Origin of the sequence: Clostridium sp., assembly GCF_036646415.1 — a bacterium.
In the GTDB taxonomy this organism is placed as follows: Bacteria; Bacillota; Clostridia; order Clostridiales; family Clostridiaceae; genus Clostridium_J.
Genome location: NZ_JAVXMF010000015.1, coordinates 1 through 57,671 on the forward strand (window position 1 = coordinate 1; position 57,671 = coordinate 57,671).

Annotated in this window: 60 protein-coding genes and 1 riboswitch; of the genes, 58 read left to right on the top strand and 2 right to left on the bottom strand. The window is 30.9% G+C overall.

The window, feature by feature from the left end:
- The coding region (locus RSD37_RS10855) for an AAA family ATPase (RefSeq protein ID WP_346946760.1) at positions 1-2,285 on the top strand (2,285 nt) is incomplete at its 5' end.
- 276 nt (positions 2,286-2,561) lie between these two features.
- Here RSD37_RS10855 and ychF read toward each other — a convergent pair.
- Positions 2,562-3,659: a redox-regulated ATPase YchF gene (ychF, locus tag RSD37_RS10860; protein ID WP_346946761.1), complete on the bottom strand. Its 1,098-nt coding sequence runs from the start codon at positions 3,657-3,659 to the stop codon at positions 2,562-2,564.
- Between the two features lie 624 nt (positions 3,660-4,283).
- Between ychF and rsmH the strand changes: the two genes are divergently transcribed.
- The 21 genes from rsmH to RSD37_RS10965 all read left to right on the top strand — a co-directional run bounded on the left by rsmH (position 4,284) and on the right by RSD37_RS10965 (position 23,603).
- Complete coding sequence (gene rsmH, locus RSD37_RS10865; protein WP_346946762.1) at positions 4,284-5,216, top strand: 16S rRNA (cytosine(1402)-N(4))-methyltransferase RsmH; 933 nt, start codon at positions 4,284-4,286, stop codon at positions 5,214-5,216.
- 27 nt (positions 5,217-5,243) lie between these two features.
- On the top strand, positions 5,244-5,741 hold the full coding sequence (locus RSD37_RS10870) for a septum formation initiator family protein (RefSeq protein ID WP_346946763.1): 498 nt from the start codon (positions 5,244-5,246) through the stop codon (positions 5,739-5,741).
- Between the two features lie 17 nt (positions 5,742-5,758).
- The gene (locus RSD37_RS10875; RefSeq protein ID WP_346946764.1) at positions 5,759-7,954 is read left to right on the top strand and encodes a stage V sporulation protein D; all 2,196 of its coding nucleotides are present in this window, start codon (positions 5,759-5,761) and stop codon (positions 7,952-7,954) included.
- A gap of 100 nt (positions 7,955-8,054) precedes the next feature.
- Positions 8,055-9,503 carry a UDP-N-acetylmuramoyl-L-alanyl-D-glutamate--2,6-diaminopimelate ligase gene (locus tag RSD37_RS10880; protein ID WP_346946765.1) on the top strand — a complete coding sequence of 483 codons (1,449 nt, stop codon included), beginning with the start codon at positions 8,055-8,057 and terminating at the stop codon, positions 9,501-9,503.
- On the top strand, positions 9,504-10,874 hold the full coding sequence (murF, locus tag RSD37_RS10885) for a UDP-N-acetylmuramoyl-tripeptide--D-alanyl-D-alanine ligase (RefSeq protein WP_346946766.1): 1,371 nt from the start codon (positions 9,504-9,506) through the stop codon (positions 10,872-10,874).
- A 13-nt stretch (positions 10,875-10,887) separates the two neighbouring features.
- Positions 10,888-11,844 carry a phospho-N-acetylmuramoyl-pentapeptide-transferase gene (gene mraY, locus RSD37_RS10890; RefSeq protein ID WP_346946767.1) on the top strand — a complete coding sequence of 319 codons (957 nt, stop codon included), beginning with the start codon at positions 10,888-10,890 and terminating at the stop codon, positions 11,842-11,844.
- 21 nt (positions 11,845-11,865) lie between these two features.
- Complete coding sequence (spoVE, locus tag RSD37_RS10895) at positions 11,866-12,975, top strand: stage V sporulation protein E (RefSeq protein ID WP_346946768.1); 1,110 nt, start codon at positions 11,866-11,868, stop codon at positions 12,973-12,975.
- A 274-nt stretch (positions 12,976-13,249) separates the two neighbouring features.
- The gene (locus RSD37_RS10900) at positions 13,250-14,050 is read left to right on the top strand and encodes an FtsQ-type POTRA domain-containing protein (RefSeq protein ID WP_346946769.1); all 801 of its coding nucleotides are present in this window, start codon (positions 13,250-13,252) and stop codon (positions 14,048-14,050) included.
- 78 nt (positions 14,051-14,128) lie between these two features.
- Positions 14,129-14,848 (top strand): DUF881 domain-containing protein, encoded by a 720-nt coding sequence (locus tag RSD37_RS10905; RefSeq protein WP_346946770.1) that lies wholly within the window; start codon positions 14,129-14,131, stop codon positions 14,846-14,848.
- 21 nt (positions 14,849-14,869) lie between these two features.
- Positions 14,870-15,211, top strand: a complete 342-nt coding sequence (locus RSD37_RS10910; protein ID WP_346946771.1) for a DUF1290 domain-containing protein — start codon at positions 14,870-14,872, stop codon at positions 15,209-15,211.
- Positions 15,212-15,224: 13 nt separating this feature from the next.
- On the top strand, positions 15,225-15,938 hold the full coding sequence (locus tag RSD37_RS10915; RefSeq protein WP_346946772.1) for a DUF881 domain-containing protein: 714 nt from the start codon (positions 15,225-15,227) through the stop codon (positions 15,936-15,938).
- Between the two features lie 112 nt (positions 15,939-16,050).
- The gene (locus RSD37_RS10920; RefSeq protein ID WP_346946773.1) at positions 16,051-16,716 is read left to right on the top strand and encodes a YggS family pyridoxal phosphate-dependent enzyme; all 666 of its coding nucleotides are present in this window, start codon (positions 16,051-16,053) and stop codon (positions 16,714-16,716) included.
- Between the two features lie 18 nt (positions 16,717-16,734).
- Positions 16,735-17,187, top strand: coding sequence for a cell division protein SepF (gene sepF / locus RSD37_RS10925; RefSeq protein WP_346946774.1), 453 nt, complete (start codon positions 16,735-16,737; stop codon positions 17,185-17,187).
- A gap of 132 nt (positions 17,188-17,319) precedes the next feature.
- Positions 17,320-18,096 carry a YlmH/Sll1252 family protein gene (locus RSD37_RS10930; RefSeq protein WP_346946775.1) on the top strand — a complete coding sequence of 259 codons (777 nt, stop codon included), beginning with the start codon at positions 17,320-17,322 and terminating at the stop codon, positions 18,094-18,096.
- 15 nt (positions 18,097-18,111) lie between these two features.
- Positions 18,112-18,705, top strand: coding sequence for a DivIVA domain-containing protein (locus RSD37_RS10935; RefSeq protein WP_346946776.1), 594 nt, complete (start codon positions 18,112-18,114; stop codon positions 18,703-18,705).
- 317 nt (positions 18,706-19,022) lie between these two features.
- A complete protein-coding gene (locus RSD37_RS10940; RefSeq protein WP_346946777.1) occupies positions 19,023-19,715 on the top strand; it encodes a 5'-methylthioadenosine/adenosylhomocysteine nucleosidase in 693 nt (230 codons plus the stop codon).
- 10 nt (positions 19,716-19,725) lie between these two features.
- Positions 19,726-20,526: a 3-deoxy-7-phosphoheptulonate synthase gene (gene aroF / locus RSD37_RS10945; protein ID WP_346946778.1), complete on the top strand. Its 801-nt coding sequence runs from the start codon at positions 19,726-19,728 to the stop codon at positions 20,524-20,526.
- Between the two features lie 22 nt (positions 20,527-20,548).
- Positions 20,549-21,001, top strand: coding sequence for a signal peptidase II (gene lspA / locus RSD37_RS10950; RefSeq protein ID WP_346946779.1), 453 nt, complete (start codon positions 20,549-20,551; stop codon positions 20,999-21,001).
- A complete protein-coding gene (locus RSD37_RS10955) occupies positions 21,001-21,915 on the top strand; it encodes an RluA family pseudouridine synthase (protein WP_346946780.1) in 915 nt (304 codons plus the stop codon). The genes lspA and RSD37_RS10955 overlap by 1 nt, the downstream gene beginning before the upstream one ends.
- A 12-nt stretch (positions 21,916-21,927) precedes the next feature.
- Positions 21,928-22,473 (top strand): bifunctional pyr operon transcriptional regulator/uracil phosphoribosyltransferase PyrR, encoded by a 546-nt coding sequence (pyrR, locus tag RSD37_RS10960; RefSeq protein WP_346946781.1) that lies wholly within the window; start codon positions 21,928-21,930, stop codon positions 22,471-22,473.
- A gap of 14 nt (positions 22,474-22,487) precedes the next feature.
- A complete protein-coding gene (locus RSD37_RS10965) occupies positions 22,488-23,603 on the top strand; it encodes a class I SAM-dependent RNA methyltransferase (RefSeq protein ID WP_346946782.1) in 1,116 nt (371 codons plus the stop codon).
- A 124-nt stretch (positions 23,604-23,727) separates the two neighbouring features.
- Here the strand turns inward: RSD37_RS10965 and RSD37_RS10970 are convergent, their stop codons facing one another.
- The gene (locus tag RSD37_RS10970; protein ID WP_346946783.1) at positions 23,728-25,473 is read right to left on the bottom strand and encodes an NFACT RNA binding domain-containing protein; all 1,746 of its coding nucleotides are present in this window, start codon (positions 25,471-25,473) and stop codon (positions 23,728-23,730) included.
- A gap of 242 nt (positions 25,474-25,715) precedes the next feature.
- Here RSD37_RS10970 and RSD37_RS10975 point away from each other — a divergent pair, with 242 nt between their 5' ends.
- The 36 genes from RSD37_RS10975 to recN all read left to right on the top strand — a co-directional run bounded on the left by RSD37_RS10975 (position 25,716) and on the right by recN (position 57,636).
- Complete coding sequence (locus RSD37_RS10975; protein WP_346946784.1) at positions 25,716-26,990, top strand: amidohydrolase; 1,275 nt, start codon at positions 25,716-25,718, stop codon at positions 26,988-26,990.
- Between the two features lie 136 nt (positions 26,991-27,126).
- On the top strand, positions 27,127-29,661 hold the full coding sequence (recQ, locus tag RSD37_RS10980; RefSeq protein WP_346946832.1) for a DNA helicase RecQ: 2,535 nt from the start codon (positions 27,127-27,129) through the stop codon (positions 29,659-29,661).
- 112 nt (positions 29,662-29,773) lie between these two features.
- On the top strand, positions 29,774-30,604 hold the full coding sequence (dapF, locus tag RSD37_RS10985; protein ID WP_346946785.1) for a diaminopimelate epimerase: 831 nt from the start codon (positions 29,774-29,776) through the stop codon (positions 30,602-30,604).
- 283 nt (positions 30,605-30,887) lie between these two features.
- Complete coding sequence (locus tag RSD37_RS10990; RefSeq protein WP_346946786.1) at positions 30,888-32,402, top strand: GspE/PulE family protein; 1,515 nt, start codon at positions 30,888-30,890, stop codon at positions 32,400-32,402.
- Complete coding sequence (locus RSD37_RS10995; protein WP_346946787.1) at positions 32,392-33,585, top strand: type II secretion system F family protein; 1,194 nt, start codon at positions 32,392-32,394, stop codon at positions 33,583-33,585. The genes RSD37_RS10990 and RSD37_RS10995 overlap by 11 nt, the downstream gene beginning before the upstream one ends.
- A gap of 54 nt (positions 33,586-33,639) precedes the next feature.
- Positions 33,640-34,077, top strand: a complete 438-nt coding sequence (locus tag RSD37_RS11000; RefSeq protein WP_346946788.1) for a prepilin-type N-terminal cleavage/methylation domain-containing protein — start codon at positions 33,640-33,642, stop codon at positions 34,075-34,077.
- Entirely contained in the window at positions 34,058-34,504 is a 447-nt protein-coding gene (locus RSD37_RS11005; RefSeq protein WP_346946789.1) for a prepilin-type N-terminal cleavage/methylation domain-containing protein, read from the top strand. The genes RSD37_RS11000 and RSD37_RS11005 overlap by 20 nt, the downstream gene beginning before the upstream one ends.
- Positions 34,491-34,952: a prepilin-type N-terminal cleavage/methylation domain-containing protein gene (locus RSD37_RS11010; RefSeq protein WP_346946790.1), complete on the top strand. Its 462-nt coding sequence runs from the start codon at positions 34,491-34,493 to the stop codon at positions 34,950-34,952. Before RSD37_RS11005 ends, RSD37_RS11010 begins: the two co-directional genes overlap by 14 nt.
- Complete coding sequence (locus tag RSD37_RS11015) at positions 34,939-35,436, top strand: hypothetical protein (protein WP_346946791.1); 498 nt, start codon at positions 34,939-34,941, stop codon at positions 35,434-35,436. Before RSD37_RS11010 ends, RSD37_RS11015 begins: the two co-directional genes overlap by 14 nt.
- A 55-nt stretch (positions 35,437-35,491) precedes the next feature.
- Entirely contained in the window at positions 35,492-36,265 is a 774-nt protein-coding gene (locus RSD37_RS11020; RefSeq protein ID WP_346946792.1) for a hypothetical protein, read from the top strand.
- A 32-nt stretch (positions 36,266-36,297) separates the two neighbouring features.
- Positions 36,298-36,741 carry a hypothetical protein gene (locus RSD37_RS11025; protein ID WP_346946793.1) on the top strand — a complete coding sequence of 148 codons (444 nt, stop codon included), beginning with the start codon at positions 36,298-36,300 and terminating at the stop codon, positions 36,739-36,741.
- A complete protein-coding gene (locus RSD37_RS11030) occupies positions 36,731-37,111 on the top strand; it encodes a hypothetical protein (RefSeq protein WP_346946794.1) in 381 nt (126 codons plus the stop codon). Before RSD37_RS11025 ends, RSD37_RS11030 begins: the two co-directional genes overlap by 11 nt.
- 199 nt (positions 37,112-37,310) lie before the next feature.
- Positions 37,311-37,440: riboswitch (SAM riboswitch) on the top strand.
- A gap of 126 nt (positions 37,441-37,566) precedes the next feature.
- Positions 37,567-38,526, top strand: a complete 960-nt coding sequence (locus tag RSD37_RS11035) for a methionine ABC transporter ATP-binding protein (RefSeq protein WP_346946795.1) — start codon at positions 37,567-37,569, stop codon at positions 38,524-38,526.
- Between the two features lie 6 nt (positions 38,527-38,532).
- Complete coding sequence (locus RSD37_RS11040; RefSeq protein WP_346946833.1) at positions 38,533-39,168, top strand: methionine ABC transporter permease; 636 nt, start codon at positions 38,533-38,535, stop codon at positions 39,166-39,168.
- 31 nt (positions 39,169-39,199) lie between these two features.
- A complete protein-coding gene (locus RSD37_RS11045; protein ID WP_346946796.1) occupies positions 39,200-40,030 on the top strand; it encodes a MetQ/NlpA family ABC transporter substrate-binding protein in 831 nt (276 codons plus the stop codon).
- A gap of 302 nt (positions 40,031-40,332) precedes the next feature.
- Positions 40,333-40,890 (top strand): elongation factor P, encoded by a 558-nt coding sequence (gene efp / locus RSD37_RS11050; RefSeq protein ID WP_346946797.1) that lies wholly within the window; start codon positions 40,333-40,335, stop codon positions 40,888-40,890.
- Positions 40,891-41,057: 167 nt separating this feature from the next.
- Positions 41,058-41,975 carry a stage III sporulation protein AA gene (gene spoIIIAA / locus RSD37_RS11055; protein ID WP_346946798.1) on the top strand — a complete coding sequence of 306 codons (918 nt, stop codon included), beginning with the start codon at positions 41,058-41,060 and terminating at the stop codon, positions 41,973-41,975.
- Positions 41,976-41,978: 3 nt separating this feature from the next.
- Complete coding sequence (gene spoIIIAB, locus RSD37_RS11060; RefSeq protein ID WP_346946799.1) at positions 41,979-42,497, top strand: stage III sporulation protein SpoIIIAB; 519 nt, start codon at positions 41,979-41,981, stop codon at positions 42,495-42,497.
- A gap of 15 nt (positions 42,498-42,512) precedes the next feature.
- Positions 42,513-42,710, top strand: a complete 198-nt coding sequence (spoIIIAC, locus tag RSD37_RS11065; protein ID WP_346946834.1) for a stage III sporulation protein AC — start codon at positions 42,513-42,515, stop codon at positions 42,708-42,710.
- Between the two features lie 9 nt (positions 42,711-42,719).
- A complete protein-coding gene (spoIIIAD, locus tag RSD37_RS11070; protein ID WP_346946800.1) occupies positions 42,720-43,103 on the top strand; it encodes a stage III sporulation protein AD in 384 nt (127 codons plus the stop codon).
- A gap of 8 nt (positions 43,104-43,111) precedes the next feature.
- Positions 43,112-44,263 (top strand): stage III sporulation protein AE, encoded by a 1,152-nt coding sequence (gene spoIIIAE, locus RSD37_RS11075; protein WP_346946801.1) that lies wholly within the window; start codon positions 43,112-43,114, stop codon positions 44,261-44,263.
- A gap of 46 nt (positions 44,264-44,309) precedes the next feature.
- Positions 44,310-44,900 (top strand): stage III sporulation protein AF, encoded by a 591-nt coding sequence (spoIIIAF, locus tag RSD37_RS11080; protein ID WP_346946802.1) that lies wholly within the window; start codon positions 44,310-44,312, stop codon positions 44,898-44,900.
- Positions 44,901-44,948: 48 nt separating this feature from the next.
- Positions 44,949-45,653 (top strand): stage III sporulation protein AG, encoded by a 705-nt coding sequence (spoIIIAG, locus tag RSD37_RS11085; protein WP_346946803.1) that lies wholly within the window; start codon positions 44,949-44,951, stop codon positions 45,651-45,653.
- A gap of 41 nt (positions 45,654-45,694) precedes the next feature.
- A complete protein-coding gene (locus tag RSD37_RS11090; protein WP_346946804.1) occupies positions 45,695-46,183 on the top strand; it encodes a SpoIIIAH-like family protein in 489 nt (162 codons plus the stop codon).
- Positions 46,184-46,365: 182 nt separating this feature from the next.
- On the top strand, positions 46,366-46,764 hold the full coding sequence (locus RSD37_RS11095) for an Asp23/Gls24 family envelope stress response protein (RefSeq protein WP_346946805.1): 399 nt from the start codon (positions 46,366-46,368) through the stop codon (positions 46,762-46,764).
- A gap of 289 nt (positions 46,765-47,053) precedes the next feature.
- A complete protein-coding gene (nusB, locus tag RSD37_RS11100) occupies positions 47,054-47,455 on the top strand; it encodes a transcription antitermination factor NusB (protein WP_346946806.1) in 402 nt (133 codons plus the stop codon).
- 9 nt (positions 47,456-47,464) lie between these two features.
- Positions 47,465-48,310 (top strand): tetrahydrofolate dehydrogenase/cyclohydrolase catalytic domain-containing protein, encoded by an 846-nt coding sequence (locus RSD37_RS11105; RefSeq protein ID WP_346946807.1) that lies wholly within the window; start codon positions 47,465-47,467, stop codon positions 48,308-48,310.
- Positions 48,303-49,505 (top strand): exodeoxyribonuclease VII large subunit, encoded by a 1,203-nt coding sequence (gene xseA / locus RSD37_RS11110; RefSeq protein WP_346946808.1) that lies wholly within the window; start codon positions 48,303-48,305, stop codon positions 49,503-49,505. Before RSD37_RS11105 ends, xseA begins: the two co-directional genes overlap by 8 nt.
- 1 nt (position 49,506) lies before the next feature.
- Complete coding sequence (locus tag RSD37_RS11115; protein ID WP_346946809.1) at positions 49,507-49,719, top strand: exodeoxyribonuclease VII small subunit; 213 nt, start codon at positions 49,507-49,509, stop codon at positions 49,717-49,719.
- A 27-nt stretch (positions 49,720-49,746) separates the two neighbouring features.
- Positions 49,747-50,613 (top strand): polyprenyl synthetase family protein, encoded by an 867-nt coding sequence (locus RSD37_RS11120; RefSeq protein ID WP_346946810.1) that lies wholly within the window; start codon positions 49,747-49,749, stop codon positions 50,611-50,613.
- 717 nt (positions 50,614-51,330) lie between these two features.
- Entirely contained in the window at positions 51,331-51,909 is a 579-nt protein-coding gene (locus tag RSD37_RS11125) for a CNNM domain-containing protein (RefSeq protein WP_346946811.1), read from the top strand.
- Between the two features lie 11 nt (positions 51,910-51,920).
- Complete coding sequence (gene dxs / locus RSD37_RS11130; RefSeq protein WP_346946812.1) at positions 51,921-53,792, top strand: 1-deoxy-D-xylulose-5-phosphate synthase; 1,872 nt, start codon at positions 51,921-51,923, stop codon at positions 53,790-53,792.
- Between the two features lie 9 nt (positions 53,793-53,801).
- Positions 53,802-54,626 (top strand): TlyA family RNA methyltransferase, encoded by an 825-nt coding sequence (locus RSD37_RS11135; protein ID WP_346946813.1) that lies wholly within the window; start codon positions 53,802-53,804, stop codon positions 54,624-54,626.
- Complete coding sequence (locus RSD37_RS11140) at positions 54,623-55,492, top strand: NAD(+)/NADH kinase (RefSeq protein ID WP_346946814.1); 870 nt, start codon at positions 54,623-54,625, stop codon at positions 55,490-55,492. Before RSD37_RS11135 ends, RSD37_RS11140 begins: the two co-directional genes overlap by 4 nt.
- The gene (locus RSD37_RS11145) at positions 55,473-55,922 is read left to right on the top strand and encodes an arginine repressor (RefSeq protein WP_346946815.1); all 450 of its coding nucleotides are present in this window, start codon (positions 55,473-55,475) and stop codon (positions 55,920-55,922) included. Before RSD37_RS11140 ends, RSD37_RS11145 begins: the two co-directional genes overlap by 20 nt.
- 16 nt (positions 55,923-55,938) lie before the next feature.
- A complete protein-coding gene (recN, locus tag RSD37_RS11150; protein ID WP_346946816.1) occupies positions 55,939-57,636 on the top strand; it encodes a DNA repair protein RecN in 1,698 nt (565 codons plus the stop codon).
- Positions 57,637-57,671 lie beyond the last annotated feature (35 nt).

The window sequence follows — 57,671 nt, forward strand, 5'->3', positions numbered from 1 at the left end:
AAGTTTTAAAACCAAGAGAAGTTTTATATGATTTTAATATTAATGATAATGAAAAAATAGAAGGCGAATTTATCTTACCACAATATACAGAGGCATACAAAAAAATTAAAACTTCCTTACTTTTAGATAGCGATGGATATAATCTTTACCTTGTTGACGAATTTTCAAAAAGTAGAGTAAAACATATTATTAGCTATGTAAAAGACATATTGAAAGATAAAGATCCTCCAAGGGATATTTGTTATGTTATAAAAGAGAATCCTAAGGAACCAATTCCTATATTTGTTAATAATGGTTATGGAAATAAATTAAAGTATATATTAGATAAAGTTCAAGATTTTTATGCGGAGAGTATATTTAAGTTTTACAACGGTTTGGATAATAAGGAAAAAGAAGAATTAATTAATACTATTAAGGACAGACGTAGTAAAATAATTGAAGATTTAATGAATCTAGCTAAAACCTTTGGGTTTGATATAAAAACTAGCGGAGATGGTTTTACCTTTGTACCATTGAATTCTGGAAAGGAAATGACCGAGGATGAATATGATAAGCTAACAGAGGATGAAAAAGACAAAATTATTGATAAAGTAAATGAGCTTAAGATAAGTGCAAATGATATATTAGAAAAGCTTAGAAATATGAAAGATGATGAATTAAATAGAATTAGAGAAATTATGAGCAGTTTTTTTGAAGATGAGATAAAGGTGTTAAAAAAGGAAATAAGAAAAACATTTCAAAAGGACAAGGAGGCTACCACATATATTAATTATGTAATTAAGTCAATTGGGACTAGTTTGCAAGAAAACTATTCTATTAATTATGAAGATGATGAAGAGGGTATAAAAGAAATTATATATAAGTATGACATAAATGTAATTGTAGATAATTCACATAATAATTGTCCACCTGTAATTTTTGATGATGATTCTAGTGTTACTAGCTTACTTGGCTCTATTGAATATGAGAATCATAATAATGTATATGTTTCTACAGTGAAATCTATAAAAGCTGGAAGCTATGTAAGAGCAAATGGTGGATGTCTTATAATAAGAGCAAGTAGTATCTTAAATAATCCGCAGTTCTATTATTATTTGAAGAAATCCTTAATTACAGAAAAAGTAGATTTGGATTATAATAGAGGCTATTTAGAGTTATTTACCTTAGGAAACTTAAAGCCAGTTCCTGTAGAGATTAATACTAAGGTAATAATAATAGGAGACTATGATATTTATGACGCTCTATATAACTATGATAAAGAATTTAAAACTATATTTAAGATGAGGGCAGAATATAAAGGGGTATTACAATCAAAAGACCAGGTAAAGGCTATACTACTAAGGGAAATAGATGATTTTGTCAAAGCTAATAATATTAAAAACATTACATCCAGTGGAGTAAAAGAAATTGCAAAGTTTTTATCAAGAAAGGCTGAAAATAAGAATAAAATTTATTTTGATTGCCATGAAATTTCTAATTTAATACTTCTATCCAATTATAGGGCATTAGAAGAAGGCCGAGAATTTATTGATGGTAAGGACATAGAAAATGTTGCTTATAAAAAAGAAATAATAGAGGAAGAATATTTAAGCCTTTATGAAGATAGAAAGATATTAATAGATGTTAAGGGTAGCAAGGTGGGTCAAATTAACGGACTGTCAGTTATAGATACAGGATACGTTAGTTTCGGAAAACCGGTGAGGATAACTTGTGCTTGTTTTAACGGAGATGGAAAGATAATTGATGCACAGAGAGAATCTAATCTTAGTGGTAAGATTCATACCAAGGGTATTAGTATTTTGAAGGGATATATAAATAATCTCAATGGTGGTTATGAAAGGTTGCCTGTGGACTTTAATTTAAGTTTTGAACAGCTCTATGGAGTAATTGATGGTGATAGTGCATCGGTGGCAGAAGCTATATGTATTGTGTCAGCATTTTGTAAAATTCCTATAAATCAAAACATAGCATTAACAGGTTCGATAAATCAGTTTGGACAGGTTCAACCCATAGGTGGAGTTAATGAAAAAATAGAAGGATTCTTTTCTGTATGTAAGTCATTAGATACAATTAAAGGTAAGGGTGTAGTAATTCCAATATCCAACAAGGAAGATTTAGTACTTTCATCAGAAGTTGAAAAAGCTATAGTAGATGGTGATTTCACATTATACACTATGGAAAATGTAGAGGATGCTATGGAGATAATGTTTGATATAGATGGAATTAAATTTCAAGATGTATTGGATATGATAAATAAACAATGTGAAAATTATAAAAAAGAGTAGAAGAATAAAATTCAATAGCTCTACAAATGGTATCATGTTCGGATAATATTGATGCCAATTTTAACAGTCCACTAAGAATATATCTAATAAACATTATGGTAATATAATAAGAGCTATCTGAAAACAAAAGTTAAACCTTTATTTTCAGATAGCTTATTAATTTAAATGGGGAAGCCCATTTTCACTTTGTTCTAAGGAGTAAGTTCCATTAGTCAAATCAAAGATTTGGAATGTCACTTAAGTTCTAAGAATTAAATCATAGATTTAGTTTCTTTCTTACACATTAAATCTAAAGTTAACTACATCTCCATCTTGCATTATATATTCTTTTCCCTCTAATCTGTAGAAGCCTTTTTCTTTAGCAGCAGCTTCAGAACCACATTCTTCTAACTTATTAAAGGAGATAATTTCTGCACGTATAAATCCACGTTCAATATCACTGTGTATTTTACCAGCAGCAGCAGGAGCTTTTGTACCAACTTTAATTGTCCAAGCTCTAATTTCTTGAGGTCCAGCTGTTAAATAACTCATTAATCCAAGTAATTTATAGCTAGCATGAATTAATTTATCAAGACCAGATTCAGTAAGGCCATACTCTCCAAGTAAATCTTTTTTCTCATCATCTTCCAAAGTTGAAAGTTCTTCTTCAAGTTTTGCACATACGATTATAATTTGAGAGTTTTCAGATGCAGCATATTCTTCAACTAGTTTTACCATGTCATTTTCTCCGCCACATTCCATTAAATCATCTTCGCTTACATTACAAGCATATAATACTGGTTTAGAAGTGATTAAGAATAAGCTTTTTACAAATTCAGCTTCATCTTCAGTAATATCTAGAGTTCTAGCTGGCTTGTTATCTTCAAGCTGCTCCTTAACTCTTTCCATAATTGCATACTCAGCCTTAGCAACTTTATCTCCAGAACGTACTAGTTTAAGAGATTTTTCCATTCTTCTCTCTAATACTTCAAGATCAGAGAAAATTAATTCTAGGTTAATTGTCTCAATGTCTCTAATAGGGGATATTGAACCTTCTACGTGAACAATATTTTCATCATTAAAACATCTAACTGTATGAACTATTGATTCAACCTCTCTGATGTGAGATAAAAACTTGTTTCCAAGCCCTTCTCCTTTACTTGCTCCTTTAACTAATCCTGCTATATCATAAAATTCTATGGCAGTATGAATTTGTTTCTTTGAATTGTATATCTTTTGCAATACATCAAGACGGCTGTCTGGAACACTGACAACTCCAATATTTGGCTCTATGGTGCAAAATGGATAGTTAGCAGATTCAGCTCCTGCCTTTGTAATAGCGTTAAATAAAGTACTCTTTCCTACGTTGGGTAAACCTACGATTCCTAATTTCATAAAGTATTCGTCCTTTCTATGTTAAACCCTTGGGCTTATTACTTAAAAAATCTAATTCTTTTAAATTATACTCTAGAGAAGAAGGAATTTCAATAATTCTATAGAGAACAGTGAAAATAATCAAGAGCTTATAGTAATATCAAACATCAAAGAGATTATATGTAATTATTTTGGTGTGAAAGAGATTTCTTAAATTATATTTATAAGTTTGTTAAAAAACTAGTAAATTTAATTGATATTTAAAAGGAATTTCTATGAACATATAGAATTATTTATGGTACAATGTTAAGTGAATAAACAGAATCCCTAGCTTTAAAGTGGGTTTAATTTCTAGCAATGTCTAGAAGTTATTATTCAGGGTAGTAGCAACTATTATTTATATTTGAAATCAGTAGAGTTTATAGTTGATAGACATAGGGTAAAATAATAATACAAATGAGATTTATATTTAGATAATTCTATATATTAATTTAGGTTATAGAATTAACAGAATTAAGGTAATTCTTTTTCATGTTAATTCTAAGAAGCAAGTTTTACTAGCTAAATTGAAATTTGGAGTATCACTTAAAGCAATAATTCTAAATAGAAATAGAAATCTAAATATAAAAATGAAGGAGATTAATAATGGAATTTAAACATTTTTCAGTAATGCTTACAGAATGTATAGACATGTTAGATATTAAAGAGGATGGTATATATGTGGATTGCACCTTAGGGGGAGCAGGTCATTCAAGTGAAATATTAAAAAAACTTTCTTCGAATGGAAGATTAATTGGAATAGACCAAGATTTAGATGCACTTAAGGCAGCAAAGGAGAAACTGAAAGAGTTTTCCAATGTAACATATGTACACAATAACTTTTATAATATAAAGGATATATTAAAGGAGTTAGGAATAGAAAAAGTTGATGGCATACTTATGGACCTTGGAGTATCTTCTTATCAGTTGGATGAGGGTGAAAGAGGATTTAGTTATATGAAGGAAGCTGCTCTTGATATGAGAATGAACAGAGAAGAAATTTTTTCTGCATATAATGTTGTAAATGAGTACAGTGAAGACGAATTGTACCGAATATTAAAGGAGTACGGTGAAGAAAAGTTCTCTAGGAGAATTGCTGGCAAAATTGTAGAGGTAAGAAAAGTAAAACCTATAGAAACTACTTTAGAACTTGTGAAAATTACAGATGGATGTATACCAGGCAAGTTTAAAAGAGAGGGAGGACATCCAGCTAAAAGAACTTTCCAAGCTATTAGAATAGAAGTTAATAGAGAGCTTAGTATTCTAAATCAAGCTATTGAAGATGGTATAGAAGCTTTAAATTCAGATGGTGTTATGGCTATAATTACCTTCCATTCTTTAGAGGATAGAATTGTAAAAATGAAATTTAGGGATTTAACAGATCCGTGCAAATGTCCAAAAGAATTACCAATGTGTGTATGTGGTAAAAAGCCTATAATTAAGTTGATTAATAGAAAACCGATAGAAGCAAGTAAAGAAGAACTTGAAAACAATTCAAGAAGTAGAAGTGCAAAACTCAGAGGATGTAAAAAGATTTAGTTCTAAAAACTATATGGGGGTAGTAGAATGTTAGTAGAAAACATAAAAGATACTGTTTATGGAAATAATGCTTTGGCATCACAAGCTAATCCATTACCAAAGGAAAGGGTGAAAAATCCTACTAAACAAGGACCGAGTAGAGAAGAATTAAAACAAGCTAAAAAATTTAAAATGCTAAATGTCTTAAAATTTAATGGTACTATTTTAGCTACAGGTATAGTGGGGGCTATGCTAGTATCCGGGTACAGTTCCATATATAAAAATCAGAAAGAAATAATAGCATTAAAAGATAATATACAAGTTTTGGCTGAAGAAAGTGAAGATTTAAGTATTAAGTTACTTAGATTTAATAACATTTCTTACATAGAAGAGATTGCCACTAAAGAATTAAATATGGTAAAACCAAAGACTACTGATGGGGTTTATTGTGATCTTGAATCTGTTCAATCAATAACTCCTAATGATATAGAAGCTGTAAAAGGGGATAATTTATTGAGTAAAATTAAGAATTTATTATTTAATTAGTTAGAGAGGTATTTATAGTGGCGAAAAATTATTTTGTTGATAAGGTATTGATGAAGAAGAGAATGATAATTTCCATGGGTTTTGCCTTCTTGGTTTTCATAGGATTAACCATAAGGCTAGGGTATGTTATGTTTGTTAAAGAATCAACATATAAGTCACTAGCAACGCAGCAATGGACCAGTGATGTTAAGATAAATGCAAAACGAGGTAGAATACTAGATAGAAATGGTAGCGAACTTGCAGTAAGTGCTAATGTATATAGAGCAGACCTAGATTTAAATACATTAAGAAAAGATTTACAATCTAATGGAATGACTATGGAACAAGTAGCTAAAGCATTGAGTGAAATAATAGAAAAAGATGAAGGGGAAGTGCTAAAAATTTTAACTAATCCACTTCCAAATGGTAAACTTAGAGGATCTGCTATTTTAAAGAGAAGAATTGAAAAAGATGCAACAGATTTAATCAGAGCATTTTGTAAGGATAATGATATCAATGGTATTGTAATATCTCCCGACACAAAAAGGTATTATCCTAATGGTAGCTTTGCAGCTCACATACTTGGACATACCAACTCTGATGGAGAGGGTCTTACAGGATTAGAACTTTATTATGATAAATATTTAGCAGGTGTGCCAGGAATAAAGGTTGCTGAAATAGATCAAAAGAGTGAAGGGTTACCTTATACAATTTCAGAGTTTACAGAACCTATAGATGGAAGAGATGTAGTGACAACTATTGATGAAAATATACAATACTTTGCAGAAAAACTAGCCCAGGAAGCTTTAGAGGATAATCAAGCAAAGGCTGTGTCAATTATGGTAATGGATCCCAATACTGGAGAAATACTTGCCATGGCTAATAAACCAGATTATGATCCCAATAATCCATGGCCAGAAGATGTAGCTGATAATGATATACAGCAAATGTGGAGGAACAGGTTAGTAAGTGATGCCTATGAGCCAGGATCAATATTTAAGGTTATTACAGCAACAGCAGCTATAGAAAAGGGCGTAGTAACAGCAAGTGATACATTTAATTGTGGTGGGTCACTTACAATAGGCGGAAGAACTATTCACTGCTGGAAGACTACAGGACACGGAACACTAGATTTTGAAGGTATTATTAAAAATTCATGTAATGTAGGGTTCATGACACTTGGAGAGAGACTTGGAGCAGAAAATTTAAATGAATACATTTATAAATTTGGATTTGGTGAAAAAACAGGAATTGACTTGCCTGGAGAATCAAAGGGGATAGTTAAGGCTACAAAGGACATTTCTGTTACAGATCTGGCTACTATATCTTTTGGACAAAGTAACACTACTACAGGCGTTCAGTATATGAAAGCTTACAATGCTGTTGCAAATGGTGGATATTTAATTACTCCACATCTTATGAAGGAAATAGTTCATTATGATAGTGATAATAACTTAATGGTAGATGAAACCTATGAAATAGATAAAAAACAAACATTTACAACAGAAGCTATGGCAGAAATGAGAGCTCATCTAGAAGCAACTATAAGTAATGGTGGAGGTTCTAAGGCTAAAATAGATGGATATAGAATTGGTGGTAAAACTGGAACAGCACAGAAAGTTGATACGGTTAATGGCGGATATGCAAATGGAAAATATCTAGCATCTTTTGCCGGTATGGCACCAGCAGATAATCCTAAATTTACAGTTTTTGTGTCTATAGATGAACCAAATCCATCACTATACTATGCAGGACAAATAGCTGCACCAGTTGGTCAGAAACTATTTAATGATTTATTTAATTATAGTGAAATGAAACCACAAGGCAGTTACATGGAAGTTGATGAAAGTTTAAAAGCTGATATAATTGTGTCAGAGGTTAGAGGATTATCAGTTTCTGAGGCAAAGAAAGTAATAACTGATTCTGGATTGAAAGTTAGGATTGAAGGTAGTGGAGAGACTATTACCGATATAAATCCAAAACCAGGATATACACTTAAAGAAGGAAAAGAAATAATTCTTTATGCAGGAGCGAGTACTGGTAGTACCAATATAGTTGTAATACCTGATTTAAAGGGCTTTACAAGAGAGTCTATAGATAAATTGTTTAAGGACTTAGGACTTAAGGCAGAATTTATAGGAGATGGCTTGGTTGTAGAACAAAGTATTGAAGCCGGTCAGGAAATTAAAAAGGGTACGACAATAACATTCCAGTTAGGTGTACTAGCAGACTAGATATAAGTTATCCGGTAGTTACAGTTTGACTTGTGCTACCGGATTTTATATGCTTAAAGAAATATGTATTGATGAAGATTTTATAAGGATGTGATTGAGAGTGAAAATAAAAGATTTATTAAATGGTTTAGAGTATAAGATATTGAAGGGAAACGAAGACACTGAAGTGAATAAACTTCAATACGATAGTAGAAAAATAGAGGATAAGGATATGTTCTTTGCTATAAGTGGATTTAATGTGGATGGGCATGAATTTATTCTTAAGGCAATAAAAAATGGAGCAAAGGTTATAGTTGTTGAGAAGGAAATTACTCTAGTAGAGGGAGTAACCTACATAAAAGTAGAAAGCGGAAGAAAGGCTTTAGCTATAGCATCAGCCAATTTCTACAATAATCCAAGTAAGAAAATGAAGATTATAGGAATAACGGGTACTAATGGAAAAACTACTTCTGCATTTATGTTAAAATCTATTCTTGAAGCTAAGGGATATAAAGTAGGGCTTATAGGAACTATTGCAAACTTTATAGGAAATGAAAAAATCCATACGGAGAAAACTACTCCAGAATCTTTAGAACTTCATGAACTTTTCAGTGAAATGGTTAATAGGAATATAGATTATTGTGTTATGGAGGTCTCATCTCACTCACTAGATTTAGATAGAGTGTATGGAATAGAATTTTCACAGGGAATGTTTACAAATTTAACCCAAGATCATCTAGACTTTCATAAAACCTTTGAAAATTATTTTAATGCTAAATGTAAGCTGTTTAAGATGAGTAAAAACTCTATAGTGAATATAGATGACTCTTATGGACGAGAATTATTACAAAGGATAGATTCTAAGATTACTACTTATTCTATAGAAGGAGAAAGTGATTTAAGAGGAGTCAATGTAGAACTTGAGTCTACAGGTATAGTATTTGATTTTAAAATAGGTAATAAAACTCATAATCTAAGTCTTTCAATTCCAGGAAAATATAATGTCTATAATGCATTAGGGTGTATTGGAGTAGCTTTAGGTGAGGGAGTAGATATAGATATTATAAAGGTTGGTCTTGCAAGTGTAACTGTACCAGGTAGATGTGAAAATGTAACATTAGGTATGAATTTAGGTTTTCAAGTGATTAGAGATTATTCTCATACTCCGGATAGTCTTAAAAATATATTGGAAAATCTTAGAGAGTTAACTAATGGTAAATTAATTTGCATTTTTGGTTGTGGCGGAGATAGAGATAAAACTAAGAGACCTATTATGGGAGACATTGGAACAGCGCTTAGCGATGTAGCTATAATAACTTCAGATAATCCAAGAAGTGAAGATCCTTATGCAATACTTGAGGATGTTAAGAAGGGTGTAAAAAAGAATAACTACCAACTTATTGAAAATAGAAGAGAAGCTATTAAAACAGCCTTACTTATAGCAGAAAAAGGTGATATTATAGTAATTGCAGGAAAGGGACATGAAACCTATCAGATACTTCAAAATGAAACTATTCATTTTGATGAAAAGGAAGTAGTGTTAGAACTAATAGAGGAGTTGACGTTATAGATGGAAACTATAAGATTAAGTAAAATCGTAGATACACTAGGAGGAAAGCTTCTAGTTAAGGGTATAAAAGATGAATTTTCAACTGTGGTAATAGATAGTAGAAAGGTTACAAGGGGAGATATATTCTTTGCCATTAAAGGTGAAAACTTCGATGGGCACAAATTTATAAATGTGGCTGTAGAAAATGGAGCAGAGCTTTGTATTGTTCATGAAGAAGTACAGTACGAAAACTTAAATAAAAATGTATCTATAATTTTAGTGAAAGATACAAAGAAAGCACTGTTAGATTTAGCAGCTTATTATATTAGTACTTTAGATATAAAGGTAGTTGGTATTACAGGGTCAACAGGAAAAACTTCAACTAAGGACCTAATTGCAGCAGCTCTTAGCAAAAAGTATAAGGTGTTTAAAACAGAAGGGAATTTTAATAATGATATTGGACTTCCGTTGATGATTTTTAAACTAGATGGTAGCTATGAAGTTGCAATTCTTGAAATGGGAATGAGTAACCTAGGAGAAATTGAGACTTTAGCAAGGGTTGCAAAACCAAGCATCGGAGTTATAACTAATGTAGGTACTTCTCATATGGAGAACTTAAAGACTAGAGAGAATATCTTAAAAGCAAAACTAGAGATTACAACTACTTTTGGAAGCGATAATGTATTAATCATCAATGGTGATAATGATATGCTTCATAATCATGGTTCAGATAAATATAAAATTGTAAAAATTGGTATAAATAATGATTATAATTTTAAAGGTTGTAGAATAATTATAAATAAGGACAGTATAGAATTTAGCGTAATGCAGGATGGGAAAGAAATAGAAAGTTCTATTCATGTGCCAGTTCCAGGAAAGCATAATGTGCTCAATTCTTTGTTAGCAATAGCTGTGGCAAGAGAACTGAAGGTTAGTTATGAAGATATACAAAGGGGAATAAAAAGCTTAGAAGCCACATCCATGAGACTGGATGTCATAAACTTTAATGACTATATAATAATAAATGATGCTTATAATGCAAGTCCAGATTCTATGGAAGCGGCTTTAGAGGTATTAAAAACTTATGAAGGTAGAAAAATTGCAGTGCTAGGTACTATGAAAGAATTAGGAGAACAGTCTCACATGGCACATAGACAAATAGGAGAATATGCAAAATCAAGTGGAGTAGATATGCTTATCACACTTGGGGAGTATAATAAGGAGTTTGAAGGAGGATATGGAAAGGATAATTTTAGTTCCTTTGACTCAATGGATGAGTTAGTAAGTTTCCTTAAAGATAATTTAAGGTCAGGTGATGTTATGCTTTTAAAAGCATCTAGATCAATGAAGTTTGAAAATATAATTAAAGAATTACAAAAGAAAAATATATAGGGAGGGATGGAATATGAGTAAATTAATATATTCTGTTTTAGTGGCATTTTTAGTAGCTTTTTTTATTGCACCTTTTATAATACCAGCACTGCGTAAGTTTAAATTTGGACAAAACATAAGAGATGATGGTCCTCAAAGTCATCTTAAGAAACAGGGAACTCCTACTATGGGAGGTATAATATTTATTATAGCTACATGTATAACCATGATAGTAATGGTGAGAAATCCTCATGATGAAGCTATGCTTGCACTTTATGCTCTTTTAGCATTTGGAGCAATTGGATTTTTAGATGATGCACTAAAAATAATTAAGAAGAAAAATGAAGGATTGAAGAGTTATCAGAAGATGATACTTTTAGTTGTAGTATCTGTAATATTTGGATATTATGCAGCAAGTAAAATTGGAACAAATATAATGTTACCTTTCTTGGGTACAAAAACTTGGAATTTAGGAATATTATTCATACCATTCATTGTGGTGTATTTTGCAGCAGTAACTAATGCTGTTAACCTTACTGATGGATTAGATGGACTTTGTAGTTCTGTAACACTTTTAGTAATGACTTTCTTTGCTCTTGTAAGCTTTGGAATGGGATATTACACATTAGCAATATTCTGTGGTATTTTAGCAGGATCTATACTTGGATTTTTAAAGTATAACTCGTATCCAGCCCAGATATTCATGGGAGATGCAGGTGCATTAGCTCTTGGAGGAGCTATTGGAGCTATAGCCATGATATTAAAACTTGAACTAATTGTAATTATAGTTGGAGGAATATATGTATTAGAAACTTTATCTGTAATTATACAAGTTGCATCCTTTAAGTTAACAGGAAAAAGAGTGTTTAAAATGGCACCACTTCATCATCATTTTGAATTAAAGGGATGGCATGAAAGTAAAATAGTAGCGGTATTTTCCATAATAACAGTTCTACTATGCCTAATAGGATTCCTAGCTATTACTTACTAAATACAGTAGGAGGAATTTGATATGAAAAAACCCAAAGTGAAATTGGGAGATATAGACTTTGTATTATTTGCTGTAATTATAATGTTGGTTACAGTTGGGGTTGTTATGGTTTATAGTGCAAGCTCCTATTTTTCAGCATTTAAGTACGATGATGCTGAATTCTTTTTATGGAAACAACTTCAATGGGCTGGACTTGGCTTTATTGGAATGATATTTACTTTAAACATTGATTATCATAAGTATAAGAAGTATACACGACTTTTAATACTTTTTACATTTATATGTCTTTGTGCAGTATTCCTATTTCCACCGGTAAAGGGGGCACAACGTTGGATTAGATTAGGAGGAGCATCTTTTCAACCTTCTGAGATAGCTAAGTATGTAGTAGTTTTGTTTGTAGCTAAAAATATATCAAACAATACTCAATATATAAAGAAATTTTGGAGAGGTGTAGTACCAAATCTTTTTTTTGCAGGATTTATAGCGGGTATGATACTATTAGAAAAAAACCTTAGTATTGCTGCAGTTACAATGATAGTTAGTTTAATAATGTTATTTGTATCAGGAACTAAGATTCTTCATATGGGAGGACTTCTTGGGGCTGTTGGAGCGCTTGGAGCTACATTTATTTTGATTGAGCCTTATAGAATGAGAAGACTTTTAAACTTTACAAATCCATGGAATGATTCTCAAGGTGATGGGTATCAGTTAGTTCAGTCATTATTAGCACTAGGATCAGGTGGACTTGCAGGAGTTGGAATAGGACAATCAAGGCAGAAGTGCTTTTATATTCCAGAACCTCACAATGACTTTATATTATCAGTTATAGGTGAAGAATTAGGATTTATAGGATGTGCTTTTATAATTATTCTATTTTTACTATTTTTGTGGAGAGGGGTTATTGCAGCTTCGAAGGCAAAGGATATGTATGGTTCATTATTAGCAACTGGAATCACCTCTGTAGTAGTTATTCAAAGTTTAATAAATATTGCCGTTGTTACAGGTTCCATGCCTGTAACTGGAGTGCCACTTCCATTTATAAGCTATGGAGGGTCATCTTTGGTAATAAATATGATATTTATGGGAATACTACTTAATATTACTCGGCAAAATAATAGTAAAACTGCATAATAATACGGCTGGATAATACGACAGTATTTTTCAGCCGTATTATTTATTATAAATATATATACATTTAAATAAATACAAAATATAGTGTATAGATATACTATATATAGTGACTTTCAACATTTGAAATTTGGCTTAAATTTATATTCTATCAATATTAGATAATTAATACTAAATAATTAATATTAATATTTTTGTAATGAATTTACTTTATAAAAATGTTATGATATATGTTGTATTGATAACAATACTATATTGCAGTTTAGGTGGTGTAATCATGACTAAAAAGAGTAAACAAAGTTATGGAAACTATATTATAGATAATAAAGAAAATATATTAAAAAGAAAGAAAAAAATCATAAGGGTTAAGAAGACTATTTTGCTACTCATAGTGCTGATTTCTATACTTATAACATTAGGATTTACTTTGCCCAATTTTAATTTATCAGAGATTTTAGTTAGTGGAGTAGTAAATTTATCAGAAGAAAGTGTTATAGCAAGTACAAATATAGAAAAGGGTATAAATATATTTAAAATTAAGACGAATAAAATAGAGAGAGGGTTATCAGAAAATCCATATATATTAAGCTCAAAGGTAAGTAGAAAATATCCAAATAAAATTGCTATAAAAGTAGAAGAGAGAAAACTGGCATACTATACGGAAATGTCTGGTGGATATTATATCATTGATGATAGAGGAGTTGTTTTAGAAAAAAAAGACAATATAGATGGGTTAAACCTTCTAAGATTAGACGGTTTAAATGAAGATTTATTAAAAATTGGAGAACCTATTAAGGATATAGAAGCAGAAAAATTAACAGCTCTTTGCGACATTTATAGTTTTTTAGAAAAAAATCAGTTTTTTGAAAAGTATAATATTGCAAAGGTTGAAATTAATGATTTTATAGATTTAAAGCTATACGTAAATAAAGTTTATATTAAATTAGGAACAGTGGAAGGTGTAAATGATAAGATTGCAAAAGCTTTCAGCATAATAACTACACCTGAATTCAATGATTTTAAAGGTTATATAGATGTAAGTTTTGATGGGAATCCCGTTATATACAAGGAAAAATAATTTAAAATGGTATTTTTATTAAAACTTATTATTATGAGTGAAATCATTGGATTAAAAAGAGTTTAGGAGGTAAAATCAGTGAAAAAACTTATTTCTAAGTTATGTGTTGGGTTTGTATTTTTAATGTTTGGATTTGTTATTATAACTCAGCTTAATACCATAGATAAGCAGAGTACAACAACATCTGATAGCGGATTAAGTCCAGAGATATTAATAGAGAATGAGCAACTTAAAAAGCAGAAAGAGGAATTGGAGAAGAAGGTAAATGAACTTATTGTAAAATCAGAGGAATATGAAAATGCAGCTGCGGGTAGAACGGAAGAGAGTTCCGTTCTGCTTGAAGATCTTCAGAAAACTAGACTTAGGGCTGGACTTACAGATGTAGAAGGCCAAGGAATAATTATTTATATTGATCCTAAAACTAATTTGTTTGGTGCTGCAATAGATAATCAGCCCATAATTGACTTTGATTTATTGGCAATTGTCAATGAACTTGATTCTGCAGGGGCAGAGGCAATTTCTATAAATGATATAAGACTTGTAGGAAATAGTGGTATAAGAACCGCAGGTGATAGTATTATTATAAATAATGAAAGAATTTCACCAAAAGAACGTGTAACAATAAAAGCTATAGGGAATAAATCAGTGCTTACTGGAGTTATAAAATTTGTTGGAGCAATACCAGAGAGACTTCTTAGAAATTGTGAAGTTTCTCATGAAGCAAAAGATTTAATAGTTATAGATAAAGCAACTAACTCAATTAAATATGAGTATATAAAGGAAGTTAAAGAAAATTAAAATAAGAGTAGGAGTGATTAAATGATTGCATTAATAGGGCTTATAGTTGGAGTTATATTAGGAATTGCTTTTAACATAGACTTTCCACTTAAATTATCTCCATATATATCAGTTGCAATCTTTGCTTGTATAGATTCCATTTTTGGGGCAATTAGAGCAAGTCTAAACAAAGATTTTAGATCTGATATATTTGTATCAGGATTCTTCGGAAATGCATTTTTAGCTGCAGGTATGGTTTATCTAGGAGATAGATTGGGAATACCTGTATATATTGCAGCAATTATTATATTTGGACAGAGAATATTTACAAATTTTGCAGTTGTAAGAAGGTTGTTGATGGAGAGAATAAAAATACATCATTGAGGAGATATTTTAGATGCGAGTTAATGAGGCCAACATATTTTTATTTATAGCAACTATTATCATTGGAATTTTGATATCCATGAATGTAAATTTAAATGGAGAAACAAAATTTTTAGATTTGCAACAATATCAAAAGGCCTATGATAAGAGAACAAAGCTACAAACTGAAATAAGTAATTTAGAAAATGAATACAGTGAGATAAATAGAAAAATATACAAATACGAAACAGGTAGCAAAACTCACAACCAAGTTATGAGTGAAATTGTGACAGAATTAAATGCAAACAGATTGATTTTAGGATTGACACCTGTGGTTGGTAACGGAGTGAAAATTACGTTAAATGATGCTCCTGAAGTTATGCTTGGTGGTGATTATCTTAGTAGCATGCTTGTTCATGATAGGGATATAGTTAAAGTTATTAATGACTTACGGAACGCTGGAGCAGAGGCAATATCTATTAATGGATATAGAGTTGTGCAGTCATCCTCTGGGCGTTGTGCTGGAGCAACAATAGATATAGATGGGATTAAGTTAATTGCTCCATTTTATATTACGGCTATTGGTAATAAAGATGTAATTGAAACTTTTATATCAAATGAAGAAAATCACATTAAGACTTTAAAAGCTAGAAAGTGCTATGTAGAGATAGAATCAGTTTATGATGAAATATTACCTGCATATAGTGGAAATCTTCAATGTGATTTCTTAAACACAAAAGAAAAATAAATAAAAATTTAATATTATTAAAGGTTTTTTTAATTTAATGGAGAATACAAATAGTGATAATAATATTTTGCATAATAAACTAGATTTTGCACATAAGACGGGAGGCGTAAATTTGTCTATTAGTGAAAATTTCTTAAAATTAAAAGCAGAAATACCGGAAGAAGTAACATTAGTTTCTGTATCCAAAACTAGATCAGTTCATAAAATTGAAGCTGTCTATGATTTAGGTGAAAGAGACTTTGGTGAAAATAAAGTTCAAGAATTAATGGATAAATATGAAGAGTTACCTAAAGATATTAGGTGGCACTTAATAGGACATCTTCAAAGAAATAAGGTTAAGTACCTAGTTGGACGAGTTTATTTAATACATTCATTAGATAGTGTAAGACTTCTAGAGGAAATTGAAAAGCAATATAGTAATAACAATCTTACTGCACAGGTATTAATACAAGTTAATATTGGCAGAGAAGAATCAAAGACAGGGATATTGTTAGAAGAATTAGATGGATTAGTAGAAGCTTGCGAAAAATGTAACAATGTAAAAGTTAAGGGTATTATGGTTACTATTCCTAAGGGTGACGATGAAAGCTCTAAATATTATTTTTCAAAAACTAAGGAAATATATGAAAACCTCAAAGCTAAAAGTTATAAAAATATTACAATGGAAGTTCTTTCAATGGGGATGAGTGGAGATTATAAAATAGCTATGCAAGGTGGTTCTAATATGATTCGTATAGGTGAAGGTGTTTTTGGGAAAAGAAATTATAATAAATTATAGTGGGAGGCAGATTTAATTATGGAATTTTTAAAAGGCATAGGCAGAATGATGGGCTTTGAAGATGATGAAGAAGAAGAGGATTTTGTTGAAGAAAAATCAGAGAGTTATGAAGATAGAGATGATGAAATAGAAATAGAACCTTTCGTAAGTAAGAAACAGAATAAAATCGTTAATATTCATACTGCATCTTCCTCAAAGGTAGTAATCAGCAAACCTACAAATTATGATGAAGGAAAAGTAATTGTAGACAACTTGAAATCAAGAAGAATTGTAATAGTAAATTTAAATGGAGTAGAACCAAAAGAGGGACAAAGAATCCTAGACTTTTTAATCGGTGCAATTTATGCATTAGAGGGTGGGCTTCAACCAGTAGAAAAAGGTGTGTTTATACTAACTCCATCTAATATTGAAGTAAGTAATGAACTTAAAAATGAGCTTACAAACAAAGGAATATTTAGCTCATTTAAATAGTATAATCCTTTTTATTCATTAGTAAAAATCGTGAATTCTTTAATAAATTTATGAATACAATGTAGGTAGTAAAACATAATAACTATAAAGGTCATTATAATTATTAATAATAAGTAATGGGGTAGGTATACTATGGACAAGAGAACCTTTTTAGAAACATTTAAAGAGCACGATAAAAATTATATATCAAGTATTTATGAAGATATATATCTATGCAAAACCATAGGGGTACCTATATATACAAAAGAATTTATTACTCCAGATATTTATGTTAACTTAAAAAAACAAGGAAGTAGACTTGGAGTGACGGTTCATGGGAATGGAGTATTTGATCATAGTGAGAGAAAAATGCTGTGCTTTTCAACCGGGGTAGATATACCAAGTGATTATGAAGTTGATATAATCAAAATAACTAATAAATCCAAGTTTAAGAATCTTTCTCATAAAGATTTTTTAGGGGCAATTATGTCCTTAGGAATAAAAAGAAGTTTATTTGGAGATTTAGTAGTAAAGGAAGATTCATGTTTTGTTCCAATAGCAAAATCAGTTTCACCATATATAGTAGGAAATTTAACTACCATAGGCAATTGCCCGTGCACTATTAAAGAAGTGGATATAAATAGTGAAATTATTCCAGATATAAATTTTGAAAAGAAAAGTATTATAGCCACATCACTTAGATTAGATAATATAATACCAAGTATTTGCAACATCTCTAGAGCTAAGGGAACAACATTAATTACTAGTGGAGCAGTTTTATTAAATTATCTTGAGTGTGATAGGAAGGATAAATTAATAGAAATAAATGATACTATTACTATAAGAGGATTTGGTAAGTATAAATTACATACAATCACTGGAGAAACTGGAAAAGGAAGAATTAAACTATTGATAGGCAAATATATTTAGTAAGAGGTGAAGGTTATGAAGATGACTTCTATGGACATGATGAACCAAGATTTCAAGAGATCCATGAGAGGATATAACATGGATGAGGTTGATGAATTCTTAGAAAGAATTTCACAGGACTATGAAGTGGTATATAAAGAAAATGCTGTTTTAAAAGAGAAAATGGATGTTTTTCAAGATAAATTAGATCACTATGCAAGGATGGAAAGCACAATTCAAAGTACTTTATTATTAGCGCAAAATGCTGCAGAACAAGCAAAATTAAGCTCACAAACTGAAGCGGAATTAATAGTTAAGAATGCTAATGAAAGTGCTAAGAGAATTTTAGATAAGGCTCACGTGGATGTTTTAAATATTAATGATGAATTTGATAGAACAAAACAGGAGTTTGCTAAATTTAGAAGTAAGTTTAGAAACTTTATAATAACCCAAATGGAAATGTTTGAAGCATTAGAAAAAGATTTTGATAAAAATTATAATATATCAACTGTAATAGCTGAGAAAACAGAAGATTTAAGTCAACAAACTACTTGTGAAAAAGAAGTAGAAGGTTTTGAGTATAACACAGCTGAACTTGAAGATATTAAAAGTTTTTTTGTGGATAAGTAGAGTTGTTAGCTTAAGTGAATGGTTTTCTCACTTAAGGTTAGAAATCACTATCCAGGGATGTAGACACTCTTAACTGAATATTAAAAAGGAAGTATTAGAGTGTGTAATCATCGGGTAAGTAGAGTTCTTAGCTTAAGTGAATAATAGAGATTATATAATTAAATCATTCTAGTAAAACTATCTCACTCCTTGAGTGGGATTTTTTTATCGGTCCAAAATCTATTGACATATGAAATAACATGTATATGATAATAAGTGTAGATATAGAATAATACTAATACATATGTTAAGAATTAAAGAAATAAAGGAGAGTTAATATGAAAATAGGAATTATAGGAGCTATGGAAGAAGAAGTAAGTTCTTTAATAGCTGATATGAACATAAAGAATAAGGTTACAAAGGCAATGATGACTTTTAATCACGGAAGTATTTATGATAAAGAAGTGGTAATAGTTACAAGTGGAATAGGAAAGGTTAATGCAGCTGTTTGCACACAAATCCTTATAGATGATTTTGGGGTGGATGCAGTTATAAACGTTGGAATAGCAGGAGGAATTGGAAAAGATATTTATCCGGGAGATGTAGTTATTGCTACAGATCTTGTACAACACGATATGGATACTACAAGCTTTGGAGATAAGCCAGGCCAAATTCCAAGAATGGATGTTTTTGATTTTAAATGTGATGAGAATCTTGTAGCATGTGCTAAAAAAGCTTGTGAAAATATAAGTGATATAAATATTTTCTCTGGAAGAATAGTATCTGGAGATCAATTTATAGCTGATGTTGAAAAAATTAGGTGGTTAAAAAGTGAGTTTAATGCACTTTCTTGTGAAATGGAAGGCGCAAGTATAGCTCACGTGGCTTATTTAAATAACAAACCATTTGTTATAATAAGATCTATTTCTGATAATGCAGACAATGGAGCACATATGGATTTTGAGAAGTTTACTAATTTATCTGTAAAAAATTCAAATAAAATATTACGCTCAATGTTACAATCTATTTAGGTGGTATCCTATGAAAGAAATACTTGCAGATAAAAGTAGTGGAAATAGAATCAAGGTACAGGTTAAGAATATTGTAATTGGTGGAGATGAATTAACTTTTATCTCAGGACCATGTGCAGTAGAAGATTATGATAAAATGATGGGTATAGGAAAGTCCTTGAAGAAACAAGGGGTTCATATGATAAGAGCTGGAGCTTACAAACCTAGGACATCTCCCTATGATTTTCAAGGTCTTGGCCTTGAAGGTCTTAAAATACTAAAAGAAGTAGGGGATAGTTTTAATTTACCAGTGGTTTCTGAGGTTATGGATCCTAGAGATATAGAAAAGTCGCTTAAGTACGTAGATATGATACAGGTTGGATCTAGGAATATGTATAACTATACTTTCTTAAAAGAACTAGGAAAACTTAAAGTCCCTATACTTCTTAAAAGAGGTATAAGTGCTACTATAGCTGAGTGGATTTATGCAGCAGAATATGTTTTAAAAGAAGGAAATATGAATGTAGTTCTTTGTGAAAGAGGTATAAGAACCTTTGAAACAAGCACTAGAAATACCTTAGATTTAAATTCTGTAGCAATGATAAAAGAAAATTATAGACTACCTATTATTGTAGATCCAAGCCACGGTACAGGTAGACGTGAACTGATTAAACCTATGAGTTTTGCAGCTGTTGCAACTGGTGCAGATGGATTAATTATAGAGAGTCACACAACACCAGATAATTCTATATCTGATGCAAGGCAAACCATAAATGTAGAAGGATTGAAAGAAATAATGAATAAATGTAATACACTTAAAGGGATATTATAGTAGTAATTAAGGGGGGACTAGTTTGAGTTTAGCAATTATAATAGTAATTTTAGGATTAATATTAGATAGAGTTACAAAGTGGTGGGCATTATCATCATTAAGAGGTATAGATGGTATAACTGTGATAAAGAACTTTTTTACCTTTGATTACTTAGAAAATCGTGGAGCTGCTTTCGGTATGCTTCAAAATAAACAGTGGTTATTCATACTTATTACAATAGTTGTAATTTCAGGTATGATATACTATTTGATAAAATATAGACCTAAATGTAAACTTGTTAGCATTTCTATTGCTATGATAATTGCTGGAGCTATAGGGAACTTTATAGATAGGGTAGTTTATGGATTTGTAGTGGACTTTATTATGGTTCATTATAAGGATATTTACTATTTTCCAACCTTTAATGTAGCTGATATGCTAGTTTGTGTGGGAACATTTTTCTTATTAATATGTATATTAAAGGATGAGATTTAATGGAAGTTGAAAATTATATAATAGATGAAAATAGTATGGATAAAAGACTAGATGTGTTTGTAAGTGAAAATCAAGAAAATATGTCTAGATCTTTTGCACAAGGGATTATTGAAAAAGAACAAGTTAAGGTTAATGGTAAAGTTAAAAAAAGCAATTATAAATTAAAATTAAATGATGAGGTAGTTGTAGAGATAAACGACCCTGTAGAGCTTCAAGTTGAAGCTGAGGATATTTATTTAAATGTGGTATATGAGGATAAGGATATTATTGTAATTAATAAGCCGCAGGATATGGTAGTACATCCAGCTCCAGGTAACTATACAGGAACCTTAGTAAATGGACTTCTATATCATTGTAAGGATCTGTCTGGTATAAATGGAGTTATAAGACCAGGTATAGTACATAGAATAGATAAAGATACTTCAGGAGTTCTTGTAGTAGCAAAAAATGATAATGCTCACAATTCTTTAGCGGCTCAATTAAAGGATCACTCTATGAAAAGAACCTACTATGCTATAGTAGAAGGTGTGGTAAAGGAAGATGAGGGAACCGTAGTTACCCAAATTGGAAGACATCCTGCTGAAAGAATAAAAATGGCAGTAGTTAAGAGCGGCAAGGAAGCTATAACTAATTTTAAGGTGTTAGAAAGATTTAAAAATAACACTTTAGTAGAATGTAGACTTGAAACTGGTAGAACTCATCAAATTAGAGTTCACATGGCACATTTGCACCATCCTCTAGTAGGAGATCAAGTTTATGGACATAAAAAACAAAGATTTAAACTTAGAGGTCAAGCACTACATGCAAAAAACTTAGGGCTTATTCACCCAACAACTGGAGAATATATGGAATTTGAATCTAAGCTTCCGCCACATTTTCAGGAGGTCTTAGATAAGTTAAGAAAAGAGAATTAAGGAGGATATATTATGGAACTTAAGTCCACACTTATGGATGAAAAAGCAATTAAGAGAACTTTAACAAGAATTTCTCATGAAATTATAGAAAAAAACAAAGGGGCAGAAAACCTAGTTTTAATGGGAATTAAAAGTAGAGGAGTACCACTAGCTAATAGAATTGCTACCCTTATAGACCTGTTTGAAGGAACTACTGTAGAAGTTGGAAGCGTCGATATAACTAAATATAGAGACGACTTAAAAAAGCCAGAGAGTTTAAAATCACACAACAGTATAGAGCTAGATTCAAATGTTGATGTAACTGGCAAAAAAATAATACTTGTAGATGATGTTTTATTTACAGGGAGAAGTGTAAGGGCGGCTATAGATGCCATAATAGATTTAGGAAGACCAGAAATGATTCAACTTGCAGTACTTATAGATAGAGGGCATAGAGAACTACCAATAAGAGCTGATTATGTGGGTAAAAATATACCAACATCTAGAAAAGAGGATATATCTGTAGAGTTAGTGGAAACTGATGAAAAAGACTTAGTAAGTTTATATGATAATAATTAGGAGAAATGAATTTTATGTATAATATAATTGTAACTACAACTTTCGGTATTGAAGCTATCACAGCTAAAGAACTGAAGAATTTAGGATATGAAGATTTAACAGTAGAAAATGGGAAAATAGTATTTGAGGGAGATGAAATGGATATTGCAATATGCAATATTCATTTAAGAACTGCGGAGAGAGTTTTTATACAAGCAGCAGAATTTGAAGCAAAATCCTTTGAAGAGCTATTTCAAGGTACAAAAAAGGTAGACTGGGGCAGTCTAATTCCTGTAGATGGAAAGATGCACATAACTGGAAAGTCAATTAAATCTACATTACATAGTGTACCAGATTGTCAATCTATAGTTAAAAAAGCTGTAGTAGAGAAGATGAAAGAAAAATATAACACTAACTGGTTTAGTGAAGACGGTCCAGTATATAAGATAGAAGTAGGTATTCTAAAGGATAAGGTAACCCTTGCTGTAGATACCTCTGGAGTGGGACTTCATAAAAGAGGATATAGAGAGTATGCAGGAGCTGCACCATTAAAGGAAACATTGGCAGCAGCTTTAGTTTTAATAGCAAAATTTAGCGGAGATGAGCTTCTACTAGATCCATTTTGTGGTTCAGGAACAATTCCTATAGAAGCTGCGCTTATCGGAAAAAATATGGCACCAGGAATCAATAGACACTTTGTAAGTGAAACTTGGTCTAATTTTGATAAAGAAATGTGGGAACAAGTTCGTGACGGTGCAAGAAGAACTGTTAATAAAAAGGAATTTGTAATTCAAGGATCAGATATTGATGGAAGAGTAGTTAGAACTGCTATGGACAATGCTAAAAAAGCAGGGGTATCAGATTACGTAAACTTCCAAACCCTTGATGTGAAGGATGTAAGAAATAGAAAAAAATGCGGTATGATTATAACAAATCCGCCTTATGGAGAACGTTTGTTGGATGAAGATGATATTAGAGCACTTTACAGAAGCTTTGGTAACATGTACTTTGAATTAGATGATTGGTCATGTTATGTTTTAAGTTCCTTTGAGCATTTCCAAAATACTTTTGGAAAGAAAGCAGATAAGAATAGAAAGCTTTATAATGGTAGAATACAGTGTTATTACTATCAATATAATCCTAAGAAATAATAAGTTTGATTTTCTTTGAAATATTGTGGCTCAAATGGTTTCGGTAATTAAAGATAGATAGCTTATCATGTTTATAGGAGTGCATCCAAAAATATATTTATGGATGCACTCCTTTTTATAATATTTAAGCTTGTTTTAAATCTAATTTTATAGGGTCTACATAGATTGTTTTATTAGTAGAGTAGGTTACCATACCAGGTTTACCCTTAGCCATCTTCTTAACATTTCTAACTTCGGTATAGTCTATAGGTACCTTAGTAGAATTTTTACCCTTACTATAGAAGGCGGCTAGAGTTGCAGCTTCAAGAAGCGTAGAATCAGGAACATCTCCCATATTTTTAATGATTACGTGAGAACCAGGAATGTTCTTTATATGAAGCCAGATATCATTGTTATGAGCAAACTTCAATGTTAAATAATCATTTTCAAGGTTATTCTTACCGATATAGATATCTATACCATCACTAGATATAAAGTGTAATGGCTTAGAAGGCTTAGTCTTCTTATTTTTCATAGACTTTTTAAAGGCAATATATCCTGTTTCAACTAATTCATTTTTAATGTCTTCTAGATCTTTATAGTTATCAGCATTTTCTATGTTAGAAAGTACAGATTGAATATAGAGTTCTTCTTCTTCAGCTAATTCAATTTGGATAAAGGCATTTTCTTCAGCTTTTTTTAATTTATTGTATCTTTTAAAGTATTTTTGAGCATTTTCTGAAGGCGTCTTATTTTTATCTAGAGGTATTTTCAAGTACTCTTCATCTTCGCTATAGTAGTTTAAAACTTTAACTTCACTGTCACCTTTTTTTATATTATATATATTAGCAGTGATAAGCTCTCCATAAAGGTTATACTTTGGTTTTTCTTCACATTCAACCAAAGTTTTATTTAGTATTTGAAGCTTCTTTTGTATTCTATCAAGATTATTATTTACAAGTTTATGCATATCATGACTTTTACTTTGAAGTCTATTTACCTTATCACGAGCATAATAAAATTCTTCTAGAAGGATACTTGGAGACTCATATTCCTTATAAGTGCCATCCTGAGCTAGCAGATAATTAAGCTTAACACAGTGGAAATCCTTTAATTCATCATCAATTGAATAACTGTATAAAGTGTAATCATTATTTTTAATAGGAGCAAAGAATTCTATTAAAAAGTCATAGATTTCCTTTAAGTTAGTCTTATCAAAATTAATATTATTTTCTTTTAATCTAAAGAGTATTTCCTTTGATACTGGATTGCTTAATCCATCTAAAATCTTAGTGAAAAATTTTTCATCTAAACTTTCATTTTGGTAAATGGAATTAACCTTTTCCCTAAAGATCTCAAAGGATGTGTTTAAAATATCAACCTTATTACTTGCTGGTGGATATACATATTCAATTCCTGGGTAAAGTACTCTATAACTGTTTATATCAGGAGTAATATGCTTTATACAGTCCATTACAATTCCATCACGTTTTCTCACAAGGGTAATATTACTATGACGTCCCATGATTTCAATTATTAAAGTATAAATACTATTAAAGCCAAGTTCATCACTACTTTCAAAGTCTAAAAGTAAAACCCTATCGTTGTTAAGCTGAGTAACCTCCTTAAGAACTGCAGTATTTAAGTATTTTCTCATTACCATACAAAACACAGGTGCTTTCATTGGGTTTTCCTTAGAGTAATCTGTAAAGTTTGCTCTAGGATAAGAAGCATTGGCACTTAAAAGTAACCTTACAGCTTTTCTATTTATCTTAAAGCTTAATATAACTTCATCTTTTTCTGGTTGAGTTATTTTATCTATTCTACAATTTAGTAGTGTATCCTTAAGTTCCTTTGCCAGGGAACGTAGATATAATCCATCTAATGCCATATAAATCATCCTTTCGTTACAAATTAAAGCTATATTTCATGCCTTAGAATTTCAAATTCCTAATTAAAGTGAAATTCTATTAATTGGTTTTTGAATCTAATTATATAGCTTATGTGTATATTTTACAGTATAGCACTATTAATTTGGAAATTAAATAAGTATTATAATCTAATAAATAATAAACTGTATTATACTGTATAGATGATATAATAAATTATGAGAAATTATCTAGGGGGATAGATATGGAAAGTAATAAAGATTTAAAAGATATGCTTATTGAGTTAAGAAGAGAGTTTCATAAACATGCTGAAATTGGATGGTTAGAGTTTGAAACTACATTTAGAATTATAGGGTATTTACAAAAACTTGGTTACAATATAGAATGTGGAAGAAACATTCATCATAATCCTATGGGAATGCCAAGTGAAAAGGAAATAAAATCGCATAGAAGTTCATGTGAAATGAATATACCCAAAGATATTAATAAAGAGGAAATTCTAGAAGGATATACTGGAGTTGTAGCATGTCTTTATACTGGTGTGCCGGGACCCACAGTGGCATTTAGATTTGATATTGATGGATTAACTGTGCCAGAAGGAGAAGTAGGGCATATTCCTTATGAAGAAGGCTTTAACTCAAATAATCCAAATGTTTCTCATGCCTGTGGTCATGATGGACACATAGCAATTGGACTCACACTGGCTAAGACTATAATGAATCTCAGGGGAAAGCTAAAGGGAACTATAAAGCTAATATTCCAGCCAGCAGAGGAAGAGGTTAGAGGAGCTAAGTCTATGGTTGATGCTGGAGTTTTAAAGGGAGTAGATTATCTATTCTCAGGACATATTGGTTTTATAAACGAGAATAATACAGTTGGAGTAAAAGTGGAAAATATGTTAGCTACCAATAAAATGGAGGTATCATTTTATGGTAAATCTGCCCATGCTGGAATTTGTCCTGAAGAGGGACGAAATGCACTTCTTGCAGCAGCTAGCTGTATTTTAAATCTTCACTGTCAGGTTCAATATGGTAGGGGAATTGCTAGATTAAATGTTGGAACATTACATGGCGGTACAGGAAGAAATATTATTGCAGATAAAGCTATACTACAGCTAGAAACTAGAGGCGATACTAATGAGGTAAATGATAAAATGGTATCTATGGTAGAGAATGTAGTAAAGGGAACAGCATTGTCATTTGGAGTAGAGTATGATATAAAAACAGTGGGGTCAGCTAGAGCATACAGCAGTAAAAGTAGTGAATTTATGGAACAGGTAATCCATAAGGTTAAAACTCTTAAGTTTAATATTGATGAGAATTTCTCTTTTGGAGCCTCAGAGGATATAACTTATATGATGGAAGAAGTTGAAGCCCATGGTGGAAGAACAGTGTACTTTATATTTTCATCAAAGATAGCAGCTCCACATCATAATCCATATTTTGACTTTAATGAGGATTCAATGGTAATGGCCCATAATACTTATGAAAAGATGTTAGAACAATTTTCATATAGATAAATATAAAATAAGGATATGTTTTAAATAGTATTAAGGTTCAATTTAGCAGTTTGATAAAATATAGTTCAAGGTAAAATAAAGGTACATAAGAATAGAAAGTTAGAAACTTAAAGGATGTGAAATATTGAAGGATAGAATGAAGGGAATTTTAGAAAAATATTATGGATATAAGAGCTTTAGACAAGGCCAAGAACAGGTAATAGAAACTATCCTAGGAGGAAATGATGCATTAACAATAATGTCAACAGGTAGTGGTAAGTCTATTTGTTATCAAGTTCCTGCTTTGATTTTGGAGGGATTAACTATAGTAATCTCACCATTAATATCTTTAATGAAGGATCAAGTTGATGCGATGAAAGAGATGGGCATAGAATGCGCATATATAAATAGTTCTTTAAGTACGGTGGAGTTTAATAGTGTCTTAGAGGGTATTAAGCGTGGGGAGTATAAAATTCTTTATATAGCACCTGAACGACTTGATAGTATGGAATTTTACAACGTGATTTCTAGAATTAATATAAGCCAAGTGGCAATAGATGAAGCTCACTGTGTTTCTCAGTGGGGGCATGATTTTAGAGCAAGTTATAAAAGAATAGCTGGGTTTATAGAAAGATTAATGGTAAGACCAGTAGTTACTGCCTTTACAGCAACAGCTTCTATGGAAGTTAGACAAGATATTGTAAAACTTTTAAGATTACAAAATCCTAAGATATTTATAAGTGGATTTGATAGAGAGAATCTTTCTATTAATATAATTAAAGCAGAGAATAAAAAGAAGTATCTACTGGGCTATATGGTAAATAATAAAGAACAGTCAGGGATAATTTATGCAGCTACAAGAAAAGAAGTAGATAACATTTATAAGGAGCTATCTTCAAAGGGCTATAGCATTGCAAGATACCATGCTGGGCTATCTGATGAGGAGAGAAAGGTAAATCAAGAGGAGTTTATTTACGATAGAATTAAGGTTATGGTGGCCACAAATGCCTTTGGTATGGGTATTGATAAATCTAATATAAGGTATGTAGTCCATTATAATATGCCTAAAAATATTGAAGGGTATTATCAAGAGATTGGAAGAGCCGGAAGAGATGGAGAAAAAAGTCAGTGTATACTACTATTTTCTCCAGGAGACATACACATTCAAAAGTATTTAATAGAGGTTGGCATAGAAAATCCAGAGAGAAAAAATAATCAATATAAAGCTCTGCAGCAGATGGCAGACTTTGTATATAGTAATGGATGTTATAGAAAATATATATTAAACTACTTTGGAGAAAAACATGAAGAGGATTGTGGAAACTGTAGTAATTGTTTAAATCAAGGTGAAATAGTTGATAAAACAGTGGATGCACAAAAGGTATTATCATGCATATATAAAATGAAGAGAAATTTCGGAACCACAATGCTTATTGATGTCCTTAGAGGTTCTAAGAATAAGAAGGTAACTCAGTTTAATTTTCAAGAGATATCTACCTATGGAATAATGAAGGATTATTCAACAGATAATCTAAAAAGCTTTATTAATACCTTGATTTCTCATGGATATGTAAGCCAAGTGGAAGGAACATATCCTGTCCTTGCTTTAAATAATAGATCAATGCTAGTTTTAAGAGGAACAGAAAAGGTTGAGTTTAAGGAATTTAAGGTAGAAGTTAAGACGTCTACTATAAACAAATTATTTGATATGTTAAAGGAATTAAGATACAACATGGCAAAAGAAGCTGGAATTCCTCCTTACATTATTTTTGGAGATGGAACTTTAAGAGAAATGAGTGTTAAGTATCCTAGAAATAAGGAAGAGTTTTTACAGATATCTGGAGTAGGCGAAGTTAAATATAGTAAGTATGGTAAAACTTTTGAAGGTGCTATATTAGATTATATTAAGGAAAACGATATAATTATAGATGAAAATCAAGGACTAAATGAAGGTTGTGTAGACAATAAAGATGAAGTTGCAGAAAAGCATAGTACACAAACTAACAATGAAGAAATAGATGGGGAAAAAAAGAAAACAAGTAGTGGGAAGGTTACTCAAACAACAAATGAAGATGAGGGCTCTACAGATTTTTATGTAAATACAAATGAGGAATTATTTAACCACTTAATAGATATAAGGAAGGTTTTTGGGCAAAAAGAGAGAGCATTACCACAAACTATTATTGCTAAAAATACCTTAAAGGAGATAAGTGGAAGATATCCTAAGAGTTTAGAGGAACTTAAGGATATTGGAGGCATGGGGCCTAAGAAGATAGAGAAATATGGTGAAGAAATAATATCACTTGTAAATGAATATGTAAGTGAGCATGGAATAAATCCAATATGGAGTGAGAAGAAAAGAAAGCGATTAATTCTTGATGGAGATGAAAGAAAGAATAATGAAGTTGCATTAGATATGCTTAGTGATGATAGGGAGCTTAGTGAAGTAGCAGAAGAGATAGAAGTATCAGTATCCACAGTCCTTGGATATGTTACAGATTATATAGCTGAGTATGGTAGACCAAAGTTTGAAATGAACCTTGATAGTCTTTACAATGAAGAGGAAGAGGCTATTATCATGAAGGTTTGTGAAAAAGTAGGATATGATAAGGTTAGTAAGGTAAAGTCTGAGCTTCCTGACACCATAAAATATGAGTCTATTAGAGCAGTAATATTAAAGAATTACTTTTAAAAATGTGATGAGTATGACATCATGTCAGATAGTATTGATGTGAATTTCAACAGTCACTTAGAATATAGCTAAAATTAAAAGAATATAAAAATAAACATTAATGGAGGATATCATGGAGAAGTTAAAGTTTACGAAAATGCAGGGTGCAGGAAATAGTTTTGTAGTTTTTCAAGACTTGGAAGAGAAATATAAAAACCTTAGTAGGTTAGCTATAAAACTTTGTGATAGAAATTTTGGAATAGGAGGAGATGGAATATTAGTAGTAAGAAAAAGTGAAATTGCTGATATTCAGATGGTTATAATTAATAGTGATGGTTCTTATGCTAGAATGTGTGGTAATGGAATTAGATGTTTTGGTAAATATGTCTATGAAAATAACTTAGTAAATAAGGAGATTTTTACTATTGAAACTGGAGATGGCATAAAAATCTGTAATTTAATTATGAAGAATGAAGTTGTAGATGGAGTTAAAATTAACATGGGAAGTGAAAACTTTGATCCAAGGCTGATTCCAGCTTTAGCTACCGCTCCTATTATTGAAAAAGAAATTGTGGCTGGTGGGAAAAATTATAGCATAAGCACCTTATTATTAGGAGTTCCTCATACAATAGTTTTAGTTAAGGAAGGGGATTTTAAGGTGGAAGAGGGGGCAGCTATAGAAAAATATAGCTTATTTCCTCAAGGAACAAATGTTAACTTTTGTAGAGTAATAGACAAAGGGGAAATAAAAGTAGATACATGGGAGAGAGGTGCTGGTCCAACTCTTGCATGTGGTACCGGTAGCTGTGCATCAGTGGTTTTGTGTAATAAATTACATTTAGTAGATAAATCTGTTAGAGTTACAGTTCCAGGAGGAATATTAAGAGTTGAAATTACAGAGGCTGGAGTAATGATGACTGGAAATGCAGTAAATGTATTTACTGGAGAAATAAATTTACTATAGTTATTAACTTCAATACTATTGAAGTAGGATTTCAACAGTACAATAAAACCTAGAAATTAGATTTAATAAAGAGTAAATATGATCCTATTTTAGATATGTTATAAACATATCTAAAATAGGGTTTTTATTTTTTATTTTCTTAATTTGAATTACATTTGGAATATATGGTAATGATTGTAATGATATGTTGAAAAGTATATAGGGTGTAAGCTTGGAGAAGTATTTATAAAATTAAGTTAAAAATGTAATTAACTATAAAAATGAATTAAGGTGATAAAATACAATGAGTAAAATAGTAGATTTGGATTTGTTAAATATAAATATTCAGGCTATGAAGGGAATTTCTAAGGAGTTATGTGAAGAATATAATGTATTTCCTTATGATATAAGGGACAATGAATTATATTTAGCTTCATTTCAGGAATTAAGTAAGGAGGATATAGCTGAACTTAGATTTCTTCTGAAAAAGAACTTAAGAACTTGTATCTGTGAAAAAACTCAGTTTACAAATTATATAAATAAGTATTATGAAGAAATTTATAGAAGGTCAATAGTGGATGAATTTAAAAGTAGCAATAGTATGGCTATAGAAGACGAGGAAGAGGAGCAGGTTAGTGGTCCAATAATTTCACTAGTGGATTCTATCTTAAAAGATGGAATTGTAAAGGAAGCTAGTGACATACATATAGAGCCACTGAAGCAGAATGTATTAGTACGGTATAGAGTAGATGGAGTACTAAAGATTTTTAGTAGTATTCCTAAAAACATTTATGAAAGAATAACTACAAGAATAAAAGTTATGAGTGAAATGGATATAGCTTGTAAATATATGCCCCAAGATGGAGAAATATCAATGAATATTGGAGAAGATGCCTATGATTTTAGAATTTCTACCCTACCAACTATTAATGGTGAAAAATTTGTAATAAGAATACTTCGCAGAAATGCAACTTTATTAAATTTAGAGAGAATTGGATTTAAGAAGGAAGATCATTTAATTTTAAAAAATATACTTAAGTTTAAACAAGGTTTAATCATAATTACAGGTCCAACGGGCAGCGGAAAAACTACTACACTTTATTCAATGATAAGAGAACTAAATAATGAAAAAAGAAATATAATTACCGTTGAAAAGCCGGTGGAGTGTGAAGTAGAAGGTATAAATCAAGTTTCTATAGGTGGGCAGGGCAATATTACCTATGGGAATATTTTGAAAAATGTATTAAGACAGGATCCTGACGTGATAATGGTGGGTGAAATAATAGATAAGGATACAGCAGAAATTGCTATTAGGGCATCCTTGACAGGACATTTAGTGTTAACGACGCTACATACCAATGATGCTACTACTTCAATTAATAGATTAATTAACATGGGAATTGATTCTGATTTAATTAAGGATTCTTTAGTGCTTGTAATAGCTCAAAGATTAACGAGGGTTGTATGTGAAAGTTGCAAGAGCACTTATGAACTATCCGACTATGAGAAAAATTTATTGGATATAGAAAGTTGTGTAACTGCATATAAAGGATTTGGTTGTGTAAAGTGTAATGATACTGGCTATAAAGGGCGTACCATTGCTTATGAAATTATGACCATAGGTAAGGAAATTAAAAATAATATACAAAAAGGGAATAGTGACATTCTAAGAGATATTTCTATAAAGAATGGTATGACTACTATAGATGATTACTTTAAAACCTTGATATTAAAAGGACACACCACTATTGAAGAGTATTACAGCAATTTGCAGGTTTATAATATTGAAAAAGCCTTAGGAGTGGATTATGGAATATAGATACAGAGGCATAAATAGTGATGGCAAGAAGGTAAAAGGCAGAGCAAATGCTGAAAATCAATGGAAGTTAATTTCACAACTTAGGAATGAAGATATATACTGCATAGACTATAAAGAAATTAATGAGAGTAGAATGTTTTTTCAAAGAAAAATTTCTGAAAAGGATTTAGGTCTATTTTGTAAGATTATGAAGAATAATTTAAAAGCAGGAATTTCCTTAACTAATTCTTTAGATTTAGTAGCTACTCAAAGTGGGAATAAGACTTTGGTGAGTTCAGCAGATAAGGTAACTAATTATATAAAAAAAGGTAGTACATTAAAAGAAGCACTAAGTAATTTCCCAAGATGTTTTCCAAAGCTATTTATAACTATGGTTTATGTAGGGGAGGAAAGTGGGAAACTACAGCAGATTTTTATGTTTATGGAGAAGTACTACACAAATGAATATAGAAGAAAAAGAAAACTTGTAAATATGCTGATTTATCCTATGTTTGTCATGGCAGTTGCAGTTATAATGGCAATGATTATTATAGGAAAGATTCTACCAAGTTTCTTTAAAACTATGAAGATGGATTATATTGAGTTGCCAGCTATAACTAGGTTTTATATAACTACATCAAATATAATGAATGGGGTAGGAATACTTATAATACCTTGGATTATGGGTATTATTATAGGTATTTATTTATCTTATAGATATTTAAAGAAGAATAATATTATAGATGACTTCATGTATAAAGTTCCCTTTATAAGAAAATTTCAGCTAAAAAAGTTTTACTGTAGATTTACATTATCACTTTCCATGATGATTAGTAGTGGAATTGATATAAAGTCTGCTTTAGTTATACTGAAGAGCTGTGAGGATGTAGAGTATCTTAATAAAAAGTTGCGTATATGCATAAAGACATTGGAGGAAGGACAGGGATTTTATGATGGTCTAAAGAAGATAGATATTTTCCCAAAATACTTTTTAACTATGATTTCCATGGGTGAAGAGAATGGAAGTCTTGAGGAGAATCTTATTACTAGTAGTGAAGAATTTGAAGATGATCTTCAGGTGAATATAGAAAAGCTGATGAAGCTTATAGAACCTTTAATAATAGTAGTAGCAGGAATATTTGTAGGATCTATTTTTCTAGCTGTAATGGTTCCACTATTTAATATGTATAATATTAGCTTTTAGACTATATTTTAAATTAGCGTTGATAAAGGATGGGATAAGGGAAAAGGAGTTGTTATGAAAAGAAAAGGGTATACCTTAATAGAGGTTATAGTAGTATTAGGGCTATTATCAGTGTGCCTATTAGTAATAGCTCCAGGGGTAGGTGCTTGTGAAGAAAAACGACTAGCTAGAGAAATGGAATATGCAGTTGATGGGATTGTTGAATTTATTAATGGGTGTAAAAGTTATGCTAGAAATCATAGTGATAAATCTTTGAAAATAAAGCAAGAAGAAAGAAAAGTTAAGCTTTATCAAAATACAAATCTTGTGAATGAATTTACATTACCAGAGTCAGTAAATATACAAATAACAGCATATAGCAAGGTATGGATAGGTATAGATAAATCAGGTCATATAAAGATTGCAACTACAATCAATTTATATAATTCAGCAGGAAGTAGAAAAGATGTAACTATACAGGTGGGAACTAGGTATGTCAGCGAGAAAAAATAAGGGGTATACCCTCTTAGAGGCTATAATAGCAATGTTTATACTTACTACTTTTTCAATAGTGATACTTACATTCCAAGGAGTAAGTATGGAAAGTAAGGTTAAAGAAAAGGAAATTATGGAAGGTCTATTTATAGTAGAATCCATGAGGAATATACTTCTATGCAATTTATCTTATGATGAGCTAAAATCAAGGTTTGTGGGTAAAACTTCCTTTGTGAATAAAGATAACATTGAAAATGGAATTATTTTTACAAATGATATATTATATTTAGTTGAGGAATATGGTGAATATGATTATCCAGTAATAGTAATTGAAGCCTATGAAGAAATAGAATCTCAAGTGATGAAGATAGAGCTTAATTATAAATATGGAGGAGGAAAGGAAATGAGTAATGTTTTTTACAAGGGGAATTATGAGAAAAACTAAGGGTATAACTTTAGTTGAAGTCATAGCAACCTTAAGTATATTCTCTATTGTAATTTCATTGATTATTACTACTTATAGTGTGTGGATGAAAAATTATAAAGCTGATATGGAATATTCTAAAGGTATTATAGATATTAATGAAGCATTGATGTACATAGATTATCATGTAAATTACAATGGGCAAGGCTGTTTTGAGAGGGATGATAAAATAATTATTCGAATTAGAAGTAAAGGCTATAAAGATTATGAAGATTACGAGGATTATATAAGTCTACAGGGGAATGAATTGATGATTTACTATGAAAATGAAGATAAAAGAGGATATACACCTAGAGCTTTACTTTATGGGGTAAAAGATTTTTCAATTATAGAAAATGATAAGGTGCTCTTTATAAAAATAACTAATGAAGATGGGATTAAAGGAGAAAAATCAATTGGTAAGCTTTAAGAAAGTTATTAAAGGTGAAAATTTTAACAGTGGTATACTGAGGTATCCTTATAAATCTTTAGGAGAAAAATTCTTTATAAGGTGTCAAAAGGGTGGGATTTTACCCTATGTATTAATGATATCCATGTTTATACTTTTAGATATTTCTTTTGCAATGAAATCATTTGAGAATAGAAATTTTTATCTAAAAAATTATAAAGAGTATGTTTTAGAGGAAAATAAAAGCCATAGCCATAAAGAATATTTAATGGGAACATTCAATAAATATATGGAAGAAAACATTGACGAAATAAGTGAAAAGACCATAGATGTATATTTCAAAGATATAAAGGTAGATCAAATTTTTAGATATGATAAGAGCTTTATAAAATATAATTCGGATAAGCTAGAATTTGAAATTGATGCAGGCCATAGGCTATACAGGTTTGTACCTGTGATTGAGGATAATAAAATTACATATAGTTTTAAAGAGATTAATATATGATTGCAGAATGTGATAATTAAAATAGTTTAAATAGATTAATAATGGAGGTGTGCTAGTGGGAAGAAGTAAGGTTATTACTATAAAAGGTGGAGAATTGAATGTAGCAATATATAAAACTGGAATTTTAAATAGAAATAGAAGAATTGATTATGGAAACACCATGGTAGATTCAAAGACTTTATTAAAGAATTCTAGGATAAAAGTCATAATTGAAGGTGAAGAGATATTTATTTATAGCATTGTAACTCCAAGGGTAGAGAGTAAAAAGTTATATTTAATTATAAGGAATGATTTAATAAATAAGTTTCATGATATAGAAAACCTTATATTTGATTATAGGATTTATAGTAAGAAGAAAAATAGCCTGCAGGTTACAGTTTATTGTATAAATATAGAAAATTTACCTTTGTTAGATGAAGAACTTTTAAAAAACTCTATTATTAAATCTATAAAGGTTATTCAAGGAGAATACGTAAATTGTTATAGTGAAAAGTTAAAAAAATATGTAAGTAAGGTAAGAAGTTGTGCTACTAAATTAAATCATAAAGAGTTTATTTTAGTAGCAAATAAAGATGAATATATCTATATTATGAAAGTTGAACAGGGGATTTTAGTAAGTAACAGGGTAACATTGTACCATGATTATAAAGTCCATGAAGAAATGAAAAATTTTCTACAGGAAGCAAATCAAGGAGAACAGAATACAGAAAGAATTTACATATTTGTGAGAGAAGGTTATGAAGATATTAAAATAGCCCGGGTGAGTGAAATAGAAAGATATTTATTAGGAAGTAGATTTTTAGCAGACGATGTTATGGAATGTAAATAGTCTAATAAAGACGGTAGGAGGAGTTAAATTATATGAGAGGAGCATACTATCCTCAGTGGTACGTTAGAAAATTAGAGAAAAGTTATGAAAAAAGTACAAAAAGATTAATCATATTGTTTTCAATATTTAGCTTATTTATTTCGATGGAAATATCAGAAATATACAGTGACATTAAATTATTTAAGGAAGAAACTGCTAATAGTATTAAGACTAGTAGAAGTTTATACTCAACAAATAGAACTAGTTATGTATATAACTATATATACAATGTATTTCAAGAAATGGACATAGGAATCCATAGCTTGAATATTAATAGTGAGGATGTAAACATGGAGATAAATGCGAATAACCATGAGGATTATAGAAGGAAAATAAAATTGTTAGAGGAGAATTTTGAAATCATTGAAATATCATCAATTATTCAAGGAGATAATGAACAGTATTTTAAAGTTAGGATGAGGATTAATGAGGATTAAGAAGTATAGATTGATAAATATATTTATGGTAACTTTCATACCCATAATTATAGGAACTTATTTTATTTTAAAGGGTGAATTAAATGAGTTAATAATTAATTCTGAGGTAAAACCTTATAAAGAGGATGGTCAAAATGAAGACTTTGAATTAGCATTATTTTTAAGTAAGCTAGAGAATTACGATAATATTAGTGTAGATAATATTACTTTCTATGATGATTGGGGAGAACTAAAGATTGGGTGTGAAGGTGATTTAAATAACATAAAACAACTACTAAATTCATTGAAGGGTATGGAAGAGATAAAAGAGGTGGCTGATCTGTCTATTAAGAATAATTGGTGTGAGTTTTTAGTTATATTTAATAAATAGTTAATTAAAACAAATTAAGATTTAGTGAGAGGGTATTGCACTAGTAATATTAAGGTATAACTTTAATACGTGAATAAAATTCAGCTTTTAAATAAAACTTGAAATTGTTTTCAGTAAAAATTTAGAAAATATTTGGAATTTCATGTTGACTATTCATTATCTCTCATATATAATAAATTCAAGATAAAAATTAAATAGCTTCTTATCACGAGCGGTGGAGGGACTGGCCCTTTGAAACCCAGCAACCTGTATATGTATATTGTATCATAAGCAATATGTATGTACTATGGTGCTAAATCCTGCAGCTTTTATAAGCTGGAAGATAAGAGAATAGATTAACCATGCATGGGTATATGCACTAGGGATTTATTCTCTAGTGCTTTTTTTATCTTAAAATATAAGAGAAATAGTCAAGACAATTTAGATATCTACAGTTAAAGGAGGGTGCTAAGAAGATGATAGAAGTAACACATATTAAGAAGAATTTTGGTGACTTGCAAGTGCTAAAAGATGTGTCATTCACTATAGAAAAAGGGCAAGTATACGGAATCATAGGGCATAGTGGAGCTGGAAAATCAACTCTACTAAGATGTATAAATGGATTAGAAGTATATTCAGAAGGTAGTTTAAAGGTGATGGGAAAAGAGGTATCCTCTATGACTGAGAAGGAACTTAGAGAGTTTAGAAAAGAAGTAGGAATGATATTTCAAAACTTTAATTTACTTAAGAGATCCAATGTATATGACAATGTAGCGCTACCATTACAGCTATGGGGATATGATAAGCTACATATAGATAAAAAGGTAAATGAATTATTGAAGCTTGTGGGTATTTATCATAAAAAGGATTCCATGCCGAAGCAATTGAGTGGAGGAGAAAAGCAAAGAGTTGCAATTGCAAGAGCATTGGCTTTAAAACCAAAAATTCTTTTATGTGATGAGGCAACTTCAGCATTAGATCCTAAGATCACAAAGGATATACTAGGATTACTTTCTAGAATTAATAAGGAAATGGGAATCACCATTGTTATGGTTACTCACCAGATGGAAGTTGTTAAGGAGATTTGTGAAAAAGTAGTACTTGTAGAAGGTGGAGAAGTAAAAGCCGAAGGTCATGTGGAAGAGTTATTCTTAAGACCAGGACAGTCTCTTAGAAAGTTTCTTGGTGAAGAAGAAGATATTGTGTTCCAAGAAGGAGTAAATGTGAAAATTTACTTTCCTGCTTCTAAAAGTGAAAATTCCTTTATTACAAATATGGCAAGAAAGCTAGATGTTAACTTCTCAATAGTTTGGGGTAAACTAGAGAGATTTAGAGAAAATACCTTAGGTTCTTTAGTAATAAGAATAGATGGTGAATCAAAAGAACATGTTCTTAAATATCTAGATGAAAATAAATTTCAATGGGAGGTGTTATAGATGGATATAAAATCAGTATTAATTAAATCACTCATAGAAACACTGATAATGGTAGCTGCTGCTACAGTATTTGCAGTGGTAATTGGAATGATTCTAGCTATAATACTTGTTTTAACTGACAATGAAGGACCAAAGCCTAATAAGGTTATTTATAAAACTCTCGATGTGATTATAAATACTTTAAGAAGCTTCCCATTTGTAATCTTAATGGTTGTTGTGGTTCCAATTACTAGGGCTATTGTAGGGAAATCTATAGGAACTGTAGCTGCTATAGTCCCACTGACTATAGCAACAGCGCCTTTTGTAGCAAGAATAATTGAAGGGTCACTAAAGGAAGTGGATAAAGGAATTATAGAAGCAGCTAAATCACTAGGAGCAACTAAAACTCAAATTATATTTAAGATAATGCTAAAGGAAGCCTTTCCATCAATTATCTCAGGATTAACTCTTACAATCATAAGTATCATTGGTTACTCAGCTATGGCGGGATCTATTGGTGGTGGCGGACTAGGGGCTGCAGCTATAACCTATGGTTATAATAGATTTAATACTGAATTTATGGTATGCACAGTAATTGTTCTTATAGCATTAGTACAATTAATTCAAACCATTGGAAATTATATATATAAGAAATTAAGCTAATCACAAAAATATTTTTTTAGGGGGAAGAATCATGAAAAAATCATTAATAAAATTATTGTCTTTAACGTTAATATTAACATTAGGTACAGCATTAGTAGGATGTGAAGCATCGGGTAAACAAACTGTAGGAAATGTGGGAGATGACAAAGTTATAAAAATAGGAGTGTCACCAGAGCCACATAAAGCGATAGTGGAAAAGGCTATGAAACCATTACTCGAGGCAGATGGGTATACAGTTGAATTAGTAGAATTTACAGACTATGTTTTACCAAACACTGCACTTGCAGAAGGAGAGTTAGATGCAAACTACTTCCAACACGTACCATTCCTAGAAACTACAATACAAGAAAAGTCCTATGAACTTACTTATACAGCTAAGGTTCATATTGAACCAATGGGATTATATTCAGATAAAATTACTGATATAGCGGATATTAGTGAAGGTGCAGAAATTGCAATCCCTAATGATCCATCTAATGGATCTAGAGCATTAAAGATTTTAGATGATAAGGGAATAATCGAAATTCCCGATGGAAATCTTGTAACTGCTAAGGATATAACTTCAAATCCTAAAAATATTAAAATAACTGAACTTGATCCAGAGCAGTTACCAAGAACGTTGAAAGATGTTGAAGTAGCGGTAATAAACACGAATTATGCATTAGAAGGCGGACTTAATCCTTTAACAGATGCTCTGCTATTAGAAAGTGGAGACAGTCCATATGCAAACATTATAGCAGTTAGAGAAGATAATAAGGATAGTGAAAAGATAAAAGCACTTACAAAGGCTGCAACTTCAGAAGAAGTTAAAAAATACATTGAAGACACTTATAAAGGTGCTATAGTTGCTGCATCATATTGATTAGTATGGATATAATATGCATTTTTAATAAAATATTAAAAAAATAATTATTGAAAGTTTCTGTAGATGAAGGTATAATGTGTTTGCAAAGAATACATAGTTTTGGTAAAATATCATTGTTAATAAAAATGAAATGTTATATAAATGACGTGAAGAATTATTAAATTAGAATATAAAGATAGAAAATCTTAACTATTACAACTTAGTATTCTTACTTATAACTACATAAGGTATTAAATTGCTTTAATCAGGTTATAATAATTTTAATTAACAAATGCTATTATATATTAGGAGGTTAAATTATGATATCAGCTGGAGATATAAGAAAAGGAACGACTTTTGAAGATGGTGGACAAGTTTTTACCGTTGTAGATTTTTTACATGTTAAACCAGGTAAAGGTGCTGCTTTCGTTAGAACAAAATTAAGAAATGCTATAACTGGGGGAGTTACAGAAACAACTTTTAACCCAAGTGCTAAATTCCAAGAAGCAGTTATAGAAAGAAAAGAGATGCAATATCTTTATTCAGATGGAGAATTATACTACTTCATGGACCAAGAGACTTTTGAACAAATTCCTCTAAACCATGATAAAGTAGAAGAAGCTATAAAGTTCTTAAAAGAAAACATGTTTGCAATCATCAAATTTTACAAAGGAGAAGCTTTCTCAGTAGAAGCTCCAAACTTTGTTGAATTAATGATTATTAACACTGAGCCTGCAGTAAAAGGAAATACAACTACTAACGTGTTAAAACCTGCTACAGTAGAAACAGGAGCAATAGTTCCAGTTCCTCTATTTGTAAATGAAGGTGACACAATAAGAGTTGATACAAGATCAGGAGAGTACATGGAAAGAGTTTAATCCATGTTTTAAGAGCCAGTTCTCAATTGTTGAGAACTGGCTCTTATTTTTTTGTCACTTCTAGATAATTTTTAAAATTCCTTTATTTTTTAGAAGAAAAATAAAAATATTATAGTAATAATTATAACCCATAGGTAATAACAATTAAATAAGAAAGGGTGAGTTACATGATTACTAAAGATATTTTAGATATTTTACCAGTTGCCATAAAAGAGCAGGTTGTAAATTATAAAGATAATAGTAGGTTGCAAGAGATACGACTAAAGATCAACAAGCCTCTCATATTTATAAACAATAATACTGAAGTTAAAACAGATTACATTACAAAATTAGAGGATATAAAGGTAATAATTCAAAAAATAAGTAGTTATTCTATATATGCCTTTGAAGAGGAAATAAAGCAGGGATATATAACTATTCAAGGGGGTCATCGAGTTGGAATCTGTGGAACCTGTGTTTTAGATGGTAATTCCCTTAAAACTATAAAAAATATTTCTTCAATTAATATTAGAGTGGCAAGAGAAGTAAAGGGGTGTGGAGATGTTATATTACCCTTTATTATAAAAGAAAACAATGTTTTAAATACAATAATTATTTCTCCACCTAAATGTGGTAAAACCACAATATTAAGGGATTTATCTCGTCAAATATCTAATGGCATATCTAAACAGGGTTTAAGTGGTAAAAATGTAGCAATCATAGATGAGAGAAGTGAAATTGGAGCTTGTTATAGAGGTGTTCCTCAAATGGATGTGGGGATTAGAACGGATATATTAGATAACTGTCCTAAAAGTGAAGGGATAATAATGGCTATTAGGAGTATGGCACCACATATTATAGTCTGTGATGAGATTGGAACATATAAGGATATGGACAGTATTGTGGCAGCCCTAAATTCAGGGGTTAATGTAATAACTACTATTCATGGCTTTAGTGAGAAGGATCTTTATAAGAGACCTGTATTTAAAGAGGTTTTAGAAAATAAGGTTTTTAATAAAGCTATAATTTTAAGTAATAGACAGGGAATTGCGACCATAGAATATATATATGATTTTACAAAAGGGGAGATAGTAAGGGGGTGGTAATTTATGATAAAAATAATAGGTATTGTTATGATAGTAATGTCGTCTACTATTATAGGATTTTCTTATGGTGAGAAGTTTAAGAAAAGGGTTAGGGAATTAAAGGAGTTTCAACGGGGTTTATATGTATTAAAAAATGAAATTAATTTTACCCATTCACTGCTTCCAGATGCACTTTACAGGGTTTACGAGAAATGTGAGGCTCCTATAGGAGATATTTTTAAAGATGTATCAGATTTATTACTTAGTAATGAAGAAAATGATGTTTATAGTTGTTTTCTTCAAAGCCTAGATAAGAATAAGAATAAATTATCTTTAACAAAAGAAGATCTATCAATCTTCTTAGATTTCACTAAGAGCTTAGGGGAAATGGACATAGAAGGTCATAATGATATGTTTACATTGACCTTAGAAAATCTAGGGAAGGCAGTAAGTGATGCTGAGTATAATATAGAAAAGAATGTAAAAATGTATAGGTATTTAGGTTTCTCTTTTGGTGCTATGGTAGGAATAATTTTATTTTAGGGAGGGGTAAATGTGTTGTTAGATGTGAGCATAATAATAAAAATAGGCATAGTTGGAATAGTGATGATAGTTCTAGATAAGGTATTAGATAGTGGAGGGAAAAAAGAGTATGCAGTTATTAGTAATTTGGCAGGCATAGTAATAATTCTTATATTAGTTGTTAGCCTAGTTTCAAAATTATTTAATGCGATACAAACCTTATTTTACTTTTAGGAGGAAACTATGGATATTATAAAAATTGTAGCATTCGCATTAGTTTCTCTTCTAATTGTAATTATAGTTAAGACTCATAGACAAGATATTGCACTTTTAATTAGTTTGGTTTGTGGAATTATAATATTCATGTTTTTAATTAGCAAGCTTACAGTAATAGTGAATTTTCTTCAAACTTTATCTAATAAAGCCAATATTGACATAGTATATTTAGATACAGTATTCAAGATTTTAGGTATTGCATACTTGACTTCATTTTGTAGTGAAATTTGTAAGGATGCAGGAGACAGCAGTATTGCATCTAAGGTAGAGTTTGCAGGGAAAATTTTAATATTAACCCTTGCAATCCCAATACTTATGGCTGTAATGCAAACAATATTGAAAATAATGTAGGTGTAAATATGAAAAAATGTATATTTATCTTAATGATTCTCGTGTTTTTAATGCCTATGAAGGCATACGGAAGTGACAATATAAATATAGATGAAGAACAAATGGGGAAGGTAAATGGTTTATATGATTATATAAGTAACATGGACAATGAGAATGACCTGTTAAAGAATATGTCCCCTAAGGAATTTGTGGAAAATTATATGAAAAATGGACAAGATTCTTTAGGACAGAAGGAGATTTTCAAGTCAGCTCTTGGGTACTTATTTAAAGAAGTGGTGGCATCTTTCAAGATAATAGGACAGCTAATTATAATTGCTATAGTCTGTGCTCTACTTAATAATCTTGAAAATGCATTTAGTAATGAAAAATTTTGTAATGTAGCTTACTTCGCTTGTTTTTCAGTAATGATTATATTAATTGCCAGAGGCTTCTATTTAGGGGTTCAGCTGACTCAACAGGTTATAAATAGTATAAGTGACTTTATGGCGGCACTGATGCCAGTTTTAATAATGTTACTGGCAAGTGTAGGAAGTATAAGTCAAGCCTTAATTATGGATCCAATAATTATGGGAGCATGTACACTTGGAACCAAGCTATACTCTTCCATAATAATACCCATAATTTCTATGAGTTTTGTTCTAGACTTTGTAAATAACATATCTGACGAATATAATATTCAGAACTTAACAAGTTTACTTAAAAAAATTGCCCTATGGATTCAAGGTATTTTTCTTACGGTTTTTGTTGGAATTATGACCATAAGAGGAATTGCTAGTAGTAGCTTTGATGTGGTAACTACCAAAACCGCTAAGTTTGCAATGGATAGTTTTATACCTGTAGTAGGAAAAACTCTATCAGATGCATTTGCAACAGTAGCTAGTTATACTTTACTTCTAAAGAGTTCAGTAAGTTTGTTAGGAGTTGTAGTTATCATTGGAATAATTCTTCTTCCAATAATAAAAATTTTTGTTATGGGATTTATGTACAAGCTGACATCTGCATTACTACAACCTGTAAGTGATAAAAGGGTTGCAGATATTATTGATTCAGCAGGAAATTCTTTAATGTTACTAGGCTCTTGCATAATATGTGTAAGTATAATGTTTTTTATAATGATAGCTATAATAGCAGGAACGGGAAAAGGGTTTATTCTTATGTAGGTAATGAAAAATATAAAAGTAATCTTTTAAATAAGTGGGTGAGAGGATGATTGAAGCTTTAGGAAATTGGATAATTACCATTTGTGTGGCTGTATTTTTTACAACAGCAGTTCAAATGATATTACCAGATGGCTCATTAAAAAAGTATTGTAACTTTGTACTGGGGTTAATTGTTTTTGCAGTAATATTAAGTCCTATCGTAAAGATATTTAATTCAGATTTACAAATAAATAAGCTCATAGAAGATTCAGCTAGCTATGTGTTTAATAATACTGAGGAAAAATCTTATGAAGATTATAGGAACGCAAATATCAATAGTACGTTAGAAACCTTTAAGAAAAACTTAGAAAATAAATGTGTAACAGACTTAGAAAGGAATTTTAAAGGGGATAAGTACAAGGCTACTGTAAAAGTATCCTATGATAGTGAATCGAGCCTCTTTGTAATTGAATCAGTGGAAATTGGAATTAATGATGGAGCAGTAGAAAGAATAAAGAAGATAAAAATAGGAGAAGATTCAATTCAAGTAGATAGTCAAGATCCAGAATTAGGAAAGAAAACAGCAGAGGTTAAAGAATTTGTTAGTTCTAGGTATGATATTGATGAGGACAAGATATATGTATATAAATCACAATGAACAGATGATTGAAACTTAATATTGAAGTAAAAAAGTGGGGGGATGAAAGTGTTAGACAATTTGAAAAAGGTGTTTAATGAAATCTTTAAAATCAAAGGAGGTGAAGCTAAGGGAGGGGAGGATAAACTAATTACAAACAAAGGAGAGAAGCTTAAAGAAAAGAAATCATTAAACTCAAGCTTCTTAACAAACTTACTTATAATATTTTTAGTAGGTGTACTTCTTGTTATAGTAGGCAGTATGTTTACTAAGGATGATAGCTCTAAAGGAAATGCTAATGGAATTACTGCAGTTGCAAATGTAGACAATACTGAAACTAAAGATACATTAAATACAACTTCAGCAGCAGTGGATAGAGCATATAAAGAGAAAATGGAAAAAGAATTGGTATCCATACTAGAGCAAATTGAAGGTGTTGGAAAGACTACATCAATGATTTATTTTGAAAGTGGACAAGAACAGGTGCCTGTATTTAATCAAGAGACATCTAAAAGTGTGACTAATGAGAAGGATACAAGTGGAGGACAAAGAGATATAACACAAGAAAACGGCGGAACCACAGTAGTAATGAAAAATAGTGAAAATAATCAACAACCATTTATAACTAAAACTTATGAGCCTACTATAACTGGTATATGTGTAGTAGCAGAGGGAGCAGGTGATACAGTTACAGAACTTAGAATACGACAAGCAGTAACTAAATTATTTGGACTACAAGATGATAAAGTTCAGGTATATCCTATGAAAAAGTAGCATATAAATGTGATAGAAATAAAAATTCGGGGGGAACTATAATGAATAAAAAACAAACTATAATTATCTCTTCTCTAGTAGTACTAATTTTATTTGCGGGTTACTTAGCAACTCAAGTAAATGGACCACTTTATGCGACAGGAGACAAAAGTGACAAAGGAAGTGCAATTAGTACATCTAGCACAAGTTATTTCACAGAAGCAAGACTTCAACGTGATCAATCATCACAAAAAACTCTACAAACTTTAAAATCTTTATTAGATGATGAAAATACTCCACAAGACCAAAAGGCAGAAGCTGCTGATGAATATAAGAATTTAGCACTTCAATCAGACAAAGAAGTTAAAATCGAATTAGCCCTTAAAGCTCAAGGTTTTGAAGAAGCTCTTTGTACTTTAGATAAGGAAAAAGCTACAATTGTTGTTAAGCATGAAGGTGAACTTTCAGACCAACAAGCTAGACAAATCAAAGATGTTGTTATGAGTAAAGTAGATATTAAAGATATAGAAATAAAAGTAGCTGAAAAATAATATATTATTTGCTTTAAAAAACAGTGGAGTGAAATCCACTGTTTTTAATTTAATAAGGGTATTATTTCTAAAAGTGGGCAATATAAAAATAATATATAAATTTATTATAAAAATTGTAAAACAAAAGGTTATCTGATATAATATGAATATTATTAATCACACTGGTAAGGGGGTAGTGAATTATGGAAGAAAATATATTAAGTGAAGTTCCTACAGAGGAAGACGCTGGTATAGTAAGAATATCGGACGAAGTTATTGGTGTAATAGCTGGTGTTGCAGCATCAGAAATAGAAGGTGTTGCAGGTATGAGTGCTGGATTAGTAGAAGATATAAGTAAGAAGTTTACTGGTAAGAAAAGTGGATCTAAGGGTGTTAAAGTAACTATGGATAATGGCAGTGCTGTTATAGATTTACATATGTCAGTACAGTATGGTATTAGAATACCAGAGATGTCCATTAAGGTGCAAAACAATGTTAAAAATACTGTTGAGACTATGACAGGATTAAATGTAGCATTAGTTAACATCTATATCCAAAATGTTATATTTCCAAAAGTAGATAAAGAAGAGGAAATAGAATAATTTTAAACACCCTCTGGTCAAGAGGGTGTTTCCATGTGTAAAATTAATATATAAAAACATGTATAATATGGATTTTAATTTTTAGTTTAAGATAATACTATAAAAATGATATGTAAAAATATGAAAGTTAAACCATGTGAGTACATATACACTCTTAATGATGATTGAATGCATATATATAGATAAGTAAAAGCAAAATGCTTATTTGTTAGTAATTGGAACAGAATAAAAGAGAAATATACATAATTACAATAAGAAAATAAATAGATATTTTATGGAGGTTACATAGATGAATAGAAGAAAAAGTAGAGAAATAGCAACGAAATTATTATTTGAAATGTCAATAAACAAGGAAGAGTACGTGGAGATTATTAATAATTTCCGTGAGAATACTGAAGATATATTAGATGATGTAGACTTTGAGTACGTGATAAGAACTTTAAAGGGAGTTTCTGAAAATGATACTCTTATAACTGAAACAATTTCAAAGTATCTTGTTAAATGGAAGATTGAAAGATTGCCAAAGATGAATGTTGCAATACTTAAGATGGCAACTTATGAAATATTATTTCAAGAAGAGATTCCAAGTAAAGTTACAGTGAATGAAGCTATTGAACTTGCTAAAATATATGGTGATGATAATGCGCCATCATTTATTAATGGTGTTTTAAATAATCTTATTAAAAAGTAGGTGTAATTTATGGGCGCAAAATTAAGCGGTAAAGATTTAGCATTAAAGTATAAACAAGAAATTAAAGAAATGATATTACTCAAGGTAAAAGAAGGAAAGAGACCACCATCATTAGTGTCCATAATGGTTGGAGATGATGGAGGCTCCGTTTCTTATACCAGGGGTCAAAGAAAAGTTAGTCATGAACTGGGAATATTATATGAAACAAAAATATTTCCAGCAGAGATAACAGAAAAAGACCTTATAGAAGAAATTAAAAAGCTAAATGAAGATAAGTCTGTAGACGGAATAATACTGCAATTACCATTGCCAAATCACTTAGAAGAGGATAAAATAGTAGAATTTATCAGTGGAGAAAAAGATGTAGATGGGCTTACAGATTCTAATTTAGGAAGATTTTACAAGGGTAAGGAATCTTTTATTCCATGCACTGCGAGAAGTGTAATTGAATTAATTAAATCAAGACAAAATGATGTTAAAGGGAAGCGTACTGTAGTTATAGGAAGAAGTAATATAGTAGGAAAGCCAACAGCTTATCTTTTACTTGGTGAGAATTCTACAGTAACTTTATGCCACTCTAATACTATTGATATAAAGAGTATTTGTAAAGAAGCAGATATCTTAGTTTCTGCCATTGGAAATCCTGGATTTGTAACTAAGGATTTTGTAAAAGATGGTGCTATAGTTATAGATGTGGGAACAACTATGGTAGAAGGTAAAGTAAAAGGTGATGTGGATTTAGAAGATGTAATTACAAAAGCTGATTTCGTAAGTCCTGTGCCTGGTGGAGTAGGAGCAATGACAACAACTATGCTTATGAAAAATACCTGTGAAGCTTGGCTTAAGAATGTATAATAAGATTTTAACTGTAACAGCAGTGAATAGTTATATAAAAAAAGTTGTGGATAATGATTTTATACTAAAGAATTCCAATATCAAGGGAGAATTATCAAACGTAAAAATTCATAGCAGCGGTCATATATATTTTTCTTTAAAGGACAACTTTACAAAGATTAAATGTGTAATGTTTAGAACCAAGGCTATGGACTTGATATTTATACCGAAAGATGGAATGAATGTTGTAGTGTCTGGAAATATATCAATCTATGAAAAAGAAGGAACCTATCAGCTTTATTGCAATACCATGAAGGTTGAAGGTGAAGGGGAACTATTTTTAGCATTTAATATGTTAAAAGGAAAACTTGAAGAAGAGGGGCTCTTTGATACTTCAAGGAAAAAAAGCATTCCAGCTATGCCAAGAAGAGTTGGGGTGGTTACTTCTCCTACAGGAGCAGCAGTAAGGGATATAATAAAAGTAGCCACAAGAAGAAATAAAAATGTGGATATTTTAGTATATCCATCTCTAGTTCAGGGCATAAATGCTAGCAGGGACATAGCTCGTGGAATAGTAGCACTAAATAAAGCAGAAGGTGTGGATGTAATAATATTAGCTCGTGGTGGAGGATCTATAGAAGAACTTTGGGCTTTTAATGAAGAAGTGGTAGCGAGAGCAATTGCTTCATCTAAAGTTCCTATTATTACAGGGGTTGGACATGAAACTGATTTTACAATTTCAGATTTTGTGGCAGATCTAAGAGCAGCGACTCCATCCCATGCAGCTGAAATTGTAGTATATAGCTTAGATGGACTTATGGATAAGTTAAGTGATTTAAAAGATGAGCTTATTAATTCAATGGGAAATAACATCAATGATAGATTTAACAATTTAGATTCAATGCTAAGTAAATTAAAGCTATACAGTCCTGAAAACTATGTAGTAAATCAATATGATAAACTTGATAATCTTAGGAGTAAGCTTTTCTTTAGTATGGAGTTTAAGATTCAAGATGAAAAGAATAAACTAAGTATAATTAACCATAGATTAATAGGTAATAACCCTCTTAATATACTAGATAAAGGCTATGGAATTATAAAGGACGAAAAGCATAGATCCATAGAATCACTAGAATCATTAAAGAAGCATAGTATTATAGGGATTACAATGAAGGATGGACATGGATTATTTAAAATAGAACAGGTGGAGGAATAATATGGCTAAGAAAAAAGAAACCTATGAAAGTAAAGTGATTAAGCTAGAAGAAATATTACTTGAAATGGAAAATAGAGAAGTTAGCTTAGATGATGCCATATCAAAATATGAAGAGGGAATGAGACTTTACAGTGAACTTTATAAAGCACTTCAGCAGGCAGAGGGAAAAATTAAATTACTTACAGAACAAGGTGAAGAGGATTTTCAAGAGTAAAATTAATTGTGTTGGTGAGGGATTAATATGAATTTAAATGTTTATAAAGAAGAAGTAGAAAATTGGATTGAAGATTATTTTAAGGGGAAAGATGTGGGAGATAACTCCATGCTAGAACCAACTGTTTATAGTCTTAAGATTGGTGGGAAAAGAATAAGACCAATACTTATGATTTGTACTCATAACATGTATAGTGAGAAACGAAAGGAAATACTTCCTTTTGCTGCGGCTATGGAAATGATACACACATACTCACTAATTCATGATGATCTCCCATGCATGGATAATGATGATTTAAGAAGAGGTAAACCTACAAACCATAAGGTTTATGGTGAAGCTATGGCGACATTAGCAGGGGATAGCTTACTTAATGAGGCTATGTATCTTATGTTTAGCAATTGTTTAAATGGGGATTTAAATAAGATTAACGCTAGTCATATAATTGCTAAGTCTTCAGGTATAGATGGAATGATAAAAGGGCAGATAATTGATATAAAGAGCGAAGGCCATAAAATAGATAAAGATACACTTTTAAATATGCATAAAAATAAAACTGGACAATTGATTACTGCATCCATAGTAGCAGGTGCTATTATTGGAGGAGCTTGTGAGGAAGACATAGATAACCTTAGAAATTTCGGAGAAAATCTCGGGCTTGCATTCCAAATTAAGGATGATATATTAGATGTAGAAGGTGATTCTAAATTGCTTGGAAAGTCACAAAGTGATGGCGATAATAATAAGACTAACTTTATTAGTATGTATGGAATTAGCAAATGTAAAGAATTATGTAACAATATAACTGAAGAATGTTACAACTTGTTAGGGAAGATTAGTAAGGATACAACAGAACTTAAGTATATTACTAAGTTTCTACTAGAAAGAAGTTATTAAAATTAAAGATATATATAATAAATTGTTAATGATATATTATATATAATAACATAAATAAATTCACAAAAAATAAATTTTAAATTTATTGTAGTTATGCTATAATTGGATTAATAAGGTGGTGCAGTATTCTAGTCAGGTAAGTACTTTTGAGGACGGGGCTAAAAATCCGTTGAAGGGCACATCGATGAAGTTCCTTGTGCTGGCTTGTAACGCCCAGTTGTGGGCTTGTGCTGGGAGTAAGGTTGTGGGGCGGCCGCAAAGGCATGCGATACCGACCCTACCACCGTGGAGACCACTGTATGTGCTTTGGGAGAAATACCCAAGGTACGGCAATGGATTAAACCTGCATCGTGGTAAACGAGCTATGTGCAGAGTAGCCTGCCTTGAGTGAGGTGGGGAGAGGTGAGAACAAATCTTGTTATCCTGGCCAGGGTAATGGGGCTATTGCTCACTGAAACCTATGTTGCAAAAGAGGATAAGGGGGTACCTAACTGCTGAGGAAATCTCCTAGACTGTTCCGTGTGAGGCATATTAAGGATTGCAGTGTGGACTAAGTGGTAATCTAGCCCTGTAAGTGGAAACACTACAGATAGAACATTAAAGGGAAACCGTCAAAAATGGCGACATTTTGATTATTCTATGGGAAATCCTGCTAGACCTAAGCCGCAAATTTTACTTAGTATGTTACCACCTTTTATTTATTTTTGGAGGGCTAAATTGGAAAGCGATAGTAGTAGGCGTAATAAAAAAAGCAAAAATAGAGATAATAAAAAAAAGAATAGGAAAGAAGCATTATGGACAGCTAAAATTACAATGTATACTATAATTATTAGTGGAACTGCTTCACTTTTATCAGAATCTACACTTCCAAAGGTCGATGCTTCTTTGGCCTTTATTATATTAGTGTTGATTATTTTTTTGGGTGTTATTTTTGATATAATAGGAACAGCAGTAACAGCGGCAAATGAAGTTCCTTTTCATGCAATGGCTGCTAAAAAAGTAAAGGCAGCAAAAGTAGCAGTAAAGATGATAAGAAATGCTAGTAAGGTTTCAAATTTTTGTAATGATGTTGTAGGAGATGTTTGCGGTATTATAAGTGGATCCGTTGGTGTAGTAATAGTAGCAAAGGTGTTACAAGTTTATCAGAATAGAAATGAAATTCTAATAGCGGCAGGTATTAGTGCAATGATAGCAGGAGCCACTGTTGGTGGTAAAGCTATAGGTAAGAAATTTGCGATTACAAATAGCAATAAGATATTATATACAGTTGCGAAAATAGTATATTTTATAAAATGAGGGTAAAGATAATGTCAATATATTTAGATAAATATGAAGATTTCAATAAAATAAAAGATATGAAACTAGATGAGCTTGAGGAGTTTGCAGAAGAAATAAGACAATTTCTAATTGATCAGGTATCCAAAACCGGTGGACACCTAGCATCTAATTTGGGAGTTGTAGAGCTTACCTTAAGTTTATTTAATGTGTTTGATTTTAATAAGGATAAAATTGTATGGGATGTCGGACACCAGAGTTATGTTCATAAAATTTTAACAGGACGTAAAGATAGGTTTGACACCTTAAGAGAATATAAGGGACTTAGTGGATTTCCAAAGATTGAGGAAAGTAAATATGACATGTTTAATACAGGTCATAGTAGTACATCCATATCGGCAGCATCAGGAATGGCAAGAGCTAGGGATTTAAAAAATGAGAAACACGATGTTATTGCGGTAATTGGAGATGGAGCACTTACTGGTGGAATGGCTTTTGAGGCATTAAATGACATAGGGGATAATAAAACCAAAATGATAGTTGTTTTAAATGATAATCAAATGTCCATTTCACCTAATGTAGGAGGAATGTCAACATATCTTAATGATATAAGAATGGGGATAACTTACAATAAGGTTAAGAGTGATGTTAATGCCACATTGGAGAAAATACCTAAGGTTGGCAAGAGTATGGTTTATTCAATAAATAAGGTGAAAGACTCTGTAAAGCAATTAATGGTTCCTGGCATGCTTTTTGAAAACATGGGTATAAAGTATTATGGTCCTATAGATGGGCATAATATTAAAGAAATGAGTAAGACCTTAAAGAAGGCTCAACAGGTTGAAGGTCCTGTGCTTATTCATGTCATAACCCAAAAGGGAAAGGGGTATGCATATGCAGAACAATTTCCAAATAAGTTTCATGGTGTAGGTCCCTTTAATTGCGAAAATGGAAAGCCTTCATCCAATGGTGGAAAATCCTATTCAAAGGTATTTGGAGAAACCATGATTAAACTTGCAGAAAAAAATAAAAAAATTGTTGCGGTTACGGCTGCAATGCCAGAAGGAACAGGACTTGAAGAATTCTCTAAAATATTCCCAGAACGATTTTTTGATGTGGGTATAGCAGAGCAACATGCGGTGACAATGTCAGCTGGAATGGCATCTCAAGGGTTAAGACCTGTATTTGCAGTGTATTCAACCTTTTTACAGAGAGCATATGATCAGGTGCTTCACGATGTTGCAATTCAAAAATTACCTGTAGTAATAGCTATAGATAGAGCAGGTATTGTAGGGCAGGATGGAGAAACTCATCAGGGTGTATTTGATTTATCATACTTAACCCATATACCAGATATGACGGTTATGAGTCCTAAGTGTACCGAGGAATTGAGATATATGCTTCAGTTTGCAGTTACCCAAAATTATCCTATAGCTATTAGATATCCTAGAGGTGGAGATTTAGCAAATGTTAAACTTTCACCAATGACCTTCTTTAGAAAAGGAAGATGGGAAGTTATAGGTAGAAAAGTAGGGAAAATAGCAATCATTGCAGTTGGTAAAATGGTACAAAATGCAGTTTTAGCTAAAGAACTTCTAATTGAAAAAAATATAGAGTGTACCATAGTAAATGGATGCTTTGTAAAACCTATAGATAAAATTTTAATTAAAGAACTAGTGGAAGAGGGATATTCTATTGTAACCATTGAAGACAATGTAATATCAGGAGGTTTAGGTAGTGAGGTTATTCAATACCTAAATAGTGAGAAACTTATAAAGAAACAAGTCCTAACTTTAGGATTTAGAGATAAATTTATTCAGCATGGTAATGTAGATATATTATATAAAATTAACAAATTAGATCCAGAAGGAATATGCAATAGTATATTAGACTTATTGAACTAAGGAGCAGATATGTCAGAAGAAAAAATTAGATTAGATTTATTAGTAGTGAAGAAAAATTTATCGGTCTCTCGTGAAAAGGCTAGAGAGTATATTTTAACTGGTAAGATATACGTAAATGGCAGAGAAGAGCGAAAATGTGGTCTTAAGGTTAGCGAATTTTCACAAATTGAGATGCGTGGAGAAAAAATTCCATATGTTAGTAGAGGTGGTCTTAAACTTGAAAAGGCCCTTAAAGATTTTGAAATAAATCTTCAAGGGCTTATCTGCTTAGATATAGGAGCTTCAACTGGGGGATTTACAGAATGTATGCTTACTTCAGGTGCTAAAAAGGTATATGCAATAGATGTAGGAAGAAATCAGTTGGCAGAGAAACTAAAAAATGATGAACGAGTTGTTTCAATGGAGGGAACTAATATAAGGGGTATTACCATAGATGAAATTGGAGAGAAATGTGATTTTGCATGTATAGATGTATCATTTATTTCCTTAGACAAGGTTATACCACATGTGATTCCACTTTTAAAAGATAAAGGGGAAGTGGTAGCACTTATAAAACCTCAGTTTGAAGCAGGAAGAGGAAAGGTTTCTAAAAAAGGTGTAGTAAAAAGTATTAAGATTCATGAAGAAGTTATCTTAAACCTAATTACCTTATTAAAGGAAACTGAAATCAATGTGATAAACATAGCTTACTCAGGGATTAAAGGCCCTAATGGAAATATAGAATACCTGGTTAATTTTACGAAAGATTTTACAAAAATAAGCAACTTTAATAGTAGTAATGTAGCAAGTATTGTAAGAGATGCTCACGAGAAGCTTAATTTGGAGGATATATGAAAAAAATAGGTATCAACATCAACACTTCTAAAGATAAGGATCAGAATAAATTAAATTATGTGTGTAACTCCATAAAAGAGGAGTTACCTAACTGTGAGTTATACGTATTCATGGATGGAGAAGGTCTAGAATGTGAAGAAAATAGGTCATTAGACCTATTGGTTACTTTAGGTGGAGATGGAACTATTTTAAGAGCGGCAAGAAAGGTATATAAGTTTGATTTGCCGATTATCGGAGTTAATATAGGTCACTTAGGGTTCTTAGCTAGTGTAGACTTAAGTGACTTTAAAAGTGCTTTAAAGATGATTAAAAATAATCAATTTAAAGTTATGGAAAGAATGATGATTCAAGTTACAGTACCAGGGAAAAAAAGCGAAAATGTTCATGTAGCATTAAATGATGTGGTTATAACAAAAGGAACATTAAGCAGAATGATAACCTATGACATATTTATAGACGATAGTTTTTACATAAGCTATAAGGCAGACGGACTAATTGTATCAACACCTACAGGTTCTACAGCATATTCACTATCTGCAGGAGGACCTATTGTATACCCAACAGTAAATTTAATTAGTTTAACTCCTATTTGTCCAATATCAAATGGCGTTGGACCTATTATTTTAGATGCACATAGTAAGATAAAAATCAGATTAAATACCAATGAAGATAACGTATTCTTGACCTGTGATGGTCATCTAGAGCTAGAGTCTGATAAGTATAATGAGCTAATAATTGAATCTATAGAAGAAAAATGTAAAATGATTCAATTTAAAGATTATGACTACTTTAAAATATTAAGAAAAAAAATAATTTCAAGATCTATGGATTGTGAGGAGAAAATTGATGAAAGAAAATCGCCATAGTATTATATTGGATATAATAAAAAATCAAGATATTGAAACACAAGATGATTTAGCCGATAGATTAAAAGCTCAAAATATAAATGTAACTCAAGCAACTGTATCTAGAGATATAAAAGAATTAAACCTTATAAAAACATTATCACATACAGGAAAATATAAGTATGCTCAGGTTAGTGCTAATAAAAACTCAAGCGTTAATGCTCTATCATATATATTTTCAAATACTGCAATATCTATAGAACGAGTTGGAACGATGTTGATTATAAAGACGATTTCTGCATCAGCCTCTGTGGCTGCAGAAGCTATTGATTCCTTCAATTTAGAGGGGGTAGCTGGAACTATTGCTGGTGATAATACTATGTTTGTAGTTGTACGAACTGAGGAAAAGGCTGAAGAGTTAAGAATTGAGATACAAAAATTAATTAAATAGATGAGGAATGATAGGAATGCTTTTACAACTAAATATCATGAACTTTGCTTTAATAGAAAATCTTTCTATAGATTTTTCTAAAGGTTTCAACGTATTATCGGGAGAAACTGGAGCAGGTAAATCCATTTTAATTGATGCTATTAACTTCGTACTGGGAGGGAAATTTAATAAAAATCTGATAAGAGTAGGAGAAGATAAGACTGTTGTAGAAGCAGTTTTTTCTATTGAAAATCAAAAAACCAGGGATGTATTAAAAGAACTTGATATAAATGATGAAGGAATAGTAATACTAAGTAGAGAGAGTTTTCATTCGGGAAAAACCATTGCAAAGGTTAATAATAAATCTTTACTACTAGCTAAGGTAAAGTTGGTAAGTGAAACCATAATAGATATTCATGGACAACATGAAAATCAAAATTTATTAGATAGTTCAAAGCATATCAACTATGTGGATTCATTTGGTCAAGAAGAACTAGGGGATAAGCTGTTAGAATATGAGCAATACTACACAAAGTATGGCGAAATTGAAAAGAAAATAAATAATCTACAGGGTAATGATGGGGAAAGAGAGAAAAAGATAGATTTCCTTAAATTCCAAATAGATGAGATTAATAGTATAAAACCTAAGATAGGTGAGGATGATGAGTTATCTAAGAAGTTTAATTTACTATCTAATGGTGAAAAAATAAAAAAGGCTTTAGAAAAAAGTTATGGATTACTTAAAGATAATGAGGAGAGTAGGGTCTCTATTATAGATTCTCTTATGTATGTGATTAGAGAACTAAAGTCAATTGAAATCCATCATGAAGAAGTAAAGAGTGTAGTTTCTTCATTAGAAGAAAGCTATTATTCTCTAGAAGATAATATTAGTACTATCAGTGACTTAAAAGAAAATACAGATTATGATATGGGAGAACTAGAATTTATAAATTCTAGAATGTATCAACTATCTAGCTGTAAGAAGAAGTATGGTCCTAGATTAGAAGATGTAATAAATTATAGAAATTCTATGGAAGAACAATATTATGAACTTGTAAATAGTGGAGAAATAATAGAAAAATTTTTAAAAGAAAAACAAGATTTATATGAAGAGTTAATAAAAATTTCTGAGGATATTCATAATATAAGAATAAGTATAAGTGCTGATCTTCAAAGAGAGATTAAGAAAGAATTAGATTATATAGGACTTGAAAAGAGTACCTTTAGAATTGATGTTGTATATACAGAAAATTTAACACCAAAGGGAAGAGATAGAATTCAGTTTAATATTTCAACTAACCCTGGACAGCCATTACAGCCTTTAGAGGAAGTAGTTTCAGGTGGAGAATTATCAAGAATTATGCTAGCTCTTAAAACTGTATTTGTAGATAAGGATCATATTCCTTCAGTTATATTTGACGAAGTAGATACAGGAATAAGTGGAAGAATAGCTCAAAGAGTTGGAGAAAAAATGGTACTTATATCAGAAAATCACCAAGTATTTTGTATAACACATTTACCTCAAATTGCAGCTTTAGCAGATTCAAATTATTTAATAGAGAAAAATAGTACTGATGTTACCACATTTACAGAAGTTAAAAAGTTGAAGTCTGAAGAAGTAGAATATGAAGTGGCTAGAATAATTGGTGGAAGTGAGGTTACGTCAATAACTCTTCAGAATGCTAGAGAAATGATTTTAAAAGCTTATGAAATAAAAAAAATATTAAGAAAATAAAAAAACTATTAGTGAATATATAATATAAAAATGTA

Excerpts from the sequence above, each read along its gene's own strand:
- RSD37_RS11035 (WP_346946795.1), top strand. The coding sequence starts at position 37,567 with ATGATAGAAGTAACACATATTAAGAAGAATTTTGGTGACTTGCAAGTG.
- RSD37_RS11030 (WP_346946794.1), top strand. The coding sequence starts at position 36,731 with ATGAGGATTAAGAAGTATAGATTGATAAATATATTTATGGTAACTTTC.
- ychF (WP_346946761.1), bottom strand. The coding sequence starts at position 3,659 with ATGAAATTAGGAATCGTAGGTTTACCCAACGTAGGAAAGAGTACTTTA.
- RSD37_RS11105 (WP_346946807.1), top strand. The coding sequence starts at position 47,465 with ATGGGCGCAAAATTAAGCGGTAAAGATTTAGCATTAAAGTATAAACAA.
- RSD37_RS10965 (WP_346946782.1), top strand. The coding sequence starts at position 22,488 with ATGTATAATATAATTGTAACTACAACTTTCGGTATTGAAGCTATCACA.
- RSD37_RS11115 (WP_346946809.1), top strand. The coding sequence starts at position 49,507 with ATGGCTAAGAAAAAAGAAACCTATGAAAGTAAAGTGATTAAGCTAGAA.
- pyrR (WP_346946781.1), top strand. The coding sequence starts at position 21,928 with ATGGAACTTAAGTCCACACTTATGGATGAAAAAGCAATTAAGAGAACT.
- spoIIIAD (WP_346946800.1), top strand. The coding sequence starts at position 42,720 with ATGGATATTATAAAAATTGTAGCATTCGCATTAGTTTCTCTTCTAATT.
- RSD37_RS11010 (WP_346946790.1), top strand. The coding sequence starts at position 34,491 with ATGAGAAAAACTAAGGGTATAACTTTAGTTGAAGTCATAGCAACCTTA.
- RSD37_RS11025 (WP_346946793.1), top strand. The coding sequence starts at position 36,298 with ATGAGAGGAGCATACTATCCTCAGTGGTACGTTAGAAAATTAGAGAAA.
- murF (WP_346946766.1), top strand. The coding sequence starts at position 9,504 with ATGGAAACTATAAGATTAAGTAAAATCGTAGATACACTAGGAGGAAAG.
- RSD37_RS10955 (WP_346946780.1), top strand. The coding sequence starts at position 21,001 with ATGGAAGTTGAAAATTATATAATAGATGAAAATAGTATGGATAAAAGA.
- RSD37_RS10970 (WP_346946783.1), bottom strand. The coding sequence starts at position 25,473 with ATGGCATTAGATGGATTATATCTACGTTCCCTGGCAAAGGAACTTAAG.
- efp (WP_346946797.1), top strand. The coding sequence starts at position 40,333 with ATGATATCAGCTGGAGATATAAGAAAAGGAACGACTTTTGAAGATGGT.
- RSD37_RS10975 (WP_346946784.1), top strand. The coding sequence starts at position 25,716 with ATGGAAAGTAATAAAGATTTAAAAGATATGCTTATTGAGTTAAGAAGA.
- RSD37_RS11090 (WP_346946804.1), top strand. The coding sequence starts at position 45,695 with ATGAATAAAAAACAAACTATAATTATCTCTTCTCTAGTAGTACTAATT.
- RSD37_RS10995 (WP_346946787.1), top strand. The coding sequence starts at position 32,392 with ATGGAATATAGATACAGAGGCATAAATAGTGATGGCAAGAAGGTAAAA.
- RSD37_RS11095 (WP_346946805.1), top strand. The coding sequence starts at position 46,366 with ATGGAAGAAAATATATTAAGTGAAGTTCCTACAGAGGAAGACGCTGGT.
- RSD37_RS10990 (WP_346946786.1), top strand. The coding sequence starts at position 30,888 with ATGAGTAAAATAGTAGATTTGGATTTGTTAAATATAAATATTCAGGCT.
- RSD37_RS10935 (WP_346946776.1), top strand. The coding sequence starts at position 18,112 with ATGAAGATGACTTCTATGGACATGATGAACCAAGATTTCAAGAGATCC.
- RSD37_RS11000 (WP_346946788.1), top strand. The coding sequence starts at position 33,640 with ATGAAAAGAAAAGGGTATACCTTAATAGAGGTTATAGTAGTATTAGGG.
- RSD37_RS11135 (WP_346946813.1), top strand. The coding sequence starts at position 53,802 with ATGTCAGAAGAAAAAATTAGATTAGATTTATTAGTAGTGAAGAAAAAT.
- spoIIIAE (WP_346946801.1), top strand. The coding sequence starts at position 43,112 with ATGAAAAAATGTATATTTATCTTAATGATTCTCGTGTTTTTAATGCCT.
- rsmH (WP_346946762.1), top strand. The coding sequence starts at position 4,284 with ATGGAATTTAAACATTTTTCAGTAATGCTTACAGAATGTATAGACATG.
- recN (WP_346946816.1), top strand. The coding sequence starts at position 55,939 with ATGCTTTTACAACTAAATATCATGAACTTTGCTTTAATAGAAAATCTT.
- RSD37_RS10915 (WP_346946772.1), top strand. The coding sequence starts at position 15,225 with ATGCGAGTTAATGAGGCCAACATATTTTTATTTATAGCAACTATTATC.
- spoIIIAB (WP_346946799.1), top strand. The coding sequence starts at position 41,979 with ATGATAAAAATAATAGGTATTGTTATGATAGTAATGTCGTCTACTATT.
- RSD37_RS11145 (WP_346946815.1), top strand. The coding sequence starts at position 55,473 with ATGAAAGAAAATCGCCATAGTATTATATTGGATATAATAAAAAATCAA.
- mraY (WP_346946767.1), top strand. The coding sequence starts at position 10,888 with ATGAGTAAATTAATATATTCTGTTTTAGTGGCATTTTTAGTAGCTTTT.
- RSD37_RS10870 (WP_346946763.1), top strand. The coding sequence starts at position 5,244 with ATGTTAGTAGAAAACATAAAAGATACTGTTTATGGAAATAATGCTTTG.
- spoIIIAF (WP_346946802.1), top strand. The coding sequence starts at position 44,310 with ATGATTGAAGCTTTAGGAAATTGGATAATTACCATTTGTGTGGCTGTA.
- spoIIIAA (WP_346946798.1), top strand. The coding sequence starts at position 41,058 with ATGATTACTAAAGATATTTTAGATATTTTACCAGTTGCCATAAAAGAG.
- RSD37_RS11120 (WP_346946810.1), top strand. The coding sequence starts at position 49,747 with ATGAATTTAAATGTTTATAAAGAAGAAGTAGAAAATTGGATTGAAGAT.
- RSD37_RS10940 (WP_346946777.1), top strand. The coding sequence starts at position 19,023 with ATGAAAATAGGAATTATAGGAGCTATGGAAGAAGAAGTAAGTTCTTTA.
- RSD37_RS11140 (WP_346946814.1), top strand. The coding sequence starts at position 54,623 with ATGAAAAAAATAGGTATCAACATCAACACTTCTAAAGATAAGGATCAG.
- RSD37_RS10930 (WP_346946775.1), top strand. The coding sequence starts at position 17,320 with ATGGACAAGAGAACCTTTTTAGAAACATTTAAAGAGCACGATAAAAAT.
- nusB (WP_346946806.1), top strand. The coding sequence starts at position 47,054 with ATGAATAGAAGAAAAAGTAGAGAAATAGCAACGAAATTATTATTTGAA.
- dapF (WP_346946785.1), top strand. The coding sequence starts at position 29,774 with ATGGAGAAGTTAAAGTTTACGAAAATGCAGGGTGCAGGAAATAGTTTT.
- xseA (WP_346946808.1), top strand. The coding sequence starts at position 48,303 with ATGTATAATAAGATTTTAACTGTAACAGCAGTGAATAGTTATATAAAA.
- RSD37_RS10900 (WP_346946769.1), top strand. The coding sequence starts at position 13,250 with ATGACTAAAAAGAGTAAACAAAGTTATGGAAACTATATTATAGATAAT.
- recQ (WP_346946832.1), top strand. The coding sequence starts at position 27,127 with ATGAAGGGAATTTTAGAAAAATATTATGGATATAAGAGCTTTAGACAA.
- aroF (WP_346946778.1), top strand. The coding sequence starts at position 19,726 with ATGAAAGAAATACTTGCAGATAAAAGTAGTGGAAATAGAATCAAGGTA.
- RSD37_RS11005 (WP_346946789.1), top strand. The coding sequence starts at position 34,058 with ATGTCAGCGAGAAAAAATAAGGGGTATACCCTCTTAGAGGCTATAATA.
- sepF (WP_346946774.1), top strand. The coding sequence starts at position 16,735 with ATGGAATTTTTAAAAGGCATAGGCAGAATGATGGGCTTTGAAGATGAT.
- spoVE (WP_346946768.1), top strand. The coding sequence starts at position 11,866 with ATGAAAAAACCCAAAGTGAAATTGGGAGATATAGACTTTGTATTATTT.
- dxs (WP_346946812.1), top strand. The coding sequence starts at position 51,921 with ATGTCAATATATTTAGATAAATATGAAGATTTCAATAAAATAAAAGAT.
- RSD37_RS10910 (WP_346946771.1), top strand. The coding sequence starts at position 14,870 with ATGATTGCATTAATAGGGCTTATAGTTGGAGTTATATTAGGAATTGCT.
- RSD37_RS11045 (WP_346946796.1), top strand. The coding sequence starts at position 39,200 with ATGAAAAAATCATTAATAAAATTATTGTCTTTAACGTTAATATTAACA.